General features: G+C 39.2%; 48 protein-coding genes and 1 pseudogene (1 of these 49 only partly in view). 40 read left to right on the top strand and 9 right to left on the bottom strand.

The window, feature by feature from the left end:
• The 8 genes from AC1DPK_RS11045 to AC1DPK_RS11010 all read left to right on the top strand — a co-directional run.
• The coding region (locus AC1DPK_RS11045; protein WP_477510323.1) for a 2-isopropylmalate synthase at positions 1–1,515 on the top strand (1,515 nt) is incomplete at its 5' end.
• Between the two features lie 104 nt (positions 1,516–1,619).
• Complete coding sequence (locus AC1DPK_RS11040; protein ID WP_441877370.1) at positions 1,620–2,432, top strand: class I SAM-dependent methyltransferase; 813 nt, start codon at positions 1,620–1,622, stop codon at positions 2,430–2,432.
• 535 nt (positions 2,433–2,967) lie between these two features.
• Entirely contained in the window at positions 2,968–3,711 is a 744-nt protein-coding gene (locus AC1DPK_RS11035; protein ID WP_076269663.1) for an ABC transporter ATP-binding protein, read from the top strand.
• A gap of 63 nt (positions 3,712–3,774) precedes the next feature.
• Complete coding sequence (locus tag AC1DPK_RS11030; RefSeq protein ID WP_441877367.1) at positions 3,775–4,002, top strand: hypothetical protein; 228 nt, start codon at positions 3,775–3,777, stop codon at positions 4,000–4,002.
• Between the two features lie 48 nt (positions 4,003–4,050).
• Positions 4,051–4,980 (top strand): polyprenyl synthetase family protein, encoded by a 930-nt coding sequence (locus tag AC1DPK_RS11025; RefSeq protein WP_477510322.1) that lies wholly within the window; start codon positions 4,051–4,053, stop codon positions 4,978–4,980.
• 129 nt (positions 4,981–5,109) lie between these two features.
• Positions 5,110–5,280, top strand: coding sequence for a competence pheromone ComX (locus AC1DPK_RS11020; RefSeq protein ID WP_339207229.1), 171 nt, complete (start codon positions 5,110–5,112; stop codon positions 5,278–5,280).
• Positions 5,281–5,312: 32 nt separating this feature from the next.
• Positions 5,313–7,709, top strand: a complete 2,397-nt coding sequence (locus AC1DPK_RS11015; RefSeq protein ID WP_477510321.1) for an ATP-binding protein — start codon at positions 5,313–5,315, stop codon at positions 7,707–7,709.
• The gene (locus AC1DPK_RS11010; RefSeq protein WP_076269667.1) at positions 7,687–8,337 is read left to right on the top strand and encodes a response regulator transcription factor; all 651 of its coding nucleotides are present in this window, start codon (positions 7,687–7,689) and stop codon (positions 8,335–8,337) included. Before AC1DPK_RS11015 ends, AC1DPK_RS11010 begins: the two co-directional genes overlap by 23 nt.
• A gap of 124 nt (positions 8,338–8,461) precedes the next feature.
• On the opposite strand, the gene AC1DPK_RS11005 is transcribed toward AC1DPK_RS11010, so the two are convergent.
• Positions 8,462–10,396 (bottom strand): ABC-F family ATP-binding cassette domain-containing protein, encoded by a 1,935-nt coding sequence (locus tag AC1DPK_RS11005; RefSeq protein ID WP_339207234.1) that lies wholly within the window; start codon positions 10,394–10,396, stop codon positions 8,462–8,464.
• 154 nt (positions 10,397–10,550) lie between these two features.
• On the opposite strand from AC1DPK_RS11005, the gene AC1DPK_RS11000 reads away from it, so the two are divergent.
• From AC1DPK_RS11000 to AC1DPK_RS10910, 19 genes are all read left to right on the top strand, one after another.
• Positions 10,551–11,150, top strand: a complete 600-nt coding sequence (locus AC1DPK_RS11000) for a 5-formyltetrahydrofolate cyclo-ligase (RefSeq protein WP_477510320.1) — start codon at positions 10,551–10,553, stop codon at positions 11,148–11,150.
• A gap of 82 nt (positions 11,151–11,232) precedes the next feature.
• On the top strand, positions 11,233–11,712 hold the full coding sequence (gene moaC / locus AC1DPK_RS10995; protein ID WP_339207238.1) for a cyclic pyranopterin monophosphate synthase MoaC: 480 nt from the start codon (positions 11,233–11,235) through the stop codon (positions 11,710–11,712).
• Positions 11,713–11,739: 27 nt separating this feature from the next.
• Positions 11,740–12,234: a MogA/MoaB family molybdenum cofactor biosynthesis protein gene (locus AC1DPK_RS10990; protein ID WP_054026672.1), complete on the top strand. Its 495-nt coding sequence runs from the start codon at positions 11,740–11,742 to the stop codon at positions 12,232–12,234.
• Positions 12,231–13,286, top strand: a complete 1,056-nt coding sequence (locus tag AC1DPK_RS10985; protein WP_477510319.1) for a molybdopterin-binding protein — start codon at positions 12,231–12,233, stop codon at positions 13,284–13,286. The genes AC1DPK_RS10990 and AC1DPK_RS10985 overlap by 4 nt, the downstream gene beginning before the upstream one ends.
• A gap of 54 nt (positions 13,287–13,340) precedes the next feature.
• The gene (gene tatA / locus AC1DPK_RS10980; protein ID WP_339207243.1) at positions 13,341–13,586 is read left to right on the top strand and encodes a twin-arginine translocase TatA/TatE family subunit; all 246 of its coding nucleotides are present in this window, start codon (positions 13,341–13,343) and stop codon (positions 13,584–13,586) included.
• Between the two features lie 129 nt (positions 13,587–13,715).
• Positions 13,716–14,468 (top strand): twin-arginine translocase subunit TatC, encoded by a 753-nt coding sequence (tatC, locus tag AC1DPK_RS10975; RefSeq protein ID WP_076269790.1) that lies wholly within the window; start codon positions 13,716–13,718, stop codon positions 14,466–14,468.
• A gap of 203 nt (positions 14,469–14,671) precedes the next feature.
• Complete coding sequence (locus tag AC1DPK_RS10970) at positions 14,672–15,838, top strand: YhgE/Pip domain-containing protein (protein ID WP_477510318.1); 1,167 nt, start codon at positions 14,672–14,674, stop codon at positions 15,836–15,838.
• A 70-nt stretch (positions 15,839–15,908) separates the two neighbouring features.
• On the top strand, positions 15,909–16,502 hold the full coding sequence (locus AC1DPK_RS10965; protein ID WP_441877343.1) for a TetR/AcrR family transcriptional regulator: 594 nt from the start codon (positions 15,909–15,911) through the stop codon (positions 16,500–16,502).
• 186 nt (positions 16,503–16,688) lie between these two features.
• The gene (locus AC1DPK_RS10960; protein WP_477510317.1) at positions 16,689–18,524 is read left to right on the top strand and encodes a hypothetical protein; all 1,836 of its coding nucleotides are present in this window, start codon (positions 16,689–16,691) and stop codon (positions 18,522–18,524) included.
• 33 nt (positions 18,525–18,557) lie between these two features.
• Complete coding sequence (locus tag AC1DPK_RS10955) at positions 18,558–19,688, top strand: glycoside hydrolase family 88 protein (protein ID WP_477510316.1); 1,131 nt, start codon at positions 18,558–18,560, stop codon at positions 19,686–19,688.
• A gap of 16 nt (positions 19,689–19,704) precedes the next feature.
• Entirely contained in the window at positions 19,705–20,922 is a 1,218-nt protein-coding gene (locus AC1DPK_RS10950) for a DUF2264 domain-containing protein (RefSeq protein ID WP_477510315.1), read from the top strand.
• 313 nt (positions 20,923–21,235) lie between these two features.
• Positions 21,236–21,517: a co-chaperone GroES gene (groES, locus tag AC1DPK_RS10945; RefSeq protein WP_054026679.1), complete on the top strand. Its 282-nt coding sequence runs from the start codon at positions 21,236–21,238 to the stop codon at positions 21,515–21,517.
• A gap of 78 nt (positions 21,518–21,595) precedes the next feature.
• Positions 21,596–23,230, top strand: coding sequence for a chaperonin GroEL (gene groL, locus AC1DPK_RS10940; protein ID WP_076269676.1), 1,635 nt, complete (start codon positions 21,596–21,598; stop codon positions 23,228–23,230).
• 163 nt (positions 23,231–23,393) lie between these two features.
• Complete coding sequence (locus AC1DPK_RS10935) at positions 23,394–24,305, top strand: tyrosine-type recombinase/integrase (RefSeq protein ID WP_477510314.1); 912 nt, start codon at positions 23,394–23,396, stop codon at positions 24,303–24,305.
• Positions 24,306–24,620: 315 nt separating this feature from the next.
• Positions 24,621–25,304: a hypothetical protein gene (locus tag AC1DPK_RS10930; RefSeq protein ID WP_477510313.1), complete on the top strand. Its 684-nt coding sequence runs from the start codon at positions 24,621–24,623 to the stop codon at positions 25,302–25,304.
• 77 nt (positions 25,305–25,381) lie between these two features.
• On the top strand, positions 25,382–25,840 hold the full coding sequence (locus AC1DPK_RS10925; protein ID WP_477510312.1) for a hypothetical protein: 459 nt from the start codon (positions 25,382–25,384) through the stop codon (positions 25,838–25,840).
• A gap of 348 nt (positions 25,841–26,188) precedes the next feature.
• Positions 26,189–26,806 carry an Ntn hydrolase family protein gene (locus tag AC1DPK_RS10920; protein WP_477510311.1) on the top strand — a complete coding sequence of 206 codons (618 nt, stop codon included), beginning with the start codon at positions 26,189–26,191 and terminating at the stop codon, positions 26,804–26,806.
• Positions 26,803–27,258, top strand: a complete 456-nt coding sequence (locus tag AC1DPK_RS10915) for a hypothetical protein (RefSeq protein WP_477510310.1) — start codon at positions 26,803–26,805, stop codon at positions 27,256–27,258. The genes AC1DPK_RS10920 and AC1DPK_RS10915 overlap by 4 nt, the downstream gene beginning before the upstream one ends.
• A gap of 483 nt (positions 27,259–27,741) precedes the next feature.
• A complete protein-coding gene (locus AC1DPK_RS10910; protein ID WP_477510309.1) occupies positions 27,742–28,878 on the top strand; it encodes a hypothetical protein in 1,137 nt (378 codons plus the stop codon).
• Positions 28,879–29,301: 423 nt separating this feature from the next.
• On the opposite strand, the gene AC1DPK_RS10905 is transcribed toward AC1DPK_RS10910, so the two are convergent.
• Positions 29,302–29,982, bottom strand: a complete 681-nt coding sequence (locus AC1DPK_RS10905) for a hypothetical protein (RefSeq protein WP_477510308.1) — start codon at positions 29,980–29,982, stop codon at positions 29,302–29,304.
• 166 nt (positions 29,983–30,148) lie between these two features.
• On the opposite strand from AC1DPK_RS10905, the gene AC1DPK_RS10900 reads away from it, so the two are divergent.
• Positions 30,149–30,775 carry a hypothetical protein gene (locus AC1DPK_RS10900; protein WP_477510307.1) on the top strand — a complete coding sequence of 209 codons (627 nt, stop codon included), beginning with the start codon at positions 30,149–30,151 and terminating at the stop codon, positions 30,773–30,775.
• A gap of 235 nt (positions 30,776–31,010) precedes the next feature.
• Here AC1DPK_RS10900 and AC1DPK_RS10895 read toward each other — a convergent pair whose 3' ends face one another.
• The 3 genes from AC1DPK_RS10895 to AC1DPK_RS10885 all read right to left on the bottom strand — a co-directional run bounded on the left by AC1DPK_RS10895 (position 31,011) and on the right by AC1DPK_RS10885 (position 32,544).
• Positions 31,011–31,715, bottom strand: coding sequence for a hypothetical protein (locus tag AC1DPK_RS10895; protein ID WP_477510306.1), 705 nt, complete (start codon positions 31,713–31,715; stop codon positions 31,011–31,013).
• Between the two features lie 230 nt (positions 31,716–31,945).
• Positions 31,946–32,134, bottom strand: coding sequence for a restriction endonuclease (locus AC1DPK_RS10890; RefSeq protein ID WP_477510328.1), 189 nt, complete (start codon positions 32,132–32,134; stop codon positions 31,946–31,948).
• 80 nt (positions 32,135–32,214) lie between these two features.
• A complete protein-coding gene (locus AC1DPK_RS10885) occupies positions 32,215–32,544 on the bottom strand; it encodes a hypothetical protein (protein ID WP_477510305.1) in 330 nt (109 codons plus the stop codon).
• Positions 32,545–32,692: 148 nt separating this feature from the next.
• Here AC1DPK_RS10885 and AC1DPK_RS10880 point away from each other — a divergent pair, with 148 nt between their 5' ends.
• The 7 genes from AC1DPK_RS10880 to AC1DPK_RS10850 all read left to right on the top strand — a co-directional run bounded on the left by AC1DPK_RS10880 (position 32,693) and on the right by AC1DPK_RS10850 (position 38,502).
• On the top strand, positions 32,693–33,460 hold the full coding sequence (locus AC1DPK_RS10880; RefSeq protein WP_477510304.1) for a hypothetical protein: 768 nt from the start codon (positions 32,693–32,695) through the stop codon (positions 33,458–33,460).
• Positions 33,461–33,709: 249 nt separating this feature from the next.
• A complete protein-coding gene (locus AC1DPK_RS10875; protein WP_477510303.1) occupies positions 33,710–34,108 on the top strand; it encodes a hypothetical protein in 399 nt (132 codons plus the stop codon).
• Positions 34,109–34,128: 20 nt separating this feature from the next.
• Entirely contained in the window at positions 34,129–34,641 is a 513-nt protein-coding gene (locus AC1DPK_RS10870; protein ID WP_477510302.1) for an FxLYD domain-containing protein, read from the top strand.
• A 131-nt stretch (positions 34,642–34,772) separates the two neighbouring features.
• Complete coding sequence (locus AC1DPK_RS10865; protein ID WP_477510301.1) at positions 34,773–36,374, top strand: AAA family ATPase; 1,602 nt, start codon at positions 34,773–34,775, stop codon at positions 36,372–36,374.
• Position 36,375: 1 nt separating this feature from the next.
• Positions 36,376–37,224 carry an HNH endonuclease gene (locus tag AC1DPK_RS10860; RefSeq protein WP_477510300.1) on the top strand — a complete coding sequence of 283 codons (849 nt, stop codon included), beginning with the start codon at positions 36,376–36,378 and terminating at the stop codon, positions 37,222–37,224.
• 312 nt (positions 37,225–37,536) lie between these two features.
• Entirely contained in the window at positions 37,537–38,109 is a 573-nt protein-coding gene (locus AC1DPK_RS10855) for a recombinase family protein (protein ID WP_477510299.1), read from the top strand.
• A 117-nt stretch (positions 38,110–38,226) separates the two neighbouring features.
• Positions 38,227–38,502 carry a hypothetical protein gene (locus AC1DPK_RS10850; protein WP_477510298.1) on the top strand — a complete coding sequence of 92 codons (276 nt, stop codon included), beginning with the start codon at positions 38,227–38,229 and terminating at the stop codon, positions 38,500–38,502.
• 64 nt (positions 38,503–38,566) lie between these two features.
• Here AC1DPK_RS10850 and AC1DPK_RS10845 read toward each other — a convergent pair whose 3' ends face one another.
• The 3 genes from AC1DPK_RS10845 to AC1DPK_RS10835 all read right to left on the bottom strand — a co-directional run bounded on the left by AC1DPK_RS10845 (position 38,567) and on the right by AC1DPK_RS10835 (position 41,442).
• Entirely contained in the window at positions 38,567–39,181 is a 615-nt protein-coding gene (locus AC1DPK_RS10845) for an SLATT domain-containing protein (protein ID WP_477510297.1), read from the bottom strand.
• Between the two features lie 23 nt (positions 39,182–39,204).
• On the bottom strand, positions 39,205–40,542 hold the full coding sequence (locus tag AC1DPK_RS10840; protein ID WP_477510296.1) for a reverse transcriptase domain-containing protein: 1,338 nt from the start codon (positions 40,540–40,542) through the stop codon (positions 39,205–39,207).
• Between the two features lie 681 nt (positions 40,543–41,223).
• Positions 41,224–41,442, bottom strand: coding sequence for a helix-turn-helix domain-containing protein (locus tag AC1DPK_RS10835; protein ID WP_477510327.1), 219 nt, complete (start codon positions 41,440–41,442; stop codon positions 41,224–41,226).
• A gap of 180 nt (positions 41,443–41,622) precedes the next feature.
• On the opposite strand from AC1DPK_RS10835, the gene AC1DPK_RS10830 reads away from it, so the two are divergent.
• The 3 genes and pseudogenes from AC1DPK_RS10830 (at position 41,623) to AC1DPK_RS10820 (ending at position 43,489) form a co-directional block, all read left to right on the top strand.
• On the top strand, positions 41,623–42,057 hold the full coding sequence (locus AC1DPK_RS10830) for a hypothetical protein (protein ID WP_477510295.1): 435 nt from the start codon (positions 41,623–41,625) through the stop codon (positions 42,055–42,057).
• Positions 42,058–42,413: 356 nt separating this feature from the next.
• A pseudogene (locus AC1DPK_RS10825) lies at positions 42,414–42,557 on the top strand (hypothetical protein); the annotation flags it as partial.
• Between the two features lie 317 nt (positions 42,558–42,874).
• The gene (locus AC1DPK_RS10820; protein ID WP_477510294.1) at positions 42,875–43,489 is read left to right on the top strand and encodes an undecaprenyl-diphosphatase; all 615 of its coding nucleotides are present in this window, start codon (positions 42,875–42,877) and stop codon (positions 43,487–43,489) included.
• Between the two features lie 124 nt (positions 43,490–43,613).
• Here AC1DPK_RS10820 and AC1DPK_RS10815 read toward each other — a convergent pair whose 3' ends face one another.
• On the bottom strand, positions 43,614–44,330 hold the full coding sequence (locus AC1DPK_RS10815) for a FadR/GntR family transcriptional regulator (RefSeq protein ID WP_477510293.1): 717 nt from the start codon (positions 44,328–44,330) through the stop codon (positions 43,614–43,616).
• 116 nt (positions 44,331–44,446) lie between these two features.
• Here AC1DPK_RS10815 and AC1DPK_RS10810 point away from each other — a divergent pair, with 116 nt between their 5' ends.
• Together AC1DPK_RS10810 and AC1DPK_RS10805 are read left to right on the top strand one after the other, a co-directional pair.
• Entirely contained in the window at positions 44,447–45,862 is a 1,416-nt protein-coding gene (locus tag AC1DPK_RS10810) for an FAD-binding oxidoreductase (protein ID WP_477510292.1), read from the top strand.
• A protein-coding gene (locus AC1DPK_RS10805; RefSeq protein WP_477510291.1) for a (Fe-S)-binding protein crosses the window boundary here: on the top strand, positions 45,855–46,426 show its 5' portion. It continues 790 nt past the right edge of the window; 572 of the gene's 1,362 nt are visible here — the first part of the coding sequence; its start codon is at positions 45,855–45,857; its stop codon lies beyond the right edge, outside the window. The genes AC1DPK_RS10810 and AC1DPK_RS10805 overlap by 8 nt, the downstream gene beginning before the upstream one ends.

Genomic DNA, 46,426 nt, shown 5'->3' with positions numbered 1-46,426 from the left:
GGCGAGCAGTCACCAGGTGCTTCAATTGATCCTGAACGTAAAATTATTATTGCACGCCAGCTTGGCAAGCTTGGCATTGATGTTATTGAGCCAGGTTTCCCGGTTTCCAGCCCAGGCGAATTCGCGGCTGTACAGCAAATTTCACGTGAGCTTCAGCATGTAGAGATCGCAGGTTTTGCGAGAGCGGTAAAGGTTGATATTGACGCTGCAGTGAAAGCGACACAGGATGCAGCACGCAGACGCCTTCACTTGTTTATATCCTCCTCCGATATTCATCTTAATCATCAGCTTCGCAAATCTCGGGAAGAGGTCATTAAGATCGCGAGAGATATGGTTGCTTACGGCAAGCAATTCGTAGATGAAATCGAGTTTTCTGCAATGGATTCCACACGATCTGGCAGAGACTTTGTCATTCAGCTCGTTGAGGCGGTTATTGCGGAAGGTGCGACTATCATTAACCTGCCGGATACGCTTGGTTATGCTATGCCAGAGGAAATGAGCGAGCTGTTCCGCGCGGTGCGCAAGCAAGCCAGAGGCGGAGAAACGGTGAGATATAGTGCCCATTGTCATAATGACCTAGGCCTTGCTGTAGCTAACAGTATTTCTGCTATTAATGCAGGTGCCACACAAATTGAAGTGACTGTAAACGGGATTGGCGAACGCGCGGGCAACTGCTCTCTAGAAGAGCTGGTTATGGCAATAGAAACGCGCAAGGATGCTATTCAAGCAGAAACAAACATTAAAATTAGCGAAATTTATGAAACCTCTCGTTTGGTTAGTCGCGCTATGCATTTCCCGATTGCTTACAATAAGCCAATCGTTGGCCGCAATGCATTCCAGCATGAATCGGGCATCCATCAAGACGGTTTGCTGAAAAACCGTAACACGTATGAAATTATGGATCCGGAAGCGATGGGCATTTCGCGGAACATGATTATATTAGGCAAACATTCCGGCCGCCATGCGATTAAACATCGCCTTGCTGAGTATGGCATCGATATGACAGAAGTGCAGCTGCAGGATGTGTACGATAAATTCAAGGAAGTCGCTGATGCTCAAAAAATCGTGACAGATGATGAATTGATTCGTATCGCAGGTGAGCTGACACAGACGCAGCCAGATCCATATGTACTGGTTGATCTGCATGTTCACGCGGGTACGCAGCCTTCACGTACAGCGACGGTTACCATCCGTGAGAATGAGTTTGGTGTAGAACAATCTTATATCGCAATGGGAGGCGGCCCTATTGAGGCAGTGATCCATGCCATTCAACAAGCGATTCCAGTAGCAGCGGAGTTCGAGGATTTGGAGCTTCATTCGCTATCAACTGGCGAGGATGCTCACGGTGAAGCGGTCGTCAGCATTATTCATCAACAGAAACGATTCCGCGGTACATCCATTCATAGTGATATTGTGCTTGCAGCCGCTCAAGCCTATGTTTCAGCGTGCAATCAAGCAGTTATGACGACAGGCAGCAGAGTAGTAGAAGTAATCCAAACTAAAGCTGCCAACTAATTTCTCATAAGGCCAACGGATTGCTTTTCCCATAGTAGAGTGAGTTCTTTCTATTATGGGAATAAGCGCTGCTGTGGGCATAAAACCTCAAGGAGGTATATGTGATGAGTAAAATTATTCAATATTATAATCAGTTTGATGAATGGGGGCGTCTCGATAGAGCGCCCCTTGAGTTTATCGTCAACTGGCATTTTATTCGAAATTACTTGCCTGCGAGTGGACATATTTTGGATAATGGCGCCGGTCCTGGAAAATATGCGATGGAACTAGCTGATAGCGGCTATGATGTCACGTTAACAGATTTGACCCCAAGGCTGGTACAATTAGCCGCTGAGAAGGCAGAGGAGTTTGGGTTGGCAGATCGTTTTAAAGGTTTCCACGTTGCAGATGCTAGAAGCTTGAGCTCGTTTGCAGACGAGACTTTTGATGCTTCATTGATGATGGGGCCGCTCTATCATTTACAGAAGGAAGAGGATCGTGAACAGGCGGTTAAGGAGCTATATCGTGTAACACGGAGTGGGGGGTATGTGTTTATCGCCTTTATGACACGTATTAGGCATTTGCTAAATGCTCTTGCTTATCCGCAAAGCTGGAAGCCTCTCGATTCAATGGATGAGATTCAGCAGTTTATGGATTCGGGCGTTTTTAATCATAAAGATGAAGGCAGATTCACGGGAGCCTATTACTATGATATCGATACGATTACGCCGTTTATGGAAGCGCAAGGATTTGAAACGGTCAAGTTGATTGGTTCCTCCAGCGTTGCAGGAGCCCTTACATCGGAGCAGTTCGATTATTGGAGGTCTCAGGGAAACAAACAATTCTCCGATTTCATGCAAATGATTTATGATTCTGCTGAAAATATTCATTTATTAGGTTCAGCTTCACATTTACTTTATATCGGTATTAGAAAATAGCCATAAAAATTACCAAAATTAGTGTTGTGCACAAAGTTATCCACAAAGAGGCTTCATTTTGTGGATAAAAGAGTGAAATGCCCGAAAACACTGGATTTACGAAAGATCAATATTGTGAACGGAAAGGGGATATTATTTGCGGTGTTTAACTGTGGATAATGTGTATAACGTGGATAAAATAAATAAATGTAAGAAATTGTACCTATAAAACGACGGATTCCGCTAAAATGCTACTCTTATACGTAGGTACTATCGACAGAATTAACTAACAATTTATACAGAACTGTTGATATCTCTGTGGATAATGGTGATTGGTTGTTTATAGCAACTTTTGGAATCATTAGTAAGCTTCCTTTTGTTTTGCGCTAGCATTGCGGTCACGCAAAAAAATTGCGTGAATTACTAGACAGGTTTTCGGTGAAAAAGTTAACGGTATGCGTTATCTTGAAACTATGACGCATACCAAAACATAAATCTCACCTTATAGCTTTTAGTGATAGGCAATGCTTAAGTGTGAATGGAGGTTAACCAAGGAATGGATAAGCAAACGATCATTCAGGTAAGCTCGGTCAGCAAGTACTATGGTGCGAATAAGGCAGTAGATCAGGTTTCCTTCAAAGTAAACGAAGGTGAAATATTCGGTATTATCGGTACGCACGGCGCGGGAAAAACGACGTTGCTAGAGATGCTAATGGGGATTCGTATGCCCGACCAAGGCAGTATACGGATCTATGGACATGATGTGGTGCTGGATGCAGAAAAATTGAAGGAAGACATCGGAATTCATCTGCAAAGCACAACTTTAGTAGATAAAATGAATGTTCGAGAGGCAATGGAGCTTTTCCAAGGTTTTTATAAACGGAAAAATAATTTGGATCACATCATTGAACAGTTTGGGCTTAGTCCATATTCGGATAAACTAGTTAAACGTTTATCAGGCGGTTGGAGACAACGTACGGCACTAGCTATCGCATTGGTGAACGATCCAAAAATCATATTTTTGGATGAACCCACAACAGGACTGGATCCGCAAGCCAAACGTGATTATTGGTCACTGCTGCAGATTCTTAGACAACAAGGGAAAACAATTATTGTCGCTTCTCATGATATGGAGGAAATTCAGCGCAATTGCGATCGCGTATGCGTGATGCGCAAGGGAGAATTCATTACTTGCGATAACCCGTCTACACTTATTGCACAGCTGCCTGGTGGCGGCATGACAATGGAAGCCGTTTATATGCATCACGCAGTTGAGATGAATGGGAGTGTCAGCATATAAGAAAAACAAAAACTAAGAGTATGTTTATTGCACATGTATTCCTCAAGGAGGGCTTTTTAGTAAATGGATCATCGAGATCGCATCGAAAGTCCGTCAGTCGAGCGCAGAAAACTATTGGAGAAGAGAATGGAGATGATTACAAACTTAATCAGTCAAATGAATGAGGGGGAGAGTCAGAAGCAAGAAGATCAAAAGCAAAAAAAACAAAAGCGCAGAGGCGACTGCAACGGCATAAGGACACTACATCGGATAGGACGATTCGTAACTGTATTTCAGCGTATGTTTATGTAACGATTTAGTAGTATAATATAATGATCTTGATTTGGCGGAGGATCGATTGTGAACGATTGTATTCCACTCATTGGTCAACACATGCGATTATTGGTTCAGCGTTTCTTTACAGCTGAGCCTCTTGCACGTTATGCAGAGCAGTTTATTGCGGACAAGCTTGAAGAGACGATTCGATTTGGTCAACTAACGGTTATTCATTACCGCATGTTTGGCGGAAAAGGCGAAGACCCCATAAAAGCAGCTGCTGCAGTCGAATTATTTATTTTGGCGTCGGATATATTGGATGATTTGCAGGATCAGGATGTTCCAAGCAAGCCTTGGATGAAAGTCCCAATGCCTATAGCCATTCATGTAGCCTCCTCTCTACTAACTTTGTCGCAGCAAGCAATGTTAAGCAGCACATCTAATCATGAGATTCGATTGGCACTCACAGAAATGATGAATGCGCAGCTTTTGAAGGCCGCAAATGGTCAAATGCTTGATATTATGAATGAAATGAACGACGAGGAATCCTATTTGGATGTCGTAAAACAAAAGTCTGCTACGCTTCTTCAACTAGCGTGTATGGCCGGCGTAATGTTGGCTGGTCGCCATTGGAATGATACCGTTGCAGAATATGCGCTAGAAATAGGTGTTTCAGCTCAAATTCAGAATGACCTCCGAGATTTGCTGCGATGGGATGAAAAAAGTGATTTTCTTCAACGTAAATGCACCTTGCTTACTCTGTATTTAATAGAAGGAGAAGCAGAAGAAGATCGCTGGATTAAAGAGTATTTTGAGGGCCGGTTAACTTCCGAAGAAATTGCGATGAAAAGAGAGCTTTTTCTTGAAACCTGTGAAAGAACAGGAACTATATTATATGGCTCTGTCATGAGTCGGATGCACTATAATCGCTTTGAGGAATTAGTAGACTCCATACAGGAAATAAGTCCTTGGAAAGCGGAATTTTTGCACATAATAAACTCTAAAAATGCATAACAACAAACCACGCAAAACGTCTTTCGGTAAATACGAATCACTTTTGCGTTTCCTGTCGTATCTATTCCTGTTATAGTAGAGAAGAAGAAAAGATTACTAATATAGTAGTAGAGAAGCGGAGGAGTTAATATGTTAAAAGAAGCTATTCGTCAGTTGGTAAGCAACACTGAAAAAATGTCTATGGCTATGGGTGGACAAATGCAAGTAGCAGGTGTTTCAGTTGCTGAACAACGCGCTCTTCTTGGCGAACTAAAGAACAAAAACGAAAAAAATAGCGGCTACGCATACATGTGGAATTAGCATACTGATTTGTAGGGAAGGAAGAGGAGTGCATGAGACCTAACTTATTTAACCGAATTGTTGCAATCCTCTTCCTGTTTGTCTTGTTAGGTTCTGTTTTATATTTAACCTCGGTAATCGTAAGAATTCCTTCAATCGGTGCTGTACTAGTGGAGGAGCCAGGTAATCGTTATTTTGTTAAGTCGATAGAACCAGCTGGACAAGCGGATGTAAAAGGTATTGAAATAGGCGATCAGATTTTAGAAATAAACGGTGATTCAGTACAGGATTTTGAGTATGTAAAGAAATATAATTCAATTGAATCCGCAGATTACGTTCTTGTTTTACATAAGGATAAAGTTACACAGAAAATTGAGTTTCCCAAGGGGTGGACAGGCGACCATTCGTTATGGGAGCTGCTGATTCAGTTGTATATCCCTGGTGTTTCACTCATTATTTTTTGTGCGTTTTCAGGATTTTTGTATGCAAAACGAAGGAATGATAAGGCTGTAATCATTCTTATTTTGTTTTTTATTTCGATTGGCTTAAGTTACTATAGTTCTGCAGCATCAAGTCGAAGCGATTCTGTTGGGCTTACTATTATTTATTTGGTTCTACCCAACATACCATTGCTGTTTATGAGCTTCATGAACATTTATTTAAAGCGATTCGATGTTCATTTTATTAGTAAATCAATATTGAACACTTTATATGGGATTGTGGGTTTTGTAGGGATCATAAGCTTAATTTATATCTGGACAGATTTAGCGTCAAATAACATCTATACCTATATTCAAATAGCCTATAGCAGTTCTGTGCTGATAGGTAATTTTGTATGCGTTTATATGCTTGTGCGAAAGTTTATAAAGCATCGGCGTACAAAGCTGCATTCTCTGTTCACAATCACGTTGATCTCGCATCTAGTTGCTTTTACTCCGTTTGCATTAATGAACTTGCTGCCTCAAATTATTGGCAAGGACCAAGTTTTTCCAGCCGCTTTTACTGCGCTATTCCTATTCTTATTACCTATCGTTTATTTCTATCTGTCTACCTCAAATCAATTATTTGATATTGACTTTATTCTAACTAGATTTAAATATTATACGGCGCTAGCCTTTATTCCAGCTGTCATTGTGGCGGCACTTGTAGCGTTTGTATTACTAGGAGAGAACAATCCGTCATGGTCCGCGTGGTTTGGCGTATTTTTTGTCATTTACATCGGAATGACGTTGTTTTTATATGGGAAGGAACAAATTGATCAAAGGTTCAGACCTAAGCTCTTTAAGGCGATGTATAGTTATCAGGATAGTCTGGATCGTTTCTCGCGAAAAATCGCTAGAGTAATGAAGCAAAGCGATTTGGAAGCTGTGCTTAAACAAGAGATTAGTGATCTGCTGCCAGTTAGTCGGATTACTTTTTTACTTATTGAGCAATCGGAGAATACCGTATACCCGATGGGCGATCATCCTGAGGAACTTATCACTGCTGAGTTTTTGCTCGGAACTGTAAATTCCTTACAGGTGGGCGAGTTAATCGAGCTGCCTTATGGACTCGGTCTTGTAATCGGCAGACAACGGTCTAGGTATCATATTTTGTGGATCGGCATGAAAACCAATCATACGCGGTTTAATTCGGACGAGCTTCGTTGGCTTAAGACGATGTCCAATTATTCCAGCATCGTATTTGAGAATCTATATTTAATTGAAGGTTTAATTGAGGATTTAGAGTCGGAGGTTCGCAAAGAGCATTCAACTTCACCATGGGTGCTGCGCCTTCTATTCTGTTTGTCTGAGAACGAGAGAAGAAAACTTGCTGCTGACTTGCATGACTCAGCGCTGCAAGATCAGCTGCTTTGGTACCGGAAGCTTGAAGCCATTATGATGGACTATCCGATTTCGAATAGTTTGGGACGCGAGCTGGAGGATATTAAAGAAGGATTACTCGATGTTATCCATCAAATTCGTGAAACTTGTAATGAACTGCGTCCACCGCTTTTGAAGGAGATGGGAGTAGTCGAGGCTGTTGAATCGATTATCGAGCATACTCAAATGCGTGTTAACTTTGCAGTGGATTTTCGTGCAAAATCATTTAATCGTCCGCTTAACGAGGAACAAATTACGGCGATTTACCGGATCGTACAGGAATTGCTGCGTAATGCGGACAAACATTCTCAAGCTAAATTAGTTGTTCTTGAGCTTGAACTGCGCAAAGGAACGATATATTTCCGATATCAAGATGATGGTGTCGGTATGGATGTAAATCAAATGAGTGTTTCTTTTGAACATATGGGCTTGTCAGGCATTAAAGAGCGGGTGACTGGTCTGGAAGGTGACATATCATTTTATTCGGAAAGCGGTAACGGCTTAGAGGTTGTCATCTTGCTGCCAGAGATCATGACAGCCGGTAGATCGGAGAGGGGTATATCGCGTGATTCGTATCTTATTAGTTGATGATCATCCTTCTGTCGGAGAAGGAACCAAAACAATGATTGAGCAAGACAGCGAGATGTCGGTATCGGTCGTTTTGTCCGCCATTGAGGCGCTCGATATTGTACAAATCCAGCAATTTGATCTCATTTTATGTGATTTGAATATGCCTGGCATTAGTGGATTGGAATTAACGAAACGTCTTATTCAACAGGATCCGGAGCGCAAGGTTATTATTTACTCGGGCTATGAGATTGGCTCGCATTTTAACTTGCTGATCGAATCAGGCGTCTCTGGTTTTATTTCCAAGACAGTATCAAGAGAACAGCTTCATAATGCGATTCGATGTGCCATGAGAGGGGACACGGTTATTCCGATCACCCTGTTAAAGCAGCTTAGAAGGCATGAAGTAACGATCGGACGGACAGAAGTAGCTGTTGAAGATGTGTCTATTAATGAGAAAGAACAGACCATATTACATGAAGTAGCTACTGGAATTAGCAATAAAGAATTAGCAGCTATGCTTCATGTTAGCCAGCGAAATGTCGAATATCAGCTGTCGCGTATATTTGATAAACTCAACGTACGGTCCCGCTCGGAAGCAATAAAGGAAGCACAGCGTTTAGGCTTGATCAGCTTAGAACAATACTAGAATTAGGTTAGTTAACCCTAGTTTGTTTAGGTGGTTAAGTAGGATAGGAATGAATAAAACCGGCAGCTAAAGGATTATCCTTAAGCTGCCGGTTTTAATTGAATTACGAATTGATTTACGAAACTTACATGTATTGTTCCCATTCCTCATATGCGGTCGATAGTGAGGTTTTAACAGCTTCAATGGCAGCTTGAATTTCTTGAATACGGATGTAATCATTAAAAATCGCAGGATCAGTGAGCTGTAACTCCAAATCGGTTATTTGCTGCTCCAGCGTAGCGATTTCCAGTTCTAATTGTTCAACTTTACGCTGCCGTGTACGTTCTTCACGTTTTGCTTGCTTGTCTGCCTCGTAAGAGTTGGCAGGTGAAATGTCGGATACGGCTGTTGTTTTTGAGTTTGAAGCCTGTTTTGACAGTGCTTCGAGCCGTGCTTCTTCGATTTCACTTTTTTTCTCTATCATTTCGTCATAATTTCCTAGGAAATGATCAGTACCTGACGACTTTAGTTCGACAATTCGTTCAGCCATCTTGTTTAGGAAGTAACGATCATGTGAAATGAAGAGCAAGGTTCCTTCATAGTCAAGCAATGCAGCTTCAAGAACTTCTTTGCTAAATAGATCGAGATGGTTGGTAGGCTCATCCAAAATAAGGACATTGGCCTCTGCAAGCATAAGCTTCGCTAGAGATACACGTGCCTTCTCACCGCCGCTAAGGGAAGAAATTCGCTTGAGTACGTCTTCGCCGCTAAATAAGAAGTTGCCGAGCACCGTACGAATACGTGCCTCCTCCATATGGGAGTAACTGCCCCAGACCTCTTCAAGAACAGTATTTTGGCCGTTCAGCCTCGTTTGTTCTTGGTCATAGTAACCGAGTTTGACGTGAGTTCCAAACTTAATTGTACCTGTTGTTGGTTCATTTTGACCGACAATAACCTTTAGCAGTGTTGATTTCCCAATCCCGTTCGGACCAATTAATGCAACGGTTTCACCACGAGTGAGCTGGAAGGATACATTTTTAAAGATAGGTGTGTCCTTACCTGGGAAAACAACGGAAACCTCATTAACAGCAAGTACGTCTTTGCCTGTCGAACGCTCGATTTCAAATGTGAAATGAGCTTTTTTTAAATCACCTTGCGGCTTGTCCAGCCGATCCATTTTGTCCAAAGCTTTCCGTCTGCTTTGTGCACGTTTGGTCGTTGAAGCTCGAACAATATTTCGTTGGACAAATTGCTCCATACGCGAAATTTCGTCCTGCTGTTTTTCGAATTGACGCATATTGATTTCGTACTCGGCAGCTTTCAGCTCCATATAGCGGCTGTAATTTCCAGTATATCGCTTGGAGGTATGACGCTCGATTTCGATAATGGTTTGAGCAAGAGCATCTAGGAAGTAACGGTCATGGGATACAACTAAGATGGCACCTGAATATCCGCGCAAATAGGACTCTAGCCACGTTAAAGTCTCAATGTCGAGATAGTTGGTAGGCTCATCAAGCATAAGCAGATCCGGTGCCTGAAGCAATATGCGAGCGAGTGCGAGCCGTGTTTTCTGGCCGCCACTTAATGTTGATATTAAAGTGTCAGCTGGAAATGTTCCGAAACCCATACCGTGAAGAACACTGTTAATACGCGTGTTGACCTCGAAACCGCCTTGCTCGCGGTACCAATCTGAACGCTTGGCATAACGATCGAGTATGGCTGTATAACGTTTCTCATCCTGATGAAGTTCGGGATCTGCAATTTTCACTTCAAGATCACGAAGCTCTTGCTCTGCTTCAATTAGATGCGAGAAAACGGCAAGCATTTCTTCACCAATCGTTCGATTGGATTGCAATCCGCTATTCTGAGCGAGATAACCAATTTTAGTTTCTTTGGCTTTATGAATAGCGCCAGAATCTGCGGACATTTCGCCTGCAATGATTTTGAGCAGTGTAGACTTGCCTGCACCGTTCACACCTACGAGACCAATACGTTCTCGTTCCAGCACTTGCATCGAAATATTGGATAATACGACATTTACGCCGTAGCTTTTTGTTACGTTAGAAACCTGCAGCAGCATTTTGAAACCTCCAACAAATAAATGGTAAAGAACGAATGCTCATACTACATATTAGTGTACCATAAACGAGCGCTAGCATTGGCGAAAGTTGCACAACAATGTTAAACTACAATTAATGAAAGAAAATGATGGGAACTAGAATAGGTGAATGCTTTTGGTTGAACCAAATCAACGGGGCGATAAGGCTTACATACGAAGTCAGATAACGATAAAACGAAATAAATTACCAGTCGAGCAGCGGCGATTATGGTCAGAAGCAGCTTGCACGAAAGCGATGGCTTTTATTGAAAGCCATTCGGTTGCCGCGTTTATGGTGTACGTTTCTTTTCGGAGCGAGCTTGATTTGTCAGGTCTCATTGAATGGGGCTGGCGAACAGGGCGAGAAGTCATTGCGCCAAGATGCATCGCAGCAGATCGTTCCATGGAGCTCTATACCTTGCGGAGCTGGGATGATCTGATACCTGGTGCATATGGGATTATGGAGCCGAATCCGAATACGGCGCAGCCTTTTAAGGACAATTGTGAACTGGGTGTTGTGTTTGTGCCGGGACTAGCCTTTGACCTTCAAGGGGGCCGCCTTGGTTATGGGGGCGGTTATTATGACCGATTTGCTGAATCTGTTCAAAACAATGCTTCTAAGCAGTACTGGCTTGGAATAGCGTTCGAGGCGCAGCTCATCGATGAGGTGCCTCTCGAGGGGCATGATTTGAAAATGGATGGCTTGATTACTGAAAAAAACATGTATTTAGTTTAGAGGAAATACAGCTGAATGATTGCCAAGCGAGCTATGAACGTTAAAGGCGAACCGTTCATTAGCGCTAGAAGGAGCGTTTGAGGTGGAGTTGACACATTTTAACGAGCAGGGTCGGGCGCGAATGGTAGACATCTCTGACAAGGAAGTCACTTCCCGCACGGCAGTCGCTCAAACTAGGATAACGATGAACCGAGATACATTAGAACAAATTAAGGCTGGCAAGATTGGGAAGGGCGATGTACTGGCTGTGGCTCAGGTTGCTGCAGTTATGGCTGCCAAAAAAACGTCAGATTGGATTCCAATGTGCCATCCGCTACCGCTCACAGGCATCAATGTGGTTTTTAGCGATAACGGAACGGATGAGCTTTACATAGAAGGTACAGTAAAGACAACAGGAAAAACCGGCGTGGAAATGGAAGCACTGACAGCCGTGTCTGCCGCAGCTCTAACGGTCTACGACATGTGCAAAGCGCTGCAAAAGGATATGGTTATCGGTCCTACGCAGCTGGTTTCAAAAACGGGCGGAAAAAGCGGCGATTATCGAATTTCGTCAAACCCATGAGCGAAATAGGAATGGGAGGAATGGTAAATGCGGTGGAAAGTAGCAATTTTGACAGCAAGCGATAAAGGATCACGTGGAGAACGTGAGGATACGAGTGCCCAGGTTATCCGTGAATTGGTTGAGGAAGAGCTGGGTGGAGAAATTATTGATTATCGGATTGTACCGGATGAGCAGGATGAAATAATGGCAGCCATTATTGAAATGACAGAGTACTTCCATGCGGATCTTGTGCTTACGACGGGCGGCACAGGTCTTGCAGAGCGCGATGTTACGCCCGAGGCAACGCTCAAGGTTATTGACCGTGCTGTTCCGGGAATAGCGGAAGCGATGCGCATGGGCGCTCTCCAAAAAACAAGAAGAGCAATGCTCTCAAGAGGCGTCTGCGGCATTAGAGGCAGCTCATTAATCGTTAACCTGCCTGGGAGTCCAAAGGGCGTACACGAGAGCTTAATGGCGATCATGGATCAATTGCCGCATGCTCTGGGCATTTTATCCGGAGAACTGGGGGAACATAGCGTATGAGTCAGCAGCAGCATCATGCAGAGAACGGAACAGAACAACATGGATCGACTACGCTAAGAGAAGTTTCCGTATATGATGCGATCGGGCTGCGACTGGCTCATGATTTAACGCGAATTATTCCAGGTCAGTTTAAGGGTCGATTGTTCAAAAGAGGTCATGTCGTAGTAGAAGCAGACATTCCTAATCTGCTTGATATTGGCAAGGAGCATATCTATATTATGGAGCTTGGAGAAAACGAGCTTCATGAGGATGATGCAGCCATTCGAATGGCTGAAGCGTTATATGACGAGAAACTCATTCTTTCAGAGCCGCATGAGGGCAAGGTGAGCATTAAAGCAAACCAGCTAGGCCTTGCGGAGATTGATAAGGCATTAGTTGATGCCATTAATGAGCTGGGTGAAATTGCATTAGCAACGATTAAGGCAAAAACAGTCGTTAAGCCGGGACAAGCGCTGGCTGCAACCAGAGCCATTCCGCTTGTCGTACCCAAATCGAAGGTAGAGACGGTAGAGAGGCTTGCAGCCGAATACCGTGAAGCGAATGGCGGAGTTTCACCGCTGCGCGTTCGCCCTTTCCGTAAATTTCGTGTCGGTTTGTTGACGACGGGCGGCGAAGTTTTTAACGGAAGAATTGAAGACAAATTTGGTCCGGCAGTAAGAAGCAAGCTCGAGGAGCTTGGATCAGAAGTTGCAGAGCAGCGATTTGCACCCGATGATCGACAAACAATTGTCAAGGAAATACACTATTTGCTTGCACAACGTTATGATATGATACTAGTGACTGGCGGAATGTCGGTAGATCCCGACGATCGCACTCCTGGAGCCATAAAGGAAACAGGAGCGGATATCGTAAGTTACGGAACTCCGATGCTGCCAGGCTCAATGCTGCTTATTGGTTATTTAAACGGAGTGCCGATATTGGGGCTTCCAGGATGCGTCATGCATGATCCATATACATCATTCGATGTGCTGCTGCCGCGGATTTTAGCGGGAGATACGATTGTTCGTGAAGATATTGTCAGCATGGGATATGGCGGCTTAAACAGCTGTTAAGTATGAGCTGCTTAATAATGATGCTGCTACATAAAATTACGAGGAGGTTGGCAAATGTCAGGAATTGGTGCAACAGGTGTTATACTGCTCGTGTTGGTTGCTTTGCTACTATTTGGACCAAACAAGCTACCAGAACTTGGACGTGCATTCGGACGGACATTGCGTGAGTTTAAATCCGGAGCAAGAGAGATCATGGATGATGATGATCGTGACCGTGATCGCAAGGACAAAGATTCGAGCCGTGTTGATGTGAGTCGCTCGGAAAATAGTGATAAAGACAATAAGCGGCTGCCGGATTAATCGGGCCCGCTTTTTTCTTGAAAAAAAGGTTTACCGCTAGGCGAAGGAGGTATCGTGCAGGTGGGATCGGAAGGAAACAGCAAATCGGAGCATAAATCACGTAAAGCGCTTCTTCGAGAAGAAGGGTTGATGCCGCTTTTGGAGCATCTTGGCGAGCTACGCAAGCGTATCATTTACGTGCTTATTATTTTAACGTTAGGCTTAGTCGTCGGACTTATATTTGCACAGCCTACCTATAACTTTCTAATGAGCCAGAAGCCTGCTAATACAATTTCGTTACATACGTTTTCCCTTTGGGATGGCATTGGCATGTATATGAAATTTGCATTTGTCATCGCTTTAATTATTTCTTTGCCTGTTATTGCATATCAGCTTTGGGCATTCGTAAAGCCGGCTTTGCGCAAGAACGAGCAGCGTTCCACGCTTAAATATGTTCCATTTGCACTAATCATGTTTTTAATTGGATTGGCGTTTTCTTATTTTGTCGTCTTTCCACTCGCTTTTAATTTCACAAGAACAGTATCACAACATTTAAACCTTGAGGAAACATATGGTATCGCGCAGTATTTTACGTTTATGTTTAATCTGCTCATTCCGATATCGCTGTTATTCGAACTGCCGCTAGTCATCATGTTTTTGACAGCTATTCGTTTAGTGAATCCACAGCGGCTTCGCAAAATGCGCCGTCTAGCGTATTTCATCATGGTGCTTATTGGAGTTATGATTACGCCGCCGGATTTCATATCGGATATATTAGTGGCAATCCCATTACTCGTTCTATATGAGATTAGTGTGTTTTTATCAGGTTCGGTACACAAAAAGCAGCTAGCTGCAGATGCAAAATGGGAAGCGGAATATGGAGAGTCAATGTCTGAAGCATAGGAAGAAGAAGGGGAATGTCCTCTTCTTCTTTTTTTTTATTTAAGAAGCTTATAAAAGGCTAATATTTCTCCGTCAAAGCTTCATCAGCATCTAGAGGACGCCGAAGGCGAGTTTGCGTGGTTGACAAAAACATCATTTCCGCATAATATTTAAACAGTTGTTTAAAACAATTGTTTAAATAGAGAAAACGGGAGTGGATCATATTGAAAAATGCACTAATTGCTTTTATGAAACGTCCAACGACTATCGTTGGTATATTTACGGCAATCATGTTCCAAGTTATTTTTTCGGTCATTTGGATGACAGGTTATAACGGTGTTACGGACCGCGTACAAAATTTGCATATTGCTATTGTGAATGAAGATGCACAGATGGGACAGAAGATTGCTGGCAACCTTGTTCAGAACTTGCCTTTTAACATGAGTGAAATCAGCAGCATTGACGAGGCGAAGCAGCAGCTGAATGAGCGTGAACTGCAGATGGTCGTATGGATACCGGCGGATTTCTCTCAGAAGGCTTCAGCAGCCGATGGTACAGCCTCCATTCAATATGTAATTAACGAATCAAATCCAGCTCTGATTAAAAGTATTATGAGTGGTGCAGCCGGACAAATAACAGCAGAAGTAAATAAACAAGCCGTAACGGGCGGCATTCAAACGGTACTTGGCAACATGCAGCTGCCAGCAGAGCAAGCTGGAGCAGCGGCACAAGGATTGTCAGAGCGTGTTAAATCTGAAATTCAGTCAACGAACGTGATACAAGGAATGAACAATCAAATGGTTCCGATGATGCTGGTGCTTGCTTCTTATGTCGGCGCGATGATCATGGGTATGAACTTTGAGCAATCTTCCCTTTCACTAGGAGCAACAACAAGCAGATGGAAACGTTTTGGCGCAAGAAGCGTAATTAATGTAGGAGCAGGTGTCATTGTTTCGTTAGTAGGTTCTTCCTTGCTTGCTGCATTTGGCGGTCAGATGGAACAAGGATTCCTTCATATTTGGCTGTTCCAGCTGATGTTCGTATTAACCTTTATATTCGTCTCGCAAATGTTTATTTACCTGTTTGGTTTAAGCGGCATGCTGTTCAATATTATTTTATTGTCGGCACAGCTTGTTACCTCTGGTGCGATCGTACCGCGTGAATTGTTATCCGACTTTTACGTCAAGCTTGGTGATATTCTTCCAGCGACGTATGCAGTTGAAGGTACGATGAATATTTTGTTCGGCGGCCCAGCGGCTACAGCTGACTCTTTGTCACTGAGCGTTATTGCGGTCGTTGCCTTTGCGGTTAGCGTCGTTGCGGTGGCGCTGAAGCGCCAAGCCGCTCCTGTAGTGCAGCCTACAGCAATAATTGCAGGGCAAAAAAGATAATTCAACTGCAGTTTGCTGTTGGTTTAGAAGTGGTTCAAAATAAAAGATATTGTTTTTATGGGGGCCAGTCATGACAACAGGAGATGCGGATATTAAAATTAGAATATTGTCAGCTGCCAAAAAGCTGTTTGCGGAAAACGGCTTCGATAAAACGACCGTTAGGCAAATATGCGAAGAGGCTGGAGCTAATGTTGCGCTCGTCTCGTATCATTTTGGCGGGAAAGAAAATATGTTCTATGCTTTATTTGATTATTATTTTCCAAACAATCAAATTGCCGAGCTAGACCCAATGCAGATAGATCCGGTAGAGGGTGTTAGACTTATTGTTCGTGAGGTAACTAATTTCCGCTACAGCGACTATCAATTAATTAACATTATTCAGCAAGAAGTTATCATGAACACGGATCGAATTGAGAAGATACGCAAGCATGTGATGCCGATGTGGGGGAAGCTCCGCTACTGGCTCAAAGAGGGTCAGGAGCAAGGTTTATTTCAATTCAACTCCTTAGATAACACCTTGTTTTCCATTATCGGTACGTTGCTCTTTCATCGGAATAGCCAATATTGGGCTATCTTGCATGAAGAAGAACGTTCATCACAGGAAGCGATCGTCGAGGATTTAACCCTATTTATTTTGGGTGGATTGTACTATAGAGGCGAATAGCTGAAAACCATGAAATACCGTGCGCGAGAAATCGCCGTACGGTATTTTTTTGTTACAGCCTTCTGCTATTCATAAACTACTGGTACAATTTAGGTGCAATGATTATGAAAGTATGGAGTTTCGCATAATGCCCGTTTAGTATAAAGCCAGCAGCTGCGCAGGCAGAATAGGAGCGAGATTATACAAATGAAACGTGACCGGATACAGGAGATTTTGGAGCAGCATAAGAAAAAAGGGCTGACGCTTCTAGCCTCAGGCGGTGAAATCCAGAAGCCCAGTTCGCAACTGTGGAATCAGTCCATTAATGAACAGCTCCTTGAAGAGATTAAAAGGGATGCCGATCGCTTCATGCTTACCCCTGATCCCGAGCTCACTTACTCTCTATTTCGTGTTTATGGAGATACGGGAGAGCGCTTAGCTTATGAAAGAGTATATTTTGAGAGGCGAAAAAGATTGAATTCGTATGTCATTATGGCGCTGCAGGAGCCGGAAAATGTAGATTACGAAGTTGCCGCTCTTAATATGATCTGGTCGGTTTGCAATGAGTTTATATGGTGTTTGCCTGCTCATTTTAATGAAGGATCAGACAGGCTGGACATCGATTTATTTTCGGCGGAGACGGGGTTTGCACTGAGTGAGGTAAAGTTGTTATTAGGTGACCGCTTGCCGGACTTGCTGCGAAGGCGTATAGAGGCTGAGGTAGAGAATCGCCTATTCCGTCCTTTTTTGGAGCAAGGCCCATATGGGTGGGAGACAGCGGATCACAATTGGGCGGCTGTATGCGCGGGTTCGGTTGGGGCAGCAGCGTTGTATCTTATTGAGGATTCGCATAGGCTGTCGCAAGTGCTGGAACGTGTGCTTCATTCGCTTGATTGTTATTTGAGTGGATTTGGCGATGACGGTGCGTGTGCGGAAGGTTATTTATATTGGCAGTATGGTTTCGGATATTATGTATATTTTGCTCAGATGTTAAAAGCGGCAACAGATGGGGAAATCAACTTATTTGCATCGAATAAGGTGAAGGAGATTGCACTTTTTCAGCAGAAATGTTTTACAGGAAGCAGCACGGTCGTTAACTTTAGTGATTCGCGTCCTGAAAGCGGTATATTTATGGGGCTCAGCTGCTGTCTGCATCAGGAGTTTGCAGAGGTCATTGTACCGGATGCGAGCCTTAGAGCGGAGTATTCTGCTGATCATTGCGGACGCTGGGCGCCGGCGATTCGTAATTTGCTGTGGGTGAAAGAAGAATGGATGGTGGCGACTGAAAGTAAAACGATCTGGCCTGCCGAGTCCTATTATTTATCTGATGTGCAGTGGCTTCTGTCTAGACATGCAAGTGAGAACGGTGGCAACTACAGCTTTGCGGCAAAAGGGGGCCATAATGAGGAGCCTCATAACCACAATGATGTGGGCCATTTCATCATACATGCGGATGGACAAGCTTATTTAGCGGATTTGGGCAGCGGAAAATATACGGCGAAATATTTTGGCCCGGAACGGTATTCAATTTGGTGCAATGGCTCTAAGGGTCATTCGGTTCCTATAATAGATGGCTCTCATCAGCAAAATGGGGCTACGTTTAGAGCAGCAGTTATGGAAGCGTCAACAAATGCGAAGATGGATAAGTTTGCGCTGGAAATCAGCTCGACGTATGGCCATTCCAAGCTGGAGCGATTGGAGCGCCGATTTCTGTGGGAAAAGGGAAAGCTGCCGCGCCTGACGCTGACGGATACGATTTGGATGATGCCAAATGGAGATGAATCGGATGCTGAGCGGCAAGTTACAGAGCGGTTCATTACGTTTCTAGTTCCCGAGCTGGTCGAGGAAGGTCGAGTGATTTTAACAGGACAACGCCAATTGTTTATTAATTATGATCATCAGGTTTGGAAGCCGGTCGTTACCGCAAGGAGCGATATCGATCATTATGGCGTTGAGCGATTCTGGTATACGCTTGATTTTGAATGGAAAGCAGCAGTTGAAGTGCCGTTAATTGCAAATTTTATTTTTCAATTTGAATCATAACTACAATATTCGATGCGAGGAGCGAGTAAGGATATGGAGCAGATCAATTGGGCAAATGAAGCTTGGGCAAATGTACATGAGAAGGTTACGAGAACAAGTAATCGGATTGGTGCAAGATTTCCGCATGCGAGCGTCGATGGAACGTATGTGCTGGAGGCGCCTCAGTGGTGGACAGCCGGTTTCTGGCCGGGCTTGTTATGGCTGTTGTACCGTGATTCAGAGTCGAAGGATGATCGATATAAAGATATTGCCGAAGCATGCGAGCAGCAATTGGATGAAGTATTGTTCGGATATGATCGCTTGGATCACGACATCGGCTTCATGTGGTCGCTAACGAGTGTAGCCCGCTATAAGCTGCTTGGTGAAGAGCAATCCCGCAGACGAGCGTTGTTAGCGGCTAGTGTACTTAGCGGAAGATTTAATGTAAAAGGAAACTATATTAGAGCTTGGAACCCATGGGGTGAGGGGGATCGCAATGAGGGCTGGGCAATTATTGACTGCATGATGAACCTGCCTTTGCTCTACTGGGCGAGCGAGACAACGGGCGACCCAAGATTTAAGCATTTGGCGATGGAGCATGCGGATACGGTGCTGGAGCATTTTATACGGACGGACGGTTCGGTTAATCATATTGTAGTCTTTGACCCGCATACGGGTGAATTTGTAAGTGTGAACGGCGGACAAGGCTTTGCGCCAAACTCAGCGTGGTCGCGCGGAGCATCGTGGGCGATTTACGGGATGGCGCTCAGCTATCGTTATACGGGCGAGGCTCGGTACTTGGAGGCGGCGAAGCGGGTTGCCCATTTCTTCCTTGCGAACTTGCCTGAGGATTCGGTGCCGCATTGGGATTTCCGTCTGCCTTCAGGTGTAGAACGTTATCGCGACACGTCAGCTGGTGCTTGTGCTGCCTGCGGTCTGCTCGAAATCGCAAGATCAGTTCCTGCAGAAGAATCGGAGCTATATCAAGCGTCAGGCGAGCGAATAATGCGTTCACTGTACGAGAATTACGGTGCTTGGGATGATGAAGCGGAGGAAGGCTTGATTTTGCATGGGACAAGCCATTACCCAGAGCGGAGAAACATTGATGTGCCGCTTATTTATGGTGACTATTTCTTCGTAGAAGGTTTAGCGCGATTAAGAGGGGATTCCTCGACATTCTGGTAGAGGAGAGGTAACGAACATGCAAATCGAAAGTGGATCACAGATAAACGAAACGCTTCCTATGCGCAAATACTGGCTGGAGCAGATGCTCGCTATTGGCGAACCTGTGTTTAGCGCCCTTGCTGAGCGCCGTCTTAAAGAGAAGATGCCTATAGAAATCGCAATAACTGCTGGAGATACTGATGATGAGAAAGCTGCCGCTGAACTTAAAGCTGACCGAGCGAAATTTACGCATTTAGAAGCGTTAGGACGCCTTTTATCCGGTATGGCTCCATGGCTTGAGAATCAGCACATTAATGGACACGAAGAGGAGCTGCGAATTCGTTATGCCGCGCTTGCTCGTGAAGCAGTGGATGCGGGCACTGATCCAGCTTCGCCAGACTATATGAACTTTAGCGATGGTTACCAGCCGATTGTCGACGCTGCTTTTTTGGCGCTTGCGATATTGCGTGCTCCGATAGAGCTTGGTGAAAAGCTGGAGCAGCGTGTGAAGGCAAATGTAATTACGGCGCTGAAGCAAACGAGATCGAGAAAGCCAGTCTTCTCGAATTGGCTGCTGTTTGCAGCAACGATTGAAGCGGCGCTGCTTAAGCTTGGTGAGCTTGACTGGGACCCGATGCGGATCGATTACGCGTTGAAGCAGCATGAACAGTGGTATTTGGGTGACGGCGCATATAGTGATGGTCCGGATTTCCACTGGGATTACTATAACAGCTTCGTTATTCAGCCGATGCTGGTCGATGTACTTGCCGCAGCAGGTGATGAGCACGAGGAATGGCGAGCCATGCAGGGTGCTGTTGCGAGCCGTTCACGGCGTTATGCAGAAGTGCTTGAGCGGCTAATTGGAACGGATGGAACATACCCGCCAATTGGACGCTCGCTTGCCTATCGTTTCGGAGCCTTTCAAAGCCTAGCTCAGCATGCTTTAAATGATGATTTGCCAACGTCCGTCACAGCATCTCAGGTACGCTGTGCGCTTACCGCAGCGATTCGTAGAACGCTTGAAGTGCCAGGCAATTTTACAGCGGATGGATGGCTTACAATCGGCTTCTGCGGACATCAGCGAGATGTTGGCGAGCGGTACATTTCTACGGGAAGCCTCTATTTATGCGCTGCGGTGTTCTTGCCGCTTGGCCTAGCAAGCGAGCATCCATTTTGGAGTGGAGCAGACGAGGCTTGGACTTCTAAAAAGGCGTGGTCAGGACAAGCTTTTGGCATCGATGCGGCTTTGAAGTAAATCTTTACTGATCCTGAGGTTGTTTTAAAAAGAGCAAACGGTCGTATTTCTGCGGGGAAGCAATTTGAGCATTATCGTATTCTCAAGATATAGTTGGCGCATAATAATAGCTTGAGCGAATCACAATGGACGGGCCAATCCGCACAAAAAAGATTTAGTTCCTTCTGCCTAGTGTAAATAAACGGAAAAATGAAACCAAGCACTTGAAATTAATAACGAAAATGAGTATGATAAAAATAGTTGTTAGCACTTGAAGGTTTCGAGTGCTAACGAGAATATAAGCAGCGACAAATTTTGAAGGAGGCTATTTTCAATGATCAGACCTTTGGGTGAACGCGTATTGATCGAAGCAATCGCGAAAGAAGAAACAACCGCTAGCGGTATCGTATTGCCGGATTCGGCGAAAGAAAAGCCGCAAGAAGGCAAAGTGATTGCAGTTGGAAGCGGCACGCTGAAAGATGGTGTTCGCATTGCTCTTGAAGTTAAAGAAGGCGACCGCGTTCTTTTCTCCAAATATGCAGGCACTGAAATCAAATACGAAGGCAAAGAGTATTTGATTATGAAAGAAAGCGAAATTCACGCGATTTTTGAATAACAACCCGCTTAGGGTCACATAGAAGGCAACACATAAACTAAGCAGTTCTACTTAAACTATTTTGGGAGGTTTCTGTTAATGGCTAAGGAAATTAAATTTAGCGAAGACGCTCGTCGCGCAATGCTGCGCGGTGTTGATGCACTTGCAAATGCAGTTAAAGTAACACTAGGTCCAAAAGGCCGCAACGTGGTACTTGAGAAAAAATTCGGAAGCCCGCTTATCACAAATGATGGTGTTTCCATTGCAAAAGAAATCGAGCTTGAAGATGCTTTTGAAAACATGGGCGCTCAACTTGTTAAAGAAGTAGCTACAAAAACAAATGACGTTGCAGGTGACGGTACAACTACTGCTACTGTTCTAGCACAAGCGATGATTCGCGAAGGCTTGAAAAACGTTACAGCTGGCGCTAACCCTATGGTTATCCGCAAAGGTATCGAGAAAGCTGTTAAAGCTGCTGTTGAAGAGCTTAAAGCAATCTCGAAACCAATCGAAGGCAAACAATCGATCGCACAAGTTGCTTCGATTTCATCTGCTGACGATGAAGTAGGCCAACTTATTGCTGAAGCTATGGAAAAAGTCGGCAACGACGGCGTTATCACTGTAGAAGAGTCGAAAGGCTTTGTTACAGAACTAGAAGTTGTTGAAGGTATGCAATTTGACCGTGGTTATGTATCTCCATACATGATTACTGACACTGATAAAATGGAAGCTGTCCTAGACAACCCTTACATTCTTATCACTGACAAAAAAATTACGAGCATTCAAGAGATCCTTCCGGTTCTTGAGAAAGTCGTACAATCCGGCAAGCAATTGCTAATCATCGCTGAAGACGTAGAAGGCGAAGCTCAAGCTACTCTAGTAGTGAACAAACTTCGTGGAACATTCACTTGCGTAGCTGTTAAAGCTCCAGGCTTCGGTGACCGTCGTAAAGCTATGCTTCAAGATATCGCTGCTCTAACAGGCGGCCAAGTGATTACAGAAGAGCTAGGCCTTGAGCTTAAGTCAACTGGCGTTGAATCACTAGGTTCTGCTCGTCAGATCCGCATCACTAAAGAAACTACAATCATCGTTGACGGCAGCGGCAACTCCGCTGACATCGTTGCTCGCGTGAACCAAATCCGCGCTCAACTGGAAGAAACAACTTCCGACTTTGACCGTGAGAAGCTTCAAGAGCGTCTTGCAAAATTGTCTGGCGGCGTTGCAGTTATCAAAGTTGGCGCAGCTACAGAAACAGAATTGAAAGAGCGCAAACTACGCATCGAAGATGCCCTCAACTCCACTCGTGCAGCGGTTGAAGAAGGTATCGTATCGGGCGGCGGTACTGCCCTCATTAACGTATACAACGCTGTTGCTGCTGTTAAAGCAGAAGGCGACGAGCAAACAGGCGTTAACATCGTTCTTCGTTCCCTTGAAGAGCCGCTTCGCACAATCGCTGCGAACGCTGGTCAAGAAGGTTCGGTTATCGTTGAGCGTCTGAAAAACGAAAAAATCGGCGTAGGCTACAACGCAGCTACTGGAACATGGGTTAACATGTTCGAAGCGGGTATCGTTGACCCTGCTAAAGTAACTCGTTCAGCATTGCAAAACGCAGCTTCCGTTGCAGCTATGTTCTTGACAACTGAAGCGGTTGTTGCTGACAAACCTGAACCTAAGGGTGCTGGCGCTGGCATGCCAGATATGGGCGGCATGGGCGGCATGGGCGGCATGATGTAGGCTAGACTGGATAAGGCTTTTCAGCCTTTCTGCTCTAAACCATCAGACCATGTAGCTCCTTGAATTGAGGTTATTTTGACTTTGATTTAAGAAGCAGTCACTGTTACAAATAATAAATAAAGCAATGACCACTTCTTAATATTCTATTAGGGAGTGGTTTTTTGTGTTGTTAAAGTTTGCATTTCAAGATTTTTTAGATGATCGCAAGTTCAAGAATACGACAAAGGTAAACATCAGGAATTATCAAACGTTGCTTGGAGAGTTTATCAATTACTGTGTAGAGCATGAAGTAGTCAACGTTGAAAATATTACACAAAGTCATGCAAAAAGTTACTTGATACATTGTCAGGAAAAAGGAAATAAAGCTGGTACTGTAAACACAAAACTTATGAGAATGAGAGCATTCTTCAATTATATGGTGGAGTGCGAGGTAATAAAGATTAGTCCAGTTAAAAAGATTAAGCTATTGAAAGATGATGTGAAGGTTGAAGTATTTAATGATGAGCAAATTATTCAAATGTTGAGTTACTATAGGAGAATTAAACGTAGAGAGAAGAGTTATTGTGCCTATCGTGACTACATGCTTATTGTTGTGATTTTAGGTACTGGTATTAGAAGAGGGGAAATTATCAATTTGAAATGGTCAGACATTGATTTTGAAAATCAATCAATATCTGTATTTGGCAAAACGAGACGTAAAGAGACATTACCTATGACAGAGAAACTAACCAAAGAACTTCGAGCATATCAAACCTTCTGCAAACAACATTGGGGGAAGAGTAGCGAATATGTATTCACCAAGAGGGACTATAACCAGATAACTGAATTTTCACTAATGCAAATATTTCAATATTTAGGTGAGAAGATGAACTTTCCAAACATAAGAGTATCGCCGCATACTTTTCGACACACATTTTGTCATCGACTTGCTATGTCTGGAATGAGTGCTTTTGCAATTCAAAAGCTGATGCGTCACCAAAGTATTACGGTTACGATGAGATATGTTGCAATGTGGGGAAATGAATTACGGGAGCAGAATCAGAGGTTTAACCCACTAAATTATTTGGATATATAGCGTGTAAGGTACATGAGGATAGCATGGAGCTTTAAAGAAGATTCTGAAATAGACCAATTGCTTCTATAAATCGCCAGAAAGTACTCAGAAACTTGTACATGAACATGGATAATTATAAAACCTTCTATTGATACGATAGCCATTACAAGCCAAACAACAGTCTGATATGAAGTGAATATAACTTGAACGGTTGAATAGCCGTTCTTTTTTTGACCATAATGTTTAAAATCAACATAAAATCAACAAAATATATTTACATTCATCAAAATCATCTATATAATAAGAATATGAGAGAAATGAAAGAGAGTGATCTGAATGATTGGATTAGAATTTATTTGTAAAGTGTATAACATCGAAAACAAGGAATTAGCAGAAAAATTAAAAATAGTACCTACAAATATTAGTAGCTGGTTGAAAGGAACAAGGGAGATACCTAAAAAATACTTGAGCGTTTTATCAAAGATATTCAAGGGTATCGCATCAGAATATTTTCAAAAAGAGCTTACTCATGTTGATGAACTGAAAATACGCATTCATTACATAGAAACAATGGATTTTGATAATCGTCATGGAGAGCTTATTGTCGATAATCCTGAAGGTGAAACGATTTTGGATGAGTATATTGATGATTATGAAGATCAATTAAAGAGCTTATACGATCAACTGAATCAAACAATAAAGATTAATTCGTATCAAGAAAAAGTGCAATATATTTTTGAAACCATCTGGGCGTTAGACTCGAATACAAAGACTGAAATTTTCAAAGAGAAGAATGCTGAAGACTTCATTATTTCAAAGCTAAATAGCTATCTTGATCTCCTTAAAAAGTTTCATGTTAATGACATCAACGCAGTTGATAGTTTAATAGGCTATTTAAAACATTATCATGGTGTAGAACGGAGAAAATGGCAGGATCAGGAGTTATTTCCAAATGAAAAACTATTATCTTTCTATCAAGATTTAGAAAGTGTGCTGAAAAAACACAAGGTTATAGAGTAATAATGAACAAAATAAAAGAGAGGAAACATGATGTTTCCTCTTACATACAAATCAAATATAAAACTAAGGAGCTAACTATGAAAAAATATAATAGTGTCAAAGAAATGAAAAAGAGATATGCCATGTTAAGAGATGAAAAAAAGTCTATGACAAAGTATTTTATGAATTATGAACAAGTTTTAAAACTTTTGACAGATCATGTTGGCTATATGGGGGAGAATTTGGATGAAGGAACGAAAAATCAATTACTGTGGTTGTTAAAAGAAAAGAACAAACTAGAAAAAAACTTATTATTGAATGGATTTGAGATGAATTTATTAGACTCAAAGATAAAGAAATTATTTAAAGGAGTAATTGAGAATGATCTTATGGACATTACAATTTATAGTTGTAATAGGGATTTAGCTGAGTACGAAATTGAGGAGGATACTATTATACAATGCGGTAGCCCATATAAAGTGGAAAAAAATCAAGCTCAAGTTGAATTTAAATTTTATCCAACGTCAAAGCGAGAAAAGCTAACTTCTTCTTATTAAATACCATAATTTGACAAATTTATCCTCATATGATATAATACTTGTATGGTCGAATTAGAGATTGCTCTAAATATTATCGATCAATCAAATTATATTTGTATAACTAGGGGATTCTTATGAATCCCTTATTTCTGTTGTCCAAAAATATCAAGGAGGTAGTCAGATTGTCAGAGAGAGATGAATACAGGCTTTTAAGAATACGGAAAAGGATAAGGCTAAGCGTACTTGCAGTGCTTTTGAATTGTCACAAGTCGCATATTAGTAATTATGAAAATAGTAGGAATGGAATGAGCTTAGATAAAGTTATAGAATACAAAAAATACATTGATGAAAAAGGAGCYGAGTAAGATGAGCTTATGCATAGCTATAAATAATCCAAGCAATTATGTAATGATTGCTGGCGATGGGCGAATAATGAAAGGGAAAAAGGTAATTAGTGATAATCACAAGAAGTTAACTAGATTGACTAATAAGGTATCTATTTTTTGTTCTGGAGCGCAAGACTATTGTGAGGAGCTGCGTATACGAATAGCTCATTTAGTCAATGAAGAAACTTCAATAGACAAGATAGCCCTTATCGTACAAAAAGAAAGTTTATTGGTTCATCTACGCTTCATTTTGGATTATCCAACCTACTACGTTCATGAACCAACAGGTTCAGGGTTGGCTATAATACTAGCTTACTTTGATGTAGAGAAGAATCAGAGTGGTTTTATCCAATATTCCCATTCGGACGGATTTGAACCGCATGTTATAACGTCTTCTGAAGTCGTTGTAAGGGGCATTGGACAACAGAATGGATTAGACTTCCTAGTCAATCATTTCAACCCAAATCAAGCCGTAGAAAGCCTTCTGGATACATTTGATTTCGTGGGAGCTTTAGAAGAGAGAGTTGGTGGTAATATTACGGTTCATATATTAAGCAGAGAGAATATTACAGAATTCGAGAGAGGACAAAAGATATGAATGTTCAGATGGGGAAAAACGCTACTTTGAGTTGGAATCAGGTGACTAGTCAACCGAATGCTGCGGCTTTAGGTGGTATTATGGCTAACTCCAGCAGATTAACACATATAGATGCTAATGGTGTTTATACTGGAACACTGACTGCAGATCAGATAATTGCAGGGAGGATAAGTTCAGATTACATTGACACTTCAAACTTAGCAGCGGAGAAGATATATCAGAAGGGATATCCAGCAAACTTTATCAAAGTTGGAGGACAATTTGGCGACCTGGAACTTAGCTACAACGGAAATAATTACTTTACCATCTACAATGGTGTTGACTATGTTTCTCTAAAACATTTTGGAAATGAATATTTGAGAATGTCAGGTGCAGCCAGTGCAGCAATTCCTGTAGGTAAATGGGATTTTAGTTCTGCGATAGTAACAGGAGTTACGGCGGTGTTTGGTTAAAAAATTAATCTAAATATTGAGATAGATGCTATCACGTGGTTAGCTTACTTGTTGTTCAAATTTATGAAAGAAGGTGGGAAAATGTTTTCAAATAGAGATGTTTTCTTTTATTGTTATAGTCCAAAGTTATTTCATTATTTCATAAAGAGAGGCTTTAAGTATATATGCTCGGGGTTAAATGAGAGTACTGGAATTAAGTTTTGGCAATTTAGTGGAACAACCGAATTAAACAAAGCTTTAGCTGAGTATCGATTATTGGGTTCAAAAGATACCGTGAGAAAAAAAGATCGGTAAAATTTAACCGTATGATAAAATCATTTCGGTAATATACAACCTTATTATTCTCAAATATAAGAAATATTCGATTATATATAACCTGATTTTGCAGAGTATACAGAGAAAAAGTTACAGAGAATACTTCCTACAGATAAAAGAGAAGGAGGAGGGAGGTTCTCAATTTTATTATTATGGAGGTATTATCAGTTGATAAAAAAAGAAGAAAAAGGATTCGTACCAGTTGCAAACAAGTATTTTTATTCAGAAAGGTTAACGCCAAATGAGTTGTATTTATTTTATTATCTTTATGCATCACGTAGTTTTTATTGTCCAAATATATGTAGAACCAATTTAAACTTAATAGCATCAGAAGTAAAGTTTTTAAAAAAAGTGCAAGACAATAGAGATCGAATCGTTGAGAGCCTACTCTCTCTTGAAATAAAAGGGGTCATTTTTCTCAGTTTTAATGATTCAAATTTAAAAAAAGCTTCTAAAATCGATATTACTTTCCCTATAATTGAGAAAGGATTTGAGAAGATTCAATATTCTATATATGATTTAACAACTAATGCAGAAGAGTTTATGGTATTGTGTGCAGTCAAGACATTAAAGAAGTCTATTTCTGCAATAGAGTTTTCTGCAATACTGAATTGTTCCGAACGACATGTTACTGACTTAATAAAGAAGATGGAGGAGAAAGGACTTTTAAATGTGAATAGTGGGAGACATTATGTGAACGAAAATAATCAAGTCAGACAAGAAGTGAATTCATATACCGTAAATGAAGATCAAGATTCTGAAAACATTAATCATAAAAATAATTCAAATAACGCGGAGGAAGAAACACGACCAAGTAATTGGGGAAACAAGGAAAAGAAATTAACAACTAAAGATTACTACGTTTACTTAACAACTAAAGATTTGAATTTTAAAACTATGGTTGAAAGAATAATCTATTATTTAGAGAATCCTAGTGATACTTCTAAAAGACCGTTTGACTTCAGTAAAATGAGAAGTGATGCTGAATTAATGGTTGAGAAAGAAAGAGCTAAAAGCATTATTAATGGTGTGTATATGGAAGGTGATGCAACAATTTTACCAGTTACATGTGATAATATTGATAATATTGATTTTTCAAAAGTTTCAGGTGTAATGTATAGTGAAGGCGGAATAAAAAGAACTGGAGATTTTAGTATATTGGCTAATGATAAAGAGAATAGTTCTGAAATGGAATTTATATATAATCAATATATATCGATTGTTAAAGAAAATAGAACTTTTAATAATATAGATGCTAAATGCATAAAAAATGAAATTATAAAAAATTCGGAGACTCTAGCTTGAGTACAAACATGTATAAACAGTAAAAAATAGCCACCTACTCAATTGTTGAGTAGGTGGCTCTTCTTAATTGCTATTTTAAATTGCGTTATTTCATATATTTTATTCCTGTCTGAGTACACATTTGGAGTGTGTGTACTCAGACAGGTGATCTAAAAGTTTATTTTACTGGTAGTTGGTAGCTAGCTAATCTCAGATAATGAATCTATAATAATTAATTTACTTTAACAATACTAATGCGATGTTGATTGCTACCGTTAAAATTGCAAATACGTATGCAAGATTAACTTTAAGTTTTATTTTTATTTTAAAATGTTAATCATCCTCCTAAATGTTTACGGAAAAGATGACCACTCTGTCTGAGTTTTCTTATTATATCATGCTTATTATGGGTATTCAAAGTTTTTATATAAGTCTGCATAGATTTTAATTTAATAAAAGCAAATTATCAATGAATACTCGTTTTGCATGTGCGAAAAGTTGTGCTCCTTGAGAAGTATCGAAACTTAAACAGGTTGCTATTCCAATCAATGTTTGGATCAAGACGCCTTTCCAGTCATATCTATTCAATTTGTCTACTGAGAGAGTAAGATAATCAAGTTTGTTGTTTATTTCTGTCATCTGATTAGTTGTTGGATTAAACTCAATGGCAATTATTTTTCTAAAGTTTTCAATCATACTAACTAAAGTTATTTTCTCGTCATGAGAAAAGTTTACTTTATCATCTCCAACTCCTAAATATTCATTTTCTTCTTGAAAAAGGGTACTCCAAAGATCAATATGATCTTCTTCTGAAAGGTAATCGGATAGATCATTTTCAAGCCAATGTGTAAATGCCAAATAAATAGGTTCTATATCAGAAAACCAATCTCTATCAGGATTATAATCACTTTCAGCAAAACTAGGAGAAAACTCAATATAAGCATAATCGTAATGTTTGTAGCTTTCAGGGGTGTTACGATACCAAAACATCATAGGTGAGTCTTTAAATTTTATAACAAATGCAGGATTGTTCTTTATTAATTGTTCACTGACTTCAAACTGATTCCTTGAAAATTTTGATTTATCTATGCAGTTTAAAAAACCATTTTTATCTTTTTTTAACATGACTTATTACCTCCATGATGATTAGTACAAATGGTTCGTTTCAACTAAGTATGATGGCTGTACTTGATCATTATATCTAAAATGGAAATTTTATAAAAGTCTTTTGGAGGATAATGCTGGAAAAAGTCGAAATAAGACATAAGCAAAATAGTATAAGGGGTGCGAGATGGCAGAAGAGACAACTGAGAATAAAGTAAGCTTAAAAAACATTGTGATTAATACAACCTCAATCATCACTCTATTTACTCTTTTCTTTTATGTGGTAGCATATCGTTTTGAGGCAGGGTACAAGTCTTATTTTTCTATTCCAGACAAGTTAATAGAACTGAATATTCTCACTATTATTAGACCTAATATTCCATTTACCACTATGCTTATTCTAGTAGCTGTTGCAATGCTGGTGTATTTTTCGCTTTTTTTCGTTTCAGTTTTGTTAATAGATAAATTCATAATAAAGAAATTCTTTTCTTTAAGATTGATTGGATTAAATGATATCCCAATTGTACTGAAGTTTATGTCTTTACTTGTGTTCATTGCTGTTGTCTTATCTGCTTATTCTACTGCGTACAATTTTGGTAAAGATAGTGTATTAAATACGAGAACATATTGGACGATTGAACAAAAGAATGACACTTATGCTGTCGTGGATACATTTAACGGAAATTTCATTTGTGTTCCTATCGATATTGATAATGCTACTTTCAAAGCGGAGTACATTTTTGTAAAACCCGAAGAGGTTAAAGATAATTTTAAAAATGTTTTAATAAAAGAAGCTTTACATGAAAAAGAGTAGTTGGATATCAAACACGATGATGAAGAAAGAAATGAGTAACATGACTGCATTAGCTCGCAACTTGTTACATATACGTTAACGATTCTTTTATTCACATTAGAACATAAGCTAATCTCAACAAAAAAAAGCACTTCTACGTTAAATGTTTAACGTAAGGAGTGCTTTTACCTTACATAAAATTCTAGTTTTATCTAACAGATTAATTTTTCATGCGAGTGTTTAGACGAATGTATTGTTAAATCTTATTTATCTTACTCTCTAGGTAGCTGCCTATAAACCAAACGAAAGATGAAGGAATAATCCAGATAATCATTGTTACTACAACTTCCTGAATGTCTTTCATAAAGTAGAGAATAATTCCGAAGATGAATTCCATTAAAACGATGGAAAAAGCATTTCCATGTTCACGCAGATGTCGATAGGATTCAGTATATTCTTTTATTACTTCTGGATTAGTTGTAGGAATAGAAACAATTGTACTACTACTAGCTGCTCTTTTATTAATCAATTTCACATAAAAATCTAGGATGTTTCCTTTGTATAGAGCTAATACGAGGAGAATTACTTGTACTAGAAATATAAATATAAGGAAGAACCATTCTAAGTTATTTTTAGTCACCCAATATAAAGCGACTGTAACTAAGATCAATACAATGATTCCAATGATTGTAGGTTTCTTATTGAACTTGTGAGGTTTGAAAATACTTGACCTAGTAGCATGTAAAACCAGTATTGGCGTACTTGCAATATAGCAGAAAGCTAAACCAAGTAACCCAAATAAAATTATATGAGAAGAAGTGAAGTCTTTTAAAGAAACTTGCAACTTGTAAAATTTACTAAATGCAGTATTGTTACTGTATAGGTATAAAGTGACTAATGTACCGAATACTGTACCAACAAAATACCTTACTAAATAAAACTCCCACCAACGATTATTCAATGGTATTCCCCCTTCATTATACGAAGCTTGATACATGCTTGAGTTCGACTCTGTTCGTAATGTTAATAGCAATATATTTGACCTTTAAACGCCTTTGATTCAACAACCAGTATCCCTTAACTATATTAGTAATAGATTGCAGATTCTTAGCGCATAGGAACAGATCATTGACTAATCTACAAGTATTGGTTGCAGTGGTAGCTGTCTCTTCATCAGAAACGTTTTCCTCCTCATTTCACTTTAATAGTCTGCGCAGTATTGATGATCTTCGCCATCTGCTCAATCAGAATCTCTCTGTCCCACAGCTTAACTCCAAGACGTTTGCCGCCATCTCTAGCTTGTTCTGTGAATCCGCTGTTGGTGATCACCCATGCTTTGTTACATCTATATACGTCCTTGCTCGTATAAGCCTGCTGTATTCATAGCCTACGTTCTTCTTCCACCGTGTGGCTTTAATGATAACATTCTTTATAGATGATGATAGGCTGAGATCAGCCCCTTAGTCGCCCTTGCCACCTGTACGCTTCACTTGCCAACCAAGACGCTTGAAGAACTGCTCAAGGTAACGCTCAAACATCGTTCCAGTAATCTTGTCTATCTCGTTGATGTGGGCTTTCTTTAGCTTTTCTTGAACATAGACAATACGGAAACCAATGCTAACCGCTAGAACAATGATGATGAAAATTAAAAGGGGATTCAGCCATGCTCCACCGAATGTTGCTCCATCCTTGCTTAAGGTGATGTTGAAGGCGAACAGAAAGGCACAGCCAATTGCAAGCTGTATTGCTAGATCAACGAATGTAGGGCCTTTCTTACGTCCTCTAGCCAAATTCTAATTCTCCTATTCATTTGGAATATGTTAGTATATATATAGGTAATTATATCTAGTTCGATTGAATTGTGGAAGCGAATGTTAGGAATGTAGACTGGGTATAGAATGTAGTGAAATTAATATTTCTGGTGGAGGGATGAAGCTCTTGTCGAATGAACCACAAAGTGAACAAATAGAATCAATATTGGCGACAATCGTAAGATTGTTTGCAAAAGAAGGCTCTGCTAAAGAAGTAGCTGTACTATCAGAATCAGAAGCATCAATTAAGGAAACTAGTTACGACAACTGGAATGGTGGTTCATACTTCCACACTCTATTTTTGAAAATACCTATTTCATTATTTGCTCAAATAGAGCAAGAGAAAGAGGGGATAGAGGAAAATATACAGCAACGTGCAGCTAAATTGTTTGATGAAGAAAACTACTATTTGCAGCATGTGAAAATATGCCCACAACTAGCAAAAGACAGTGACTGGCGTTTGAAATCTAAACAGTGGTTAAATGGAGCTAATATAAATAATCAAGGCAGAGTTCGTTCTGATAATATTGCTTCGAAGAATATGGATGGCTTATTGTTTAGATCAATTCCAGAGATAAACATGTATAAAGCTTTTAAGTCGCTAGGCGTTTCGTTTGCGCCATTGCCTGTTTTCATTAGAGGTGGGCAATCGTATCGCAGAATTGAACCTGACTTTATGATTATTAAGGATGGAATTGTTTTAGTGGTTGAGGTTGATGGCGATACAGTTCATCAAGAGTCCCCTACGGAAGCACATGATAGAACTACTATGCTACTTCATGAAGGTGTCCATATCGAGAGAATAAGGGCTAGTGAATGTGATACGGAACAGAAGGCAAATGAAAGTGCTAAGAAGATATTAAATATTTTAGATAAACATAGAAATGTACGGTAAGCCAAATGAGATTGGGAAGCATAATTCAATGAATAAATACGGTCAGACAGCTGTTAAAGCAGTTCAGTTACTTCAATTGAAACACACATGTTCGGTGAAGGTACAGTAGAACAGAAAAAGGAACATCCAAAGAAAGCCTTTTTTTGACTTTGTGAAACTGATTGGGTTCGTGGTATTAAACAAGAAAGTTGTGGTCTTATTCTTATTGGATTGTCTTCATTATTTAGGGTTCAAGGGGTGATGTTTGATATGAAGTTATTGCATGAATCAGGAAAATATTATTATATTAGCTGTGAAAGATGCTCTAAGGAGAATAAGGTTCTTAAGATTAGCTGTCAATTAAATGACATTGGCTATAAGTCCAATGCAGTTATTATGTGCTCCTGTGGAGAGTCTTCAAATATCATTAAGAAGCCAGCAAACAAACAGTTGTTTCAAGATACGGATAATTCAAACGAGATATTGCGTTGTCCAAAATGCAAATCCACTCAGTTGTCCGCAGGAGACAAAGGCTTTAGCCTTGGTAAGGCAGCTGTTGGAGGTGCTTTGTTAGGAGGAGTTGGACTACTAGGAGGACTTATTGGAAGTAAGAAGTTAATGGTTGGTTGTATGAATTGTGGACATAAATGGGAAGCAGGAACTTCATAAAAGATGGAGTTGTGTCTAAATTGCGTAATACAATATTAATACTCATTGCCTTATCTATTTTCATATTCTCTGGATGTTCAAACGGTGCGGATAGTGTTAGTTCAAGCTCTGATAGTGAATACAATGAAATGATGGCAAAAGCTAAAGAATTACATAAGCAAGGAAAAACAGAAGAAGCATTTGAGGTTATTTCGGATGTTGTAATCAAGTCAGAGGATATGAATTTCCTTACAGAATTGCTGGACGTAATAAATAAAGATGCAGTTCCTATGCTAGATCTCATTGATATAGAAGTGAGTCGAGATGAAGATTACATTCGTGCAACAGGATCAGTAAAGAATAATGGAAACACATCGTATTTCTACATAAAGGTTAAGGCAATATATATGGATGCAAATGATAATGTGATAGATACTGATTGGACATACGCCATTGATTCATTAGGGATTGAGCCAAACGAGACTAAGAAGTTTGAGATGATGACCAAATATCCAGAGGGGATAAAGAAATATAAATTTGAACTGTTTGAATAGATATATCGAATGACCGATTAGCACTAAGAGTGCATAATGTCGAAGCAATCCTTTGTGCGAAAATGGAGTCTGGATTGCATGTCAGGGCTAAGAGGATTGAGAGGAGAATGTTGCTTGAAGGCATATAATAATTGTCTAAGTTTGCTATTCAACTTAAATTTATTTATAAAATAATTGTTGAAGGTGATACTATGAAGTTTTATATTAGAGGTTTTACTCATAATTTTACTATCCCAACTAGTGTTGTAGAATTTCCCTCTGTAGTTTTAATGACAGATAACTGGAATGATTATGGATATGAGACGTATTTTCATGTTTATTACATATATAATTCTGATGCTTTTGAGTATATGGGTGCGTGTAAAATTTGTAGTAAACTCAATCCAACTACAAGATTGGTCATTCCAAGAGAATTTGAGTGTTTAGATGAAAATTTTTGTTCCCTGGGTCAATCAGTTTCTTACTATGAAACTATATGCAAAGAAGGATTTGAACGAGCAAAGAAAATTCTAAATTCACTTAACGATACAGCGTTAAACGACGATATCCGCATAAGATTTAAAGATGAACCTGCATTTAAAGAGTCATTACTACGTTTCAGTGAAGCAGGTAAAGCATTAAAAGAGGCTAAGTTATACTTTGGTGAATCAATAATAATAGACAGGTCTTTAAATTTTAGATTTGAATATAAAATACCTAATGCAACCTCACCTCATAGGGTTGACTTAAACTTTTCTGAAAATGATGTTCCATTTAGAATAAATTGTTTTGTGGGTAAAAATGCAACTGGTAAAACTAGAATTTTAACTGAACTCGCAAGTAGATTGAGTGGAGCGAAAAAGAGTGGGAATAGATCGTTTACACCCGAAAGACCATCATTTAGTAAAATAATCGCTATTTCATATAGTGCATTTGATGAATTGTATAAACCATTTGAAGAGGAAAAGAATGAAAAAAAACAGTTAGAGGGAAAAAATGAGAATGATGAAACTGAAGACAACAACAGAATAGAAGATACAATACTTGGTAGCTATGTCTATTGTGGGTTACGTAATAGTAAAGGATTACTAACAATAAATGAAATCGAAGAAAATTTTTTCAATGCCTATAATAAAGTTCTGAAAAGAGAAAGAGAACAAAAATGGATAGAAATAATGAGTAATATTCTAGAGCCAGAACATTTAAGGATTATTGATGATATAAGAGTTATAAGAACTAAAGTTGCATCAGAACCAACTAATTTTCTCAGTTCTTACTTAAGCTCAGGTCAGAATATAATGCTATCAACAATAACTGAAGTTATAGCCAATATAGAGGTCGATTCTTTACTTCTATTCGATGAACCAGAGTTACATTTGCATCCTAATGCTATTGCCAATTTTATGAGAATGTTTTATGAATTGTTATCTACATTCAATTCATATGCAATTTTATCAACTCACTCACCATTAATAATTCAAGAAATACCTTCAAAATTCGTTAAGTTATTCAATAGATCGAATAATACTCCTTATATTACAGATCCAGATGGAGAATGCTTTGGTGAAAATATAAGTGTATTAACAAATGATCTTTTTGAAGTTAGAGAACATGAAAGTAACTATAAAACTTGGCTTAAAAAAATGAAAGAGGAAGGGAACTCATATGATAATATCATACAAAAATTTGATTTTAACCTAAGTTATAATGCACAGACATATTTGAATGCATTATATGTAGAAGAGGTAGAGTGACATGAAAAAGTTAATTTCTCCAGAACTTAACGCTAATGATGTTTATATGCATCTCATGGAAAACGCAAGATCAAAAGAGAAAAAAGAAAGATTATTGCAATTGCAACCTTATGTATACAGTAGATACGACATTTATACGAAGAATGCTTTAAGCTTAGAGAATATTTCAGAAAGTAAGATAACGGAAGAAAATGATAAATCAACGATGCAAAGCTGTTATAATCGTAATAGTAAAGGTTACCTCGAGGGAGAAGTAGTCGCAGAAATAATAGGTATTCAATCAGTTCAACATAAAAACAAATGCCCATATTGTGGTCTAGATAGACCACGTACAATAGACCATTATTTGCCGAAAAGTGACTTCCCAGAGTTTTCAGTTTTTCCTTCAAACTTGATACCTTGCTGTCAATATTGCAATGGTAAAAAGGGAGATAGATGGATTAGAAATGGAAAGAGAATCTTTCTTAACCTTTATTACGATGAAATACCTGAAGTAAAGTATCTACATACAAATATTGAACTTAATAAAGCAGACATACCTCTCATTAGATTTACATTGAGTAATAATGGTGAGATTAATCCGTATTTATTTGAGATAATTCAAGAACACTATGCAGCATTAGATCTCCTTAAACAATTTTCATTAAATGTAGAGGACGAAATTTCAAACATTAATGACCATATCCTACACGACAAACTTTCAATTGAAACTCAAAAACGAACATTAAGAAATGAATTGGCTTCTTCAATTAGACGGTATGGTATAAATTTCTGGAAATCATCTTTTTTAGATGCATTACTAGAATGCGATGTGTTTTTTGAGAAATACCAAAAACAAGCTTTAGTGTAATCAAAGCATAAGAGTAATATTGATTAACTATCTAAAAACGAACTCGAAAACACGTGTCTAGTTAGGTTTTATGTCTTTTGAAGTTATCAATAGAAGAAAGATATAGTTTCAACAAAATACTAATCAATGGATATTTTGTCTAATTCCAATAACGAAGATTTTTGAGTAATTTATTGGGGTTTTGCCGTTCGATAGTTTTGAGAAGTTATAGGAGGATTAGAACTCATCTCGAAATCAAAGGATCTTTAGACTGGACTTTTACGGGTTATGAGAGTACAGTCTGGGCTGTGATTACGAAGTGGGGGGATTCTAATGCCGAAAATTGGATATGGACGTGTTAGCACTATTGATCAAAGTCTTGATTTGCAAATGGATGCTTTAAATGAAAGCGGATGTATTAAAATATTTATGGAAAAAGCTTCAGGGAAAAAAGATGACCGTGTTGAATTAGCAAAAGCCATTGAATATCTTAGAGAGGGAGACTCTTTAGTCGTCTACAAGCTAGATCGTCTTGCAAGATCAACCAAGAAGCTGATAGAAATAAGTGAACTGCTAGATAATAGAGGAATTGAACTTATTAGCATTGTAGATAACATTGATACAAAAAACGCCGTTGGTAAAGCTATGTTTCGGATGCTCGCAGTTATTGCAGAGTTGGAGCGAGACATTATAAGTGAACGTACAATGGCAGGATTAGCTGCAGCAAGAGCAAGAGGACGCAAGGGTGGTCGTCCTAGAACTGATGAAAAGAAACTCAATCAAGCCATTAAACTATATGACAGTAAGCAGCATAGTTTAAATGAAATATCGGAACTAACGGGTGTTTCCAAACCTACTTTATATAGAGAGCTATCAAAGAGATCGGATACTAGGAAGTCTTCATAATGAGGGCTTCTTATATTTCAATAGGGGGGGGATCATTATTACATTTTTTAACCTTTTCGTTTTTCCATACCCCCTGTGCACTCCGACTCCGCGATCCAGAAAAATAGGAGGTTCTATATGGAAGAGTATTTTCAAAATATTGTTGAAAACCTAGATATTCAAGATATCAATATGTTAAAGCTGCTTTCAAACGAAGGAGCAACTGCAAAATTCAAAGCTATGCTTCATATAGTAGCCTCTGAGAAGTGTGGCCTGACAGAAGCAAAATATAGGAACGTTGTAGTGAGATTAACTGCTATGAGATTTATCGAGCTAAATACGGTTTCTAAAGAGCACTCAATATTTATCAATGGTTATGGTAAACGTGCGTTAGCATTAATTAATGATAAATAATGATGTTTTAAAAGTCATAGAAATATCAATTTATGATAATTTCTTAGGTTTGTTGTAGTTGGAACTATTTGTATAATAAAATTCCAACTACAATAACAATAACAATTGGAATTAGAAAAACGGAAAGTAGAGAAGTTTTTTTATATATTTTATGCCGTAGATATTTTGACTTCATTTGATTAGTGACTTTTATGTGATTCTTATCAATTAGCATTTTTATGTAATCAATATCTTGATGGTTTTCTGTTCTTGCGATTATATTATTATATTCTTTTTCATGAGCGTATAGATCATTGAGTTTATCTTTATCAGGAATATTACTAAGACAACGCGAAAAATGATTTATTCGGTGTTCTAGTTCATCTAAACTAATATAAGAATGTTTGTATTGTGCGGCTTTTTCCACATAATTAAAAGTAGAGATCAACAATGAAATACCAAATAATCCAACAGATGCAATAACAGCACCTACATTCACATATGTCGAAGAAGTACTATTTGCATCTAATATTAATGCCCAAATAGAGAAACCAAGAACAAAAAAAGTATAATATGAAACTAAGACATTTGATATGGTAGCATTTTTTCTCATTCTTGCTTCGGATTCCATTCTGCTTTTTTTTGTGATCCAAAGCCTGTCTTTTAACTTTTCAATTTCCTCTACAATATATGAACTCATTTTAAATATCTCCTCATATAAACTTAATAGGTTTCCTGTACATCTTTCTCTAGTTCTTTTACAGCAATACTCATTTTTTCTTTGAAGAGGAAATGTATTTGTTCGTCAGTTGATTTTTCAATTAACTCCTGTTTGACACCGAATATGATTTTAAGCATTGATTTTTTTTGAGTTAAGTTAAAGTTTGAAAGCCTAGGTAAATAGTCTGATTTTCCTTTCTTTTTTACAATTTCGTGATAAGCTCGTACAAATTTTTTGACTCTARCTATGAGCTGTTTATTCACTCCAAAATCAATGCAAATTTTGTTAATTAACCAATCTAATTCATAAAGGATAGAAATGTCATCTAGGAGAGAGTAAAAATATAGCCAACCATATTTGTTTCTATCAATTATAAAACCAGTAATTCTTAAGTTCAGTTCCCAAAGAAATAACTCGCTATTTTTATGGTTTCTGTAAGCAGATATGATTTTAATGAGTGAGTCCTTAAGCTTATTCAAGTTCTTTTCTTTAATTGTAAATCCATATTTTGTTGCGCTTATAAGTGCATATTTATAGCCTAAATAATCGAATTCTTTAGATAGTAGCCCGTTGTCCTGCTTGTCGTTCATAGATAATTCAAGTTTTTTGCAGAGGTCAATTTTCAAAGAGTTTAGGACTCTTTTATGATTGTTTTTTTTGCAAAGAATTAAAATATCATCGACGTATCTAAAGTATGCTACATTATTATATTTTGAATATTTTTTATCAATATCTAAAAGATAGATGTTTGCTAGTATATTCGAGATGGAAATACCTTGGGGCACGCCTTTAACGTTCTTTTTATATTCTTTAGATGCGACTGACACAGTTGGATTTTCTAAGGCACTGACGAGTAATTGTTGTATTTCTTTATTTTTGATTTTTTGCCTAACTTTCTTTAATAAAATAGTATGAGGAATTGAATCGTAGAAGCTTTTTATATCTATTTTTATGAAAAATTCATAAGTGCCTAATTTAATTGCTTCTTTTAATTCTTGAACAATAGAAGTAGAGATTTTTAAATCTAATAGATCACTGAATTCTGAGGTTAAAACATCCTTTAATACACCTAATGTTATTTTATCCCTTATGGTAGGAATAGAGATTACACGTGGAAATTTATCTTTACCTTTGGAGATAAGTTTTTCTTTATATGGAGTGAATTTGTATTTACCAAGTAGGACTTTACGTGAAATTATTTCAATATTTTCAATTGGCTTAAAAGATGCTTTATTTATTCTATCTAGCCCAGCAGTTGCTTTAAGTGAAATTCTATTTTCATATACTTGCGTTAAATTGTTAATAGAGAAGCTATCATTGAATAAAGAAGTTTTAATCACGCCAGCTATCCTCCAGGTCGAAATATAGGTGAGCCCCTGAAAGATAAGGATAATTACCTGATATTAGCAGGTTACAATATAATCAAGTTATATTATAGGTATAGACCTTTAACTAGGTATACTCCAAAAGGAGTCCATAAGAATTAGACATTCATATGCAAAGTCAGGGGCTCAATACACATCTTCTCATAAAATAGGTAAATTGTCACATTTTCCGAGTGTCAGAAAGAAATTTAGCATATTTTTGGTTTTTGTGTTACTATATGTCCAAATTAAATACTTAAAAAGCAGAAGCACTGCTAAATTAAGGACTATGTTCCTGTGTTTGGTATGTTCTTTTTTTGTTTTTATAAGAGAGGATGATTAATTTGATAGGTAAAAAAATCGAAAATGAAAACGAATTTCAAAGTTGTATCGCAAACAATCACTTTGTGGAAGTGTGGGTTGGCGAGGAGTTTGACGATTTATGCTTATTAAATAGTTTCAACGATGAAACAGTAAAGACTAATGAGGGCTTTTATTATCTTCGTAGTAACATTACTTTAATAGCTTGTACAAATAACGATTTATAGCTGGTGTCTTGAGAAGCGACAAATTTTCAAATCTTATGGGTTATATAAGAAACATAGAAGACGCTCAGAATTGATTCTGAGCGTCTTCTTGTATATTGAAGTTATTACTCTAAGTTGTGTCAGTATCTTTGATCTTATTGTATTCAATCTCCACAAGTCCGAAGAAACTAGCAGGTCTAATCTTTAGACCATCACATATTTCAAATATTTTACTAATAGAAGGCTCATTCTCACCACGTTCAATTAGGGATACATAGCTGCGGTCTACATTGCATAATCCAGCCAAATCCTCTTGAGATAGGTCTTGTTTAATTCGTAGTGTTTTTATTAGTTTACCAATAATAGGTTTAAGATCTGGATTACGATTGTTCAGAAGAACACCTTCTTTCTGAACAATTATCAGATTTGGATTAGTACAATGACAGATTGTTAATTCGGAAAAATGGTTTAAAATTACAATGAAATATGGTAAAATTTTTGAAGGATTGAACTTAAAGGGGCGTATGAGTTGAATTTAATAAGAGAAGAGTCTGAGTTTCTAATCAGTTCATGTAAAAAGTGTTCTAAAGAACACAAGATTAAGAAGGTATCTTATTTTAAAACGACTAATGACTATAAATTAATTACAGCGATTAATTGTGATTGCGGTAATATCTCAGATATTGTAGATGGAGGTACTAATGGCGATGAGAATCAAGAAAATGCTAAAGATATGAGTGGGTTTCAATCATTAATATGGGGTATTGGCTGTCTAGCTGTCATCGTAGTTGTGGTAATTTTACTTTTGGGGATGCTAATTAAAGGATGCTCAGCAATATTTGATTCGAGCTATGAAAAAAAGGATTTTAAAGATATAACGAGACAAGAGTATAACGATTTTATGAAGTGGGATAGAAAGCAACAGGAAAAGAAATGGGATAATGAGAAGATGTTTGGAAATTAAGAGGAAACAAGAAAGAGCCTGATGGGAAAACATCCCTTAGGCTTTCTCTTATTAATGATTGAATTGTAAGGCAAATGAACTTCATGCTTGTGGCTCGCAATAACTAACTTGCTTCAATAAAGATTAGATATTCTGAAAGTATTCAGGATATTGAAGGGGCTAGAATTGAGGAATAAAGTGTTGTTAATTGAATAGCAGTAAAGGAATCATGTATGTCGATGTTTAAAGCATTTCATTCTTAAGACTACTTTACATAAATTGATCACTACTTTATAATTGAAACTGCTACATCAATACGAGAAGTAGTCTATATTTTTTAGATAGTTAAAAAAACGTGATAACATCAATATATGCGCCGTTCAGCATTGCAAAACGCAGCTTCCGTTGCAGCTATGTTCTTGACAACTGAAGCGGTTGTTGCTGACAAACCAGAGCCTAAGGGTGCTGGCGCTGGCATGCCTGATATGGGCGGCATGGGCGGTATGGGCGGCATGATGTAATAAGGGCGATAAACCCTTATACATCAAGGGTTTTCGTCAGTGAAAATCCTGTTTATCAATATCTTTATAACTTTGAGACCTTCCAGATTATTCTGGGAGGTCTTTTTGCGTTTGGCGAAACTCAACGTGAATAAGGATATTGGAGGAGAGGGAGGTAATCGCTGCCAACGGGGGCAACTGCCAATGTGAATGTTAAAGCCAATTTACAAAATGACAATAATGTAACATAGGAACCCTTAATTGTTAGGGGAATCGATGGTTGTTTGCCTATCTGTCTTTTAAGATATAAGAAATAAAGGCAGAGGAGGTGGTGTGAAATGAATTTTTTAGAAGAAAATATTAATTTATTTAGAATGGTAAATGACCTAGGGAAACAATATCCATACTTAAATCCTGCTATGGTTTTCATTGCTGAGTTTATGGTGTATTTCTTGGTTTTAGGTGTTATCTTCATTTGGTTTACTCGAAATAAACAGAGTAGAATGATGATTGTGTGTGCAACCATTACTTTTGTATTTGCTGAAATTATTGGGAAAATAGCAGGCAAATTTCATTCGAATAATCAACCATTTGCTGAGTTGGCAAATGTTAATAAATTAATTGAAAAAGCAGTTGATAATTCTTTTCCAAGCGATCATACCATATTGTTCTTTTCATTTTGTGTATCCTTTTGGTTATTTAGAAAAGGCTGGTGGTTTTTATGGGTTATACTAGCTTCCCTTGTTGGTATTTCTCGTATTTGGGTCGGTGTCCACTATCCAGCAGATATCCTAGTAGGAGCTATTATAAGCATCATTTCAAGCTCAATTGTTTACCTTGTTGTTCCTAAGTTAAGCTTGACTCAGAAATTGCTAGGGGGTTATGCGAAATGCGAAGAATTGCTTCTATCACCACTAACTAAATCGAAAAGGAATAGATCAAAGGATTATTAAGAGGAATAAAGCACATAGAAAAAAGATAATAGATCCAGTCGGTTATCAGGCTGAGAAGCCTATAGGAAAAAATAAAGCCAAAGATAGAACTGTCGTTCTATCTTTGAATCTTTATTGAACAGAATTATTCTAAAATGTCTCTGCGTTTCAGTACATTCTCGACTTTATGCAAATGAGCTTGAATGAGCTGGCTGGCCAGCTCGCTGTTTTGAGCTAATATTGCATTATATATGGATTGATGCTCTTTTAAGAGAAGTGTGGAAGAGGACTTGTCTTCGAAAAACCACAGCTGGCGAGTTTTTCCCATTGTTTCGGTCAGCTTAGAAGTAAGTGAACTCATTAATGTATTAAGCAGCTTATTGTGTGAGGCAGCTGCTATAGCTAGATGAAATTCGATATCCGCATGTTCACTCATTTGTGTATTATTCATTTCCAACGCTTGCTCCATTTGTTCAATAATCTGCTTTAAGTTCTCGAGATCCCTATCATTTCGACGCTCGGCAGCGAATGCAGCACTGCCGCTTTCAAGCCAAATACGAACTTCCAGTATCTCTTTTACACTTTCCGATTCCTCGAATGGATCTCGCGAGTTGCTCTGCAAGGTAGGCAATACTTTATTGACAAAGGTACCTCCGCCATGCTTTACATCTATCCAGCCTGTTGCCTTTAATGCGCTCAATGCTTCACGAATGGTGGAGCGACCTACTCCAAAGGAGGTACTCAAGTCAACTACGGACGGTAGTTTTTGACCAGGATGTAAGAGACCTTCCTCAATTTGTGAGAGAATGGCTCTTCGCACAAGCTCATGTCCTTTTTCAGTTTCTACCTTTATCGGCTGCATAGAGCTTTAAACCTCCCGAAAATAAAACTATAGACTATACTGTACAACTTTATTACACTATAATCAACACAAAGTCATCAGATGACCTGCTCAATTTAGTTATGGAGGAATCGTTCATGTTGAATGAAGCTGTAGTTAAACAATTACGAGAGATTGTAGGGGAAAAATTTTTTCGGACAGATCAGGAGGCGTTAATCGCACATTCCTATGATGGAACGCCGATGTTGCAGGCTTTGCCAGATGCAGTTATTTATCCAGAATCAACAGAGCAAGTTTCAGAAATTATGAAAATAGCTAACAGCAATCTTATTCCGATTGTAACAAGAGGCTCGGGCTCGAATCTTTGCGGTGGTACAGTACCATTGCAAGGCGGAATTGTGATGGTTATGCATCGCATGAATAAAATTATTGAAGTGGATATGGAAAACTTAACGGCTATTGTCCAGCCTGGTCTAATTACTGGACAATTCATTTCACATGTTGAAGGGCTAGGACTATTCTATCCACCAGATCCAAGCAGTATGAAAATTTCTACAATAGGCGGCAATATCGCTGAATGCTCAGGCGGTCTAAGAGGCTTAAAGTACGGAACCACAAAAGATTATGTACTTGGCTTAACTGCTGTGCTGGCAAATGGCTCAATCATCCGTACTGGCGGGAAATTGACTAAAGATGTCGCTGGGTACGATTTGACGAAACTATTAGTAGGCTCTGAAGGAACTCTTGCCGTTATTACAGAGGCGATTCTTAAGCTTGTGCCACAGCCAAAAACAAAGAAAACGATGGTTGCGATGTATAAGGATATTTATGGTGCAGCACATACGGTATCTAAAATTATTAAAAACCAAATTATTCCAGCTACCTTGGAAATACTGGATAATCCAACCATTCGGGTTGTTGATGATTTCGCGAAAATCGGTTTGCCACTAGATATGGCCGCGATCCTCATTATTGAGCAGGATGGTGAACAAGAAGTGGTTGAACGTGATATTGAAAAAATACAGCTTATTTGCAAGGAAGAGCAGGCGGATCGAATTGAGGTAGCAGCGGATCGTGAAGAAGCAGAAAAGCTTCTGACAGCTAGACGCAGCGCATTTACCGCACTTGCTCGCCTGCGCCCGACGACGATACTTGAGGATGCTACTGTACCTCGTTCTAAAATTGCGGAAATGATATTGCGTACAAATGCAATCGCCCAAAAATATAATGTGAATATAGCGACCTTTGGGCATGCAGGTGATGGAAACCTGCATCCAACCGCAACCACTGACGCACGTGACCACGAAGAAGTGCATCGTGTTGAGGAGGCATTTGCCGAAATTTTTGAAGCTGCAATCGAACTCGGTGGCACGATTACTGGTGAGCATGGGGTCGGAGTTGTGAAAGCCCCTTATTTGGAATGGAAGGTTGGGGAAGCGGGAATTGAAGTAATGAAAGGAATCAAAGGCGCTTTCGATCCATTGAATATTTTGAATCCTAGTAAGATGTTTGCTAAGGAAGCGAAGAAACGGGTGGTGGTGCAGCATGGCTAGTACTACAGGGAAACCGGTTATCGAGCATGCTAATCCTCTTGCTCGTACTTTATTAGAGAAGCTTGACTACGATCAATTAACAAATTGTATGCGATGCGGCTTCTGCTTGCCTGCTTGTCCGACATTCCATGAAACAGGTATGGAGCCTGCCTCTCCACGTGGACGCATTGCGATGATGAAGGCAGCTGTAGATGGACTAATGGTTCCAGACCAGCAGTTCCAAGATCAAATGAACTTATGCTTAGGCTGTCGTGCTTGTGAACCAGCTTGTCCGGCAGATGTAAAGTATGGTCAATTAATTGAACAGACGAAAGAAGCGATCGAGGAGCACGCAACGCATTCATTGCCGGTTAAAGTTATTCGCAAGACGGTTTTCAAACATTTATTTCCGAAACGTAGCAGCTTGAAGCTGCTTGGAGGCTCGCTTGCGGTCTATCAAAAATCTGGCTTGCAAAAAGTAGTGCAATCAACCGGTGTAATGAAGCTGTTGCCTAAGCAATTATCTGAGATGGAATCTATCTTGCCATCCGCCAGTTCAAAGGGTGTAGTTGAGCGTCTGGGCAC

The sequence above is a fragment of the Paenibacillus sp. 01T424 genome (assembly GCF_056398745.1).
Note: the sequence above shows the minus strand (reverse complement) of the source record. Positions and strands in the feature narration are given on the sequence as shown.

What these genes read in the sequence shown, in the direction of transcription:
- AC1DPK_RS11040 (WP_441877370.1), top strand. Translation starts at nt 1,620, where the DNA reads ATGAGTAAAATTATTCAATATTATAATCAGTTTGATGAATGGGGGCGT.
- AC1DPK_RS11035 (WP_076269663.1), top strand. Translation starts at nt 2,968, where the DNA reads ATGGATAAGCAAACGATCATTCAGGTAAGCTCGGTCAGCAAGTACTAT.
- AC1DPK_RS11030 (WP_441877367.1), top strand. Translation starts at nt 3,775, where the DNA reads ATGGATCATCGAGATCGCATCGAAAGTCCGTCAGTCGAGCGCAGAAAA.
- AC1DPK_RS11020 (WP_339207229.1), top strand. Translation starts at nt 5,110, where the DNA reads ATGTTAAAAGAAGCTATTCGTCAGTTGGTAAGCAACACTGAAAAAATG.
- AC1DPK_RS11015 (WP_477510321.1), top strand. Translation starts at nt 5,313, where the DNA reads ATGAGACCTAACTTATTTAACCGAATTGTTGCAATCCTCTTCCTGTTT.
- AC1DPK_RS11005 (WP_339207234.1), bottom strand. Translation starts at nt 10,396, where the DNA reads ATGCTGCTGCAGGTTTCTAACGTAACAAAAAGCTACGGCGTAAATGTC.
- AC1DPK_RS10990 (WP_054026672.1), top strand. Translation starts at nt 11,740, where the DNA reads ATGCGGTGGAAAGTAGCAATTTTGACAGCAAGCGATAAAGGATCACGT.
- AC1DPK_RS10985 (WP_477510319.1), top strand. Translation starts at nt 12,231, where the DNA reads ATGAGTCAGCAGCAGCATCATGCAGAGAACGGAACAGAACAACATGGA.
- tatA (WP_339207243.1), top strand. Translation starts at nt 13,341, where the DNA reads ATGTCAGGAATTGGTGCAACAGGTGTTATACTGCTCGTGTTGGTTGCT.
- tatC (WP_076269790.1), top strand. Translation starts at nt 13,716, where the DNA reads ATGCCGCTTTTGGAGCATCTTGGCGAGCTACGCAAGCGTATCATTTAC.
- AC1DPK_RS10965 (WP_441877343.1), top strand. Translation starts at nt 15,909, where the DNA reads ATGACAACAGGAGATGCGGATATTAAAATTAGAATATTGTCAGCTGCC.
- AC1DPK_RS10960 (WP_477510317.1), top strand. Translation starts at nt 16,689, where the DNA reads ATGAAACGTGACCGGATACAGGAGATTTTGGAGCAGCATAAGAAAAAA.
- AC1DPK_RS10955 (WP_477510316.1), top strand. Translation starts at nt 18,558, where the DNA reads ATGGAGCAGATCAATTGGGCAAATGAAGCTTGGGCAAATGTACATGAG.
- AC1DPK_RS10950 (WP_477510315.1), top strand. Translation starts at nt 19,705, where the DNA reads ATGCAAATCGAAAGTGGATCACAGATAAACGAAACGCTTCCTATGCGC.
- groES (WP_054026679.1), top strand. Translation starts at nt 21,236, where the DNA reads ATGATCAGACCTTTGGGTGAACGCGTATTGATCGAAGCAATCGCGAAA.
- groL (WP_076269676.1), top strand. Translation starts at nt 21,596, where the DNA reads ATGGCTAAGGAAATTAAATTTAGCGAAGACGCTCGTCGCGCAATGCTG.
- AC1DPK_RS10930 (WP_477510313.1), top strand. Translation starts at nt 24,621, where the DNA reads ATGATTGGATTAGAATTTATTTGTAAAGTGTATAACATCGAAAACAAG.
- AC1DPK_RS10925 (WP_477510312.1), top strand. Translation starts at nt 25,382, where the DNA reads ATGAAAAAATATAATAGTGTCAAAGAAATGAAAAAGAGATATGCCATG.
- AC1DPK_RS10920 (WP_477510311.1), top strand. Translation starts at nt 26,189, where the DNA reads ATGAGCTTATGCATAGCTATAAATAATCCAAGCAATTATGTAATGATT.
- AC1DPK_RS10915 (WP_477510310.1), top strand. Translation starts at nt 26,803, where the DNA reads ATGAATGTTCAGATGGGGAAAAACGCTACTTTGAGTTGGAATCAGGTG.
- AC1DPK_RS10905 (WP_477510308.1), bottom strand. Translation starts at nt 29,982, where the DNA reads ATGTTAAAAAAAGATAAAAATGGTTTTTTAAACTGCATAGATAAATCA.
- AC1DPK_RS10900 (WP_477510307.1), top strand. Translation starts at nt 30,149, where the DNA reads ATGGCAGAAGAGACAACTGAGAATAAAGTAAGCTTAAAAAACATTGTG.
- AC1DPK_RS10875 (WP_477510303.1), top strand. Translation starts at nt 33,710, where the DNA reads ATGAAGTTATTGCATGAATCAGGAAAATATTATTATATTAGCTGTGAA.
- AC1DPK_RS10860 (WP_477510300.1), top strand. Translation starts at nt 36,376, where the DNA reads ATGAAAAAGTTAATTTCTCCAGAACTTAACGCTAATGATGTTTATATG.
- AC1DPK_RS10855 (WP_477510299.1), top strand. Translation starts at nt 37,537, where the DNA reads ATGCCGAAAATTGGATATGGACGTGTTAGCACTATTGATCAAAGTCTT.
- AC1DPK_RS10850 (WP_477510298.1), top strand. Translation starts at nt 38,227, where the DNA reads ATGGAAGAGTATTTTCAAAATATTGTTGAAAACCTAGATATTCAAGAT.
- AC1DPK_RS10845 (WP_477510297.1), bottom strand. Translation starts at nt 39,181, where the DNA reads ATGAGTTCATATATTGTAGAGGAAATTGAAAAGTTAAAAGACAGGCTT.
- AC1DPK_RS10820 (WP_477510294.1), top strand. Translation starts at nt 42,875, where the DNA reads ATGAATTTTTTAGAAGAAAATATTAATTTATTTAGAATGGTAAATGAC.
- AC1DPK_RS10815 (WP_477510293.1), bottom strand. Translation starts at nt 44,330, where the DNA reads ATGCAGCCGATAAAGGTAGAAACTGAAAAAGGACATGAGCTTGTGCGA.
- AC1DPK_RS10810 (WP_477510292.1), top strand. Translation starts at nt 44,447, where the DNA reads ATGTTGAATGAAGCTGTAGTTAAACAATTACGAGAGATTGTAGGGGAA.